Here is a 56,643-nt window from a genome sequence, read left to right as displayed (position 1 = left end):
GTCGACTACTCGGCGTACGAGGGCAAACGGCTCACCGGTCGGGTCGAAACGGTGCTCTCCCGAGGCTAACTCGCCGTCGACCGGCGGAAGTTCACCGGGCGCGCGGGACACGGTCAGCACATCCCGCGCGACACCTGCCAGTACCTCGTCCAAGGACCTCTGCCCCGTACCACTGTGAAGGAGCCGTCGTGGACTTCGGACTTGTTCTTCAGGCCGACCCGCCCGCTTCCGCCGTCGTGTCCCTGATGCGCCGCGCCGAACGGAACGGCTTCCGCTACGGCTGGACCTTCGACTCCGTCGTCCTGTGGCAGGAGCCGTTCGTCATCTACAGCCGCGTCCTGGAACACACCGACCGCCTGATCGTCGGCCCGATGGTCACCAACCCCTCCACCCGCACCCCCGAGGTCACCGCCTCCACCTTCGCCACCCTCAACGAGATGTACGGCAACCGCACCGTCTGCGGCATCGGCCGCGGCGACTCCGCGATGCGGGTGGCCGGGCGGCCGCCCAACACCCTGGCCCGGCTCGGCGAGGCGATCGGCGCCATCCGCGACCTGGCCGAGGGCCGGGAGGCCGAGGTCGGCGGACACCGCATCCGGATCCCCTGGATCAAGAACGGCAGGCTGCCGGTGTGGATGGCCGCGTACGGCCCCAAGGCCCTCGCCATGGCAGGGCAGTTGGCCGACGGCTTCATCCTCCAGCTCGCCGATCCGTTCCTCACCGAATGGATGGTCAAGGCCGTACGGAAGGCCGCGGTGGACGCCGGACGGGACCCCGCCGCCGTCACGATCTGTGTGGCCGCCCCCGCCTACGTGGGCGACGACCTCGACCACGCCCGCCAGCAGTGCCGCTGGTTCGGCGGCATGGTCGGCAACCACGTCGCCGACCTGGTCGCCCGCTACGGCGAGCACTCCGGCATGGTCCCCGACGAACTGACCGACTACATCAAGGCCCGCACCGGGTACGACTACTCCCACCACGGCCGGGCGGACAACCCCGACACCACCTTCGTACCGGACGCCATCGTCGACCGCTTCTGCCTGCTCGGCCCGGTCGCCGCGCACATCGACAAGCTCCGGCGGCTCAAGGCGCTGGGCGTGGACCAGTTCGCGGTCTACGCCATGCACGACGCCAAGGAGTCCACCATCGACGCCTACGGAGCAGAGGTCATCCCCGCGTTCGCCGACTAGGGGATGCGCGTGGTCAGGGGATGCGCGCGGTCCACTCGTCGTTCTCGTACTTGGTCCGGACGAGGTCGCGGGCGCGCGCCAGCTCCTCGTCGGTGACCCGGCCACGGGTGAGGCCGTAGCGGGCGCGGAAGGAATCGATCATCTTGTCGATGACGGTTTCGCGGGGCAGGCCGGTCTGCCGGCGCAGCGGGTCGACGCGCTTCTTGGCGCTCCGGGTGCCCTTGTCGGAGAGCTTCTCCTTGCCGATGCGCAGCACGTCGACCATCTTGTCGGCGTCGATGTCGTAGGACATCGTCACGTGGTGCAGGACTCCGCCGGGCCCACCGTCCGGTCCCACCATGCGCTTCTGCGCGGCGCCCGCGACCTTCCCGACCTCGGTGGCGATGTCGTTGAGCGGCTGGTACCACGCCTTGATGCCCATGTCGCCGAGCGCGGTCAGCACCCATGCGTCGAGGTAGGCGTAGCTGTCGGCGAACGAGAGGCCGGACACCAGCGCCTCGGGTACGGCGAGGGAGTAGGTGATGGTGCTGTGCGGCTCGGCGAACATGGCGCCGCCACCGGAGATCCGCCGCACCACGGTCACGCCGTGGCGGGCGGTGGCGTCGAGGTCGACTTCGTTGCGCAGGGACTGGAAGCTGCCGATGATGACCGCGGGCGCGTCCCACTCCCAGACCCGGAGGGTGGGCGGGCGCCGGCCGGCGGCCACCTCGGCGGTGATGACCTCGTCGAGCGCCATGTGGAGGGCCGGCGACTGGGGCGGCTCGTGGATGAGCTCCCACGCGTAGTCGTGCCAGTCGGTCGCCCGGGCGAGGGCGCGGCGCACCGCGACGGCGACGCTTTCGGCGGTGAATCCGAACAGCACGGCCGACGGGGGCAGCGCGGCGTTGATGCGGGCGGTCAGGCCGGCGGTGTCGGTGTCGACGGGCGCGTTCTCCAGCGCGGCGTCGATCCGCAGGATGGCCTCGTCCGGTTCGAGGAAGAAGTCGCCCGCGACCCGTACGTTCGTCAGGCGCCCGGCCGTGACGTCGAGGTCGACGACCACGAGCTTGCCCCCGGGGACCTTGTACTCACCGTGCACTGCGCTACCTCCGGGCCCGGGCGGCGGTCGTCTCCACGACGGCTGCTCCCCTGTGCTGCGACTGCTGTTCCGCTCTCTCGGCTCTCTCGGCTCTCTCCGCTCTTCCCACGCTAACCCGGCGCGGCGACCCGCCGGCGTGTGGTGCGGCGACGGACGGCACACCACGGACGGCGCCGTCCGGCCTCAGCCGCCGCCCCGGGCCCGTCGGAAGCGGGCGAGACCGTCGGAGAGGTCGACGAGGGGGTCCGGGTAGTCGAACGCGGCGCGGGCGCGCGGGGCGAGCTTCCATGGCTCGTGGACGGCGCGGCCGGCCAGGCCGGCGAGCTCCGGCACCCAGCGGCGGACGTACTCCCCTTCCGGGTCGTACCGCTTGGCCTGTGTCACCGGATTGAGGACCCGGTTGGGGCGGGTGTCCGTGCCCGTCCCGGCCACCCACTGCCAGTTGAGCTGGTTGTTGACGATGTCGCCGTCCACCAGGAGCTGGAGGAAGTGATGGGCGCCGATCCGCCAGTCCACGTAGAGCGTCTTGGTCAGGAAGCTCGCGGCGAGCAGCCGTCCGCGGTTGTGCATCCAGCCCTCGGCCAGCAACTGGCGCATCGCGGCGTCGACGACCGGATAGCCGGTGCGGCCCTCCTTCCACGCCGCGATCTCGTCGGCCGCGGACTCCTCGGACCGCCACCGGTCGTGACGGGTGCGGTAGTCGGTGGTGGCGGTGTCCGGCCGGGCGGCGGCCACCTGGTGGTGGAAGTCCCGCCAGGCCAGTTGCCGGACGAACGCCTCGCTCCCCGGACCACCGGCCCGGCGCGCCCGGCCGACGACCTCGACCGGTGAGAGCGCGCCGAAGTGCAGATGCGCCGAGAGCCGGGAGGTGGCGTCGCCGGCCAGGTCGTCGTGCCGGTCCGGGTAGTCCGCGAGCCCGTCGCGCAGCCATGCGGCGAGCCGCCTGCGACCCTCCTCTTCGCCGCCGGTGGCCAGTCGGCGCGACACGCCCGAGACCGACCGCCGGCCGGGGACCGCCTCCGAGGCGACGCGCCGGGGCACCCGCACCACCCGTGGCGCGGCCAGCACGTCGCGCAGCCGCTCCTGCGTCCAGCGGCGGAAGTACGGCGTGAAGACGGCGTAGTGGTCCGAGGCCTGCGGGGTGACGGCGCCCGGCGCGACCGCGGTGATCACCGCGTCATGGACGTACAGGCGACACCCCCGCGACGCCAGCGCCCTCCGCAGCCGCTCCTCGCGCCGGTACGCGTACCGCGTGACGCCGGCCGCCATGTGCACCGCGTCCGCGTCCGCCTCGGCGACCACCGCACACACCTGCTCGACGACGTCACCGCGCCGGACGACCAGGCGCCCGCCGCGCCTGCGCAGACCCGCGTCCAGGTCCGTCAGGCAGTCCGCCAGGAACGCCTGCCGGTTGGGCACGACGAAGCCCGTGGCGTCGATGCCGGAGTCGCGTACGAACAGCGGCACCACCTCGTCGGAGGAGGTGAGCGCCGCGTGCAGCGGCGGGTGGTCGTGGAGCCGCAGGTCGGAGGTGAACAGGACGACCGAGACGGGCATGGCGTCACTCCTGGACCGGGTCGTGGGCGTCGGGTCGACGAGGGGGAGGGGCGTGGTGGTAACGCCCGCCGACCTCCGGGGGATGCGTGCGGCGGGGCATCAGCGCGGCGCCGCACGCTCTTCGCCGCCGGCCGGGGCGCCCTTGGCGGCGGCCCGGGCCACGTTGCGCGCCATCCCGCCGAACACCACGGCGTGGAACGGCGAAACGCCCCACCAGTAGGCGTGCCCCAGCAGGCCGCGCGGGTGGAACAGCGCCCGCTGCCGGTAGCGGCTGCCGCCGCGCTCGCCCGGCTCGGCGGACATCTCCAGCCAGGCCAGCCCCGGGAGCCGCATCTCGGCGCGCAACCGCAGCAGGCGGCCCGGCTCGATCTCCTCCACCCGCCAGAAGTCGAGCGAGTCGCCCACCCTGAGCCGCTCGGCGTCACGGCGACCGCGCCGCAGCCCGACCCCGCCCACCAGCCGGTCCAGCCAGCCGCGCACCGCCCAGGCGAGCGGGAAGGAGTACCACCCGTTCTCCCCGCCGATGCCCTCGATCACCCGCCACAGCGCCTCCGGGGAGGCGTCGACGGACAGGTCGCGACGGTCGGTGTAGAGGCTGCCGCCGGCCCAGTCCGGGTCGGTGGGCAGCGGGTCGCTGGGCGCACCGGGCACCGACGCCGAGGACCACCGGGTGGTGACCTGGGCGTCCCGCACCCGCTGCAACGCCAAGGAGACCGCCGTGTCGAAGTCCAGCGGAGCGCCCGGCGGGAAGGACACCCGGCGCATGATGTCGTCCTCGTGGCAGACCACTTCGTACCGCAGCGACTCCACCAGCGGGCGGGCGAGGGACCGCGGCACCGGGGTGACCAGACCCACCCAGTGGCTGGAGAGCCGGGGAGTCAGCACCGGCACCGGCACGATCAGCCGGGGCGGCAGCCCGGCGACCGCCGCGTACCGGCGCATCATCTCCCGGTAGGTGAGGACGTCCGGACCGCCGATGTCGAAGGCGCGGTTGACCTCCGGCGGCATGCCGGCGCTCCCGACGAGTGCCCGCAGCACGTCCCGAACGGCGATCGGCTGGATACGGGTGTGCACCCAGCGGGGGGTGACCATCACCGGAAGGCGCTCGGTCAGGTACCGCAGCATCTCGAACGAGGCCGACCCGGAACCGATGATGACCGCCGCCCGCAGCACCGTGGTGGGCACCCCCGAGGACAGCAGGATCCGGGCGACCTCGGCGCGCGACCGCAGGTGCGGTGACAGCTGCCCCTCGGGAACGCCCGCCGGAGTGAGCGCGCCCAGGAACACGATGCGCCGCACGCCCGCGGCCCGCGCCTGCTCGCCGAAGGTCCGCGCCGCCCGCCGGTCGGTCTCCTCGAAGCCGCGCCCGGTGCCCAGCGCGTGCACCAGGTAGTACGCGACGTCGACCCCGCGCAGCGCCGCGCGCACCGCGCCGGCGTCGGCGACGTCACCCTGGACGACCTCGGCGTCGCCGGCCCAGGGATGGTCGCGCAGCGCGGCTGGGGACCGGGCCAGACAGCGCACCCGGTGCCCTTCGGCCAGCAGCTCCGGGACCAGGCGCCCGCCGATGTAGCCGGTGGCGCCGGTCACCAGGCAGTGCAGACCCCGCGCGGCGTCGCCGCTCATGGCCGTCTCCCTCCGTCCTCGATCCGGTCCCCCGACAGGTGGTTCCGCTTCCGAGGATCCGACGGATGTGGCCGCGCGGCGCGGCGCACGCACGGGACGTCACCGAACGGGGCACCCGCTGCACCCCGCACGGGGGCACATACGGCCGGTCGGCGGTCCCGCCGCCCGTCATCCGTGCTGCGCCAGCCCCTCCAGCAACGCGGGCAGCGCGCTGCCGATCGGCTCCCGGATCACCTCCGCGGCGAGCCCGTCGTACGGCGTCGGCTCGGCATTGACGATGATCAGCCGCGCCCCGTGCTCGGCCGCCACCCCGGCGAGCGAGGCGGCCGGCTGCACCTGAAGCGTCGTCCCGACGGCCAGGAAGACGTCCGCGGCCTTCGCCACTTCCAGCGCCGTGCCCAGCACCTGCGGATCCAGCCGCTCGCCGAACATCACCGTCGCCGACTTCAGGATCCCCCCGCACTCCCGACACGCCGGGTCCGGCTCTCCCGCGGCCACCCGGGCGAGCGCCTCCTCCATCGAGGACCGCGCATGACAGCGGGTGCACGTCACCGCCCTTACCGTGCCGTGCAGTTCGAGCACCTTGCGCTCGGGCATCCCGGCCGCCTGGTGCAGTCCGTCGACGTTCTGCGTGATCACCCGCACCGGCGTCCCCGACCGCTCCAACCGGACCACCGCCTCGTGCGCCGCATTCGGCCGGGCCCGGAACGCCGGGCTCTCCTGCCGCATCCGCCACGACCGCCGCCGGATCTCCGGATCCCCCATGTACGCGTCGTACGTCACCAGCTTCTCGGCCTCCGGATCCCGCCGCCACAGCCCGTTCGGCCCGCGGTAGTCGGGAATCCCGGAGTCGGTGGAGATCCCCGCACCGCTGAGGATCGCCACGAGCGGGCGCCGTGGGCCCCGGTCCTGCAACGCGTCGACGCTGGTCATGGGGCGAGCGTACGCAGCGGCGCGGGGGGCGGCGAGGGAATTTGACGGGGCGCCCGGGGGCCGGAGCCCGGTCCGTCGCCGGTGGACGGCCATGGGCAGTGGGTACGGGGGTACGTATCCGTGTGATCGTCCGAGCCGGCCGGTGGTCCGGGTGCCCGGAGCGGTCGCGTCGGCCGGCCGCGGGGTGTGGCCGCGGTCCGACCGCGTGCCCTCCCCGACCGTCCGGATCCGCACCGTGCGCCAGATGAGGAGCCGCCCGTGTTCACCACTCGCCCGACCCTCCACGGCACGTTCGGGATGGTCTCCAGCACCCACTGGCTGGCGTCCCAGTCCGCCATGGCCGTGCTGGAGGACGGTGGCAACGCCCATGACGCGGCGGTGGCCGCCGGCTTCGTGCTGCATGTCGTCGAGCCGCACCTGAACGGGCCGGCGGGCGAGGTGCCGATCATCCTGGCGCCGGCGGACGGACCCGTGCGGGTGCTGTGCGGGCAGGGGCCGGCGCCGGCCGGTGCGAGCGTGGCGCACTACACCTCGCTCGGACTGGAGCTGGTGCCCGGCACCGGCCCGCTCGCCGCCGCGGTGCCCGGGGCCTTCGACGCCTGGATGCTGTTGCTGCGCGACCACGGCACCAAACGGCTCGCCGAGGTGCTGCGGTACGCCGTCGGATACGCCGAGCACGGGCACCCCGCCGTGGAGCGGATCGGCGAGACCGTCGAGACGGTGCGCGAGCTCTTCGAGACGGAGTGGACCTCGTCCGCGGAGATCTACCTGCCGGGCGGCCGGTCCGTCGCCCCGGGCGGGCGCCTGCGGAACCGGCCGCTGGCGGCCACCTGGCGCCGGCTGATCGCGGAGGCGGAGGCCGCGGCGCCCGGCCGCGAGGCGCAGATCGACGCGGCCCGGCGCATCTGGCGCGAGGGCTTCATCGGCGAGGCGCTGGCCGACTTCGCGGCCCGGCCGGCGATGGACACCTCCGGCGAACCCCACGCCGGCACCCTGACCGGCGACGATCTGGCCACCTTCGCCGCCACGTACGAAGCACCCGTCACCCACGACTGGAACGGCTGGACCGTCGCCAAGGCCGGCGGCTGGTCCCAAGGGCCCGTCTTCCTCCAGCAACTCGCCCTGCTGCCCGAGGAGTTGCCCCCGTACGGCAGCCCCGAGTACCTGCATCTGCTCATCGAGGGCGGCAAGTTGGCGATGGCGGACCGCGAGGCCTGGTACGGGGACGCCGCCGAGGTCCCCCTCGATGCGCTGCTCGGCGACGGGTACAACGCCGCGCGCCGGTCCCTCATCGGCGAGCGCGCCTCGTACGAGCTGCGGCCCGGCAGCCCGGGCGGGCGCCGCCCGCGGCTGAGCAAGCGGGCGCTGGCGGCCGCGACCGGCCGGGGCGGCTTCGACGCGCCGGGGATCTCCGGGCGCGGGGCGGGCGAGCCGACCGTCGCGGGCGGGGCGCCCCCGGCGGGCGTGCCCGAGGTCGACCGGCGTGGCGCGACCCGGGGCGACACCTGCCACCTCGACGTCGTCGACCGCTGGGGCAATCTGGTCTCCGCCACCCCCTCCGGCGGCTGGCTACAGTCCAACCCCGTCGTACCGGCGCTCGGCTTCCCGCTCGGCACCCGGCTCCAGATGGCCTGGCTGGAGGAGGGCCTGCCCAACTCCCTGACCCCGGGGCGCCGCCCCCGCACCACCCTCACCCCGTCCCTCGCGCTGCGCGGCGGCGTCCCGGTGATGGCCTTCGGCACGCCGGGCGGCGACCAGCAGGACCAGTGGCAGGTCCACTTCTTCCTGGCCGTGGCGCTGCGCGGGGCGGTCCGCGGCGGGCTCGACCTCCAGGGCGCCATCGACGCGCCGAACTGGCACCAGGACTCCTTCCCGTCGTCGTTCTACCCGCGCGCGATGCTGCCGGGGAGCGTGACGGTGGAGTCCCGGATCGGCGCCGGGGCGATCGACGAGCTGCGGCGGCGTGGGCACCGGGTGACGGTGGGTGACGCCTGGTCCGAGGGGCGGCTGTGCGCGGTGGCGCGGGACCCGGAGAGCGGTGTGCTGTCCGCCGCGGCGAATCCGCGGGGGATGCAGGGGTACGCGGTCGGGCGCTGAGGCGGCCCCGGCAGGGGGGCTGCGGGCCGTGTCCGGGAGGGGCCGGCGGCCGTGTCGCGGCCCGCTACGGCATGCCGGGGCGGAACGTGCGTGCCCGGCCGCGCGGGAATCACCGTGCGTGCCCGGCCGGGCGGCCACGGCTCCGCGCGGTGGCCTCCGCGGCATCCGGAGTTCACCCGGTGTCCAGCTGCCGTGTCAGTGGGTCGTGGTTCGATGGACGCATGATCGAGGCACTTAGTACCCATGATGCGGGAGATACCACGAATATCACCGAAGCCCCCGCGATGACCCTCTCGCCCGACCTCTCCGGGCTGGACCTGGCCGCCGTCGAGGCCGCCGTCCGCCAGGCCGCGGCCGACGAGATCATGCCGCGCTTCCGGCAGCTCGCCGCCGAGGACGTCATCGAGAAGAACGGTCCGCACGACCTCGTCACCACCGCCGACCGCCGCGCCGAGGAACACCTCACCGCCGCGCTCACGGCCCTGCTGCCCGGCTCCCGGGTGGTCGGCGAGGAAGCCGTGCACGCCGACCCGAGCGTGCTGGACGCGCTGCACGGCGACGCACCCGTCTGGATCGTCGACCCGGTCGACGGCACCCGCCAGTTCGTGCACGGCGACCCCGGCTTCGCCACGCTGGTCGCCCTCGCCCACCGCGGTGAGGTACTGGCCTCCTGGACGTACGCCCCCGCGCTCGGCCTGATGGCGGTCGCCCGCCGCGGAGCCGGCGCCCACCTCAACGGCGAACCACTGCGGGCCGGCAGCCCGTCGCCCGACGCGGTCCTCGACGTCGCCACGTCCCACTACGACTTCACCGACGACGACCAGAAGCGGGTGCTGGCCGCCCTGGACACCGGCGGCATCGCCCCGCGCCCGTGCGGCTCGGCGGGCCTGGAGTACCTGCACATAGCCTGCGGCGACCTGGACGCCACGGCCTTCAGCTGGGAGAACGCCTGGGACCACGCCGCCGGGCTGCTGCTGGTCCACGAGGCCGGCGGCGCGAGCGGCACGGTGTCGGGGGAGCCGTTCCGCATCGAGGGCGGCAATGCGCTGCCCTTCACCGCGGCGCGTGACGCCGAAACTGCACGGCGTATCCTCGGACTGCTGGCAGCCGCCAACTGATCCTCACCGACGAGGGTCGGACACGAGGGGAGTGGCGCAGGTGCCGAGGATGCTCGATGCCGTGGTGATCGGGGCCGGGCCCAACGGTCTGACGGCGGCGGTCGAACTGGCCCGCCGCGGGATGGCCGTGGAGATCTTCGAGGCCCGCGACACCATCGGAGGCGGCGCCCGCACCGAGGAGTTGACGCTCCCCGGCTTCCGCCACGACCCCTGCTCGGCGGTGCACCCGACGGGCGCGGGGTCACCGGCCTTCAGCAGGATGCCGCTGGAGCGGTACGGCCTGAAGTGGCTGCACCCGGACCTGCCCATGGCGCACCCCTTCCCGGACGGTACGGCCGCCGTGCTCGCCCACTCCGTCGGCGAGACCGCGATGTCCTTCGGGCCGCGCGACGCCGGCACGTACCGCCGGCTCGTCGCGCCGTTCATCGGCAGGTGGGAGTCGATGGCCCACGACTTCCTGCGGACGCAGTGGCTCGGAATGCCCTCCGATCCGCTGACCTACGCCCGCTTCGGCCTGGTCGCCGCCCAACCGATCACCCTGCTGGGCCGCCGCTTCCAGGACGAGAAGGCCCGCGCCCTGTTGGCCGGACTCGCCGCGCACACCATCGCCCCGCTCGGCGGCTTCGGCACCAGCGGCATCGCCCTGATGTTCGCGCTCGCCGCACACGCCCACGGCTGGCCGGTGGCGCGCGGCGGCTCCCAGGCGATCTCCGACGCGCTCGCCGGACTGCTGCGCGCCCACGGCGGGGCGGTGCACACCGACTTCGAGGTCAAACGCCTCGACGACCTGCCACCGGCCCGCGCCTACGTCTTCGACACCTCCCCGACCGCGCTGGCCCGGATCGCCGGCCTGGGCAACGCCTACCGCGACGTCCGGTACGGCCCCGGAGTCTTCAAGATCGACTACGCGCTGTCCGGCCCGGTGCCCTGGACGGCCGAGGCGGCCCGGCGCGCCGGCACCGTCCACATCGGCCCCACCAGCAACGAGATCGGCGCCGCACTGAACGCCGCCGCGCGCGGCCAGGATCCGTCCGTCCCATTCCTGATCACCGCTCAGCCCAGCCTGATCGACCCCACCCGGGCGCCCGAGGGCCGGCACACCTTCTGGGCGTACGGCCATGTCCCCAACGGCTGGCAGGGCGACGCCACCGAGGTCATCGAGCGGCAGATCGAGCGCTTCGCCCCCGGCTTCCGGGACCTCGTCCTGGCGCGAGCCGTCGCCGGACCTCCCCAACTCGCCGCCCGTAACGCCAATTACGTCGGCGGCGACACCGCCACCGGCTCCGCGGCCGGCCTGCGCCTGCTCATCCGTCCCAAGCTCACCCGCGTCCCCTACGAAACCGCCCACCCCGCCGTGTTCCTGTGCTCCCAGGCCACCCCACCCGGCCCCGGCGTCCACGGCATGTCCGGCCATTACGCCGCCAAGGCGGTGTGGCGCCGGTTGCGTGCGGGCGGTCGTTGAGGTGCGGGTGCGCGTCGGGCGCCGGCTCCGGGCGACCCGCCGTCGACCAACTGGCCGCGGCGTACGGCCGTGTCCACGCTCGGATCTCTACGCTCGGACACCATGAGCACCGAGTACACCGCCCTCACCCTCGTCCAGGGCGACATCACCGAACAGACCGTGGACGCCGTCGTCAACGCCGCCAACTCCTCGCTCCTCGGCGGCGGGGGAGTGGACGGCGCGATCCACCGCAGAGGCGGACCGGAGATCCTGGCCGAGTGCCGCTCGCTGCGCGCCTCGCAGTACGGCCGCGGCCTGCCCACCGGCCAGGCCGTCGCCACCACCGCGGGACGGCTGCCCGCCCGCTGGGTGATCCACACCGTCGGCCCGGTGCACTCCGACAGCGAGGACCGTACCGCCCTGCTCGTCTCCTGCTACGAACGGTCCCTCCAGGTGGCCGCCGAGCTGGGCGCCCGCACCGTCGCGTTCCCCGCCATCTCCACCGGGGTCTACCGCTGGCCGATCGCCGACGGCGCCCGGACCGCCGTCGCCACCGTACGCGCCGCGATCGCCGCCGCCCCCGACGCCTTCGACGAGATCCGCTTCGTGGTCTTCGACGCCGGCGCCCGCGAGGCGTACGAGGCGGCCCTGGCCGAGGACGACGGCGGCCGCTGAGGCGATGGGCGCCGCCCCGGCTGCTGCGCCGCGCTGTCCCGGCCGTTAGCTGGGCGCTGCCCCGGCCGCTAGCTGTGTGCGGCGCTGCCCCGGCCGCTGGTACTCCGACCTCGATGTCGGATTCTCGCCAGCCGAAGCCCGCCGGCTGAGCAATGCTGAGGGCATGCACACCGACACCGAGCGCTGTCTGCGCGCCGTGCAGTCCAAGGACGCCCGCTTCGACGGCTGGTTCTACACGGCCGTTCTCACCACCCGCATCTACTGCCGCCCCAGCTGCCCCGTCGTGCCGCCCAAGCCCGAGAACATGCGCTTCTACCCGAGCGCGGCGGCGGCCCAGCAGGCCGGATTCCGGGCCTGCAAGCGGTGCCGACCGGACGCCAGCCCGGGGTCCCCGCAGTGGGACGAGCGGGCCGATCTGGTCGCGCGGGCCATGCGGCTGATCGCCGACGGCATCGTGGACCGCGAGGGCGTCCCGGGCCTGGCGGCCCGGCTCGGCTACAGCACCCGGCAGATCGAGCGCCAGCTGCTGGCCGAGCTGGGTGCCGGCCCGCTCGCCCTGGCCCGGGCCCAGCGTGCGCAGACCGCCCGGCTGCTGGTGGAGACCACGGAGCTGCCGATGGCCGAGGTCGCCTTCGCCGCCGGATTCGCCAGCATCCGCACCTTCAACGAGACGGTCCGGGAGGTCTTCGCGCTCTCCCCGACCGAGCTACGACAGCGCGCCACGCCCGGCCCCCGGGCGGCGGTGCCCGGGACGCTCGCGCTGCGGCTGCCGTTCCGTCAGCCGCTCAACCCGGACAACCTCTTCGGGCACCTCGCCGCGACCGCCGTCCCCGGCGTCGAGGAGTGGCGGGACGGCGCCTGCCGCCGCACCCTCAACCTCCCCTACGGGCACGGCATCGTCACCCTCGCGCCCCGCCCCGACCACATCGACTGCCGGCTCGCGCTCACCGATCTGCGCGATCTGGCCGGCGCCATCGCCCGCTGCCGCCGGATGCTCGACCTCGACGCCGACCCGGAGGCCGTCGACGGGCAGTTGCGGGAGGATCCGGTGCTGGCGCCGCTCGTCGACAAGGCGCCCGGCCGCCGGGTTCCGCGCACCGTCGACGCCGACGAGTTCGCGGTCCGCGCCGTCCTCGGCCAGCAGGTCTCCACCGCGGCGGCCCGCACCCACGCCGGCCGTCTGGTCCGCGCGCACGGCGAGCGGGTCGACGACCCCGGCGGCGGCCTGAGCCACCTCTTCCCGTCCGCCGCCGCGCTCTGCGAACTCGACCCCGAGTCGCTGGCGATGCCCCGGACCCGGCGGGCCACGCTCACCGGCGTCATCGCCGCCCTGGGCTCCGGTGCACTGCAACTCGGCGTCGGCAGCGACCGCGACGAGGCCCGTGCGCAACTCGCGGCGCTGCCCGGCATCGGTCCCTGGACCGTCGAGTGCATCGCCATGCGGGGCCTCGGCGACCCGGACGCCTTCACCCCCACCGACCTCGGACTGCGCCGCGCGGCCGCCGGGCTCGGGCTGCCGCACACCCCGGCCGCCCTGGTCCGGCACTCCGCGGCCTGGCGTCCCTGGCGCGCCTACGCCGTCCAGTACCTCTGGGCGACCGACGACCACCCCATCAACCACCTCCCGACGAACTGATCAACCCCTCCCCACGAACTGATCAACCGCCTTCCAACGAACTGAGCGTGCAGCCATGACCGTTCACCTGCCCGACCCCTCCGAAGCCGCCGCCCCGATCACCCACACCGTCCTCGCGGACACCCCGGTGGGCCCGCTCACCCTCGTCGCCTGCGGCGACGCCCTGACGGGCCTCTACATGACCGACCAGCGCCACCGGCCGCCCCAGGAGGCCTTCGGCACCCCCGCGGACCCCGATGAGCCGCCGTTCGCTGCCACCATCGCCCAGCTCCGGGCCTACTTCCGCGGCGAGTTGACCACCTTCGACCTGCCGCTCGCACTCCGCGGTACGCCCTTCCAGCGCCGCGTCTGGGCGGCACTGTGCCGGATTCCGTACGGCGAGACCCGTTCCTACGGGCAGCTCGCCGAGGAGCTGGGCGCCCCGTCGGCGGCCCGTGCGGTCGGCCTGGCCAACGGGCGCAACCCGGTCGGCATCATCGTCCCCTGCCACCGCGTCGTCGGTGCCGACGGCAGCCTGACCGGCTACGGCGGCGGCCTGGACCGCAAGCGTCGACTGCTGGCCTTCGAACGTACTGAGGACGCGCTGTTCCCTGCGGGGGCGTGCGGCTGACGGTGCCCTACTGATCGTTTCAGAATGAGTTGAGCTGCGGGTCTTGTGCTTGACGATCTTGGTGAACAGGCTGTCCCGGGTGCGTTCTGATCTTGTTCCTGACGGCCTGTGGGAGCGGGTAGCTCCGCTGCTGCCGCTGACTCCCACGGGACCCCGCTCGCCGTCACGCTCACCGGCGGCAACCGACACGACGTCACCCAACTCCTGCCCTTGCTGGACGCGGTCCCGCCGATCCGGGGCCTACGGGGCCGGCCCCGCCGCAGACTCGGCGGCTGTATGCCGACCGGGGGTATGACTGCATGACTTCGACAAGTACCGCACTCTCCCGCAGTAGCCATTCCCTGACCGAAGAAGCACGGTCGAGCAGCTGGCTGACCCGGTCTGTTCTTCCGAAGTGCCGCGAAGGGCAAGCAGCTCAGCGTGTCGTCAGGGCCTTCGGTTCTGTGCGGGATCCGGGTACTTCGCCGCCGGTGAGGGCGGCGAAGTCGGCGTGGGCCTGCCGACCGCCAGAGGGCGGCGTTCCTTGTGCTGGTCGGCCAGGTGGCTTCGGGCCGCGTTTTCGTGCGGGTGCCGTGGCTCTGGCGTCGGGGTTCGGGTTGGTTTGTCAGCGTTCGAGAAGGGCGATGCGGATGGCTCGTTCGACGTGGGCGGCGGTGTTGGCGTGTCCTGCGGCGTTGGGGTGGACCAGGGTGGCGCGCTTGCCGACGATCGCGCAGTTCAGCAGCGTGCCGGGGACCATGGCGGGCCAGTAGTCCGCAGCGTCGCCGCAGATGCCCTCGACCCACTTGGTGCCCGCGGGCTGGCAGGCGTCGTGGCCCACGCTGGAGGAGTAGACGTCGACGTAGCGGTCGCCGAAGAAGTCCGTGACCCGCTTGATCGTGCTGTTCAGCGGCTTGAGGACGTCGTCACGGAGCCAGTCGACGTCGGCGTGGGTGATCGAGCCGAGCTCGGTGAGGGACGCGCGGTTGCAGTCACTGCCCTTGTTCGGCAGGACGGCCGGGTAGCCGACCGTGATCACCTTGGCGTTGGGTGCGGCCTGGTGCACATGCGCCAGCATCTCGATGTACTCGTCCTGGACCCGGGCGAGCTTGTCCTGGATGCTTTCCTCCCCCTCGGGGGGATCGGTGTAGTAGTCGCGGCAGGACTTGCCGCTCGTGCCCTGTTCGAGGCACTTGAGGAGCATGCCGCCGAAGGGCAGGCTGTTGCCGCCGACGCCGATGGTGACGATGTCGGTCTGGTCGTTGAGGCCGGCCCGCTTGATCTGCGGGTCCACTGCGGGCCAGCCGTCGGCGGGGGGCTGGACCGGGCTGATCGGCGTCTGCTTGTCCTTGGCGATGTTGGCGATGGTGGCGTTGCCGCAGCTGACGTTGGTCAGGTGGACGTGCTTGCCCGGCGGGAACTCGTCGAGCTCCCGCTCGACAACGCCGGGGTAGGCGTCGGTGGTGCGGTCGCAGCCGTCTCGCGAGGGGTCACCGAGCGCGGGTTGCGGGTCGCCGACGAAGCCGCCAGCGGTGTACGAGTCGCCCAGCGCGGCCCACTCGTAGTGATCAGCCGCACCAGCAGAGCCCGAGGGCACAAGCGCGGACGCCGCCAGCGCGAGCCCCACGGCCAGTGCTCGCGCTCGCAGGCGGGAGACGGGGTGTCGCACGGATCTTCCAGGACGGGCCAGCAGGGCCGTCGAGGCGAGGGCTGCCAGTCGGCCCATGGGCGTCGGACGCATCCGCAATCTCCATTCACTCATCGTAGTCAAATGGCTACGCATTGAAGGTAGTTGGGGGCATGCGACCGACCGAGGGGTGCGCCGGGTAAACCACCCGGGCGTATTGCGCTGAGGCTCCGACCACGGCGAGTGCGCCGGGTGGCCAACCCCCGACAGCGGGGAGAGGCGCCACAGATGGCTGACGGCGTCGGGCCGCACCAGAGGGGACCTGGGGGTGCCGGGAGGGGGCAGTCTGACCTTCTTCCGCATGCCGGTGCGTCACGCCCGCCGCCACGGACGCACCGCTGCGGCGCTGGCGAACCCTGAATGCCACGGGCACACCACCCGCCCATCAGGCATGGCCTACGCGACCTACCCCACCTACGTGGCTTACCCGACCTGCGCGGGCTACGTGACCTACACGGCCCCCGACGGCCGGAGGCCGTCGAGCAGGGCGCGTACGGTCTCCGTCGCGAACTCCTCCTCGCTCTCCGGGCGCAGCGCACCGGGCGGTGCCTCGGAGTCGAAGAAGAGGTCGAGGAAGGCGCGGTGGAAGCAGGCCCCGATGAGCAGGGTGGCGGCCGCGTGCGGGTCGATGCCGGCCGCGATCCGGCCCCGTGCCTGTTCGGCCGCCAGATACGCGGCCAGGTGCTGGCTGGCGTTCTGCGGCCCCGCGGTGCCGAGTTCGTGCAGCTTGCGGCGGTGGGTCTCCAACAGCTCGGGGCTGGCGAAGAGCGACGCGGCCATCGGGAAGGCCCGGCGGTAGAAGCGGACGGCGGCCAGCGCCACGTCCTGGAGGTGCTCGGCCGGTCCCCGCTCGTCGCCCGCACGGTGCGGCAGCTGCTCCAGTGCTTCCGAGAACTGCGGCGCCCGCTCGTGCAGCACCCGGACGAAGATCTCTTCCTTGTTCCGGAAGTGCTTGTAGAGCGCCGCCTCCGAGCAGCCGGCCTCCCGGGCGATCTGTTTCGTCGTCGTACGGGTCAGGCCCACGGTCGTCATCAGCGCGGCGGCGGCGTCGAGGATGCGGGAGCGCGTCAGGGCGCCTCCGGCCAGCGGAGCGGCGGCGTCTCGGGTCATGCGACGAGTCTACATTGACAGGTGAGTGAGCACTCACCCACACTGGTGGGTAAGTGCTCACTCACCTCTCTGTCATCCCCTTGGGAGCGATCATGAAACTCACCGTCCTCGGTGCGTCCGGCGGTGTCGGTCGGCAGCTCGTCACCCACGCCCTGGCCGACGGGCATGAGGTGACCGCCGCACTCCGCAGCCCCGAGAAGCTGGCCGAACGGCATGAGCGCCTGACGGTCGTCCGGGCCGACGCGCTCGATGTGGCCTCCGTCCGGAAGGTGGTCGACGGCGCCGACGCGGTGCTCTCCGGCATCGGTCAGGCAGGTCGCCACGACCCGCTGCGACCCGCGTCCACCTCCGCCCGCGCCGTCGTCGACGCGATGGCCGCGACCGGTGTCCGGCGGCTCCTCGTCGTCAGCGCGGGCCCCCTCAACCGCGCCGGCGCCGGCCAGCCCGTCCTCACCCGCAAGGTCTTCGGTCCGCTCCTCTGGGTGGTTCTCAGGGAGGTCTACGCCGACCTGGAGCGGATGGAGGCCGTGCTGCGCGGCAGCGGCCTCGACTGGACCTCGGTCCGGCCGCCCCGTCTGCTCGACAAGCCGGGCCGGGGCCGCTACCGGCGCGCCGTCGAAGCCGGTCCCGCCGGTGCCACCATCGCCCGCGCCGATGTCGCCCGCGCCATGCTCGACTTCGTCGCCGACCCGCAGACCTACGGGCGCGCGGTCGGCATCAGCAACTGAATTGGCGTCAAATACCCCAATATCGCCACCATTGCCGCTACTATGCGAATGCTTTATCCGTGCTTTGCCTTTGCTTGGCCTGTGCGTATCATCGGGATCCCATTAAGGGATCCGGCCCGGCCGCCGGATCCGTGAGGTGAATCCAGGTGCAGGGGGACCGGAATGTCCGATGAGTTGCCGGAAAGGGTGGACGAGTCGGAGTTCCTCGACATGTCCGGGGATCCGGCACAAGCCCGGCTGCTGCGGAAGTCGTTGGAGCAGATCGCTCGCGGCGGGGCCGGGGAGGCATTGACGGAGATGGCTCGTGACGTCCTCTCCGGGCGCATCGGACTGCGTGCGGCGATGGATGTCTCCGCCTATTCCGAACCGGCGATCGAGCAGGCCCAGGCCTTTAAGGCAGAGCAATGGGACGCGCTGTCGCAGCGCGAACGGGACGACCTCGTCACCGAAGGCGAGAAGCTCGTCGAAGAGCAGCGGCGTGAACTCGCCGAGGAGCGCCGGCAGGCGCAGCAACAGAAGGCGACGGCGAGCCCGGGCGCTCGCCACCAGGGCGGCAACTGGTCACTCTACTGAGCGTGTTGCTGCCTGGTGCCGGACGCTCCCGGGCAGCCACGCATTCTGTCGTGGACGCATTCCGTCGTGCACGCATCCGATCGTGCGAACGAGAACAGTGGGGGAACGGGCGTGAATTTCCGTGTGGAGGCCGCCGACGTGGAGGGCTTCGCCAAGCTCGTCGGACGGGCCGGCAACGATGCGGGGCAGGCCGTCTCGTACACCAAGAACGCCACGATCACGAAAATGGCCGGCGGGAAACTCTGGGACCTGGTGGCCGGTCAGCACGACGACCATGTGCACGACGCCCGGCGGACCATGGAGAAACTCCAGGACGTCCTGCGGGCGTCGGACGCAGAATTGGTCAAGTCGGCCCACTACTACCAGCGGACCGACCACGAGCAGGCGGCCAGGCTGGACGCCACCTATCCGGGATCGAAGAAAGGCGCGCGGGAGCACTCCGGCGGCGACGCGGGAGACTTCTCCGACCGGGCCGACGCCGCGGCCGTCCTGAAAGCGCCGGGTGGCGGGGACGGCTACCTCGCGGGCCACGCCGAAGAGTTCGCGATGAACCCGGTCTCGAAGACGCTCGGCACGGTGCTCGACCTCGGCAGCCCGTCCGCCATGATGATCGAGGGTTCCAAGCTCATCTTCGGCTTCGATCCCTACGACGAGTTGAACGGCATGATCTTCGGCGAGTGGGGCGGCTACAACGACTGCGCCGAGGTGTGGAGCAACCTCGGCGCGTGCTGCTCCGCGCTGTCGGACAACATCAGGCAGGGCAACGACACCCTGAGCCGGACCTGGGCCGGTAACTCCGCCGATGCGGCCTGGGTCTACTTCGACGAACTCGCTGAGAAGCTGCGCGAAGTCAAGGGAACCTTCGGCTCGCTGAGCGAGAACTACCACGAGGCCGCCCGGCTGGTCTTCGAGCTCGGTGAGACCCTGAAATCCGGGCTGTCGATCCTCGCCGACCTCGTGGTCTGCTGGCTCATCAATGTGATCGCGTCGCGCGCCGCCGCCTTCCTCGGCCCCGGCGGGATGGTCGCCTCGGCAGCCATGATGGCGCTGGCCGCGGCGCAGCTCGCCGCCATCATGGCGAAATGGTCGGAACTGGTGGTGGCCGTCGATACGGCAGCCACCGCCGTGGGCGCGGTCGCCGCGGTGATCGCGACCGCGGTGGCCGGCTTCTCGTCCGTCCGGGAATTCCCGGTCATCGGATCCGGGTACGACAACACAGCGGTGTGACGTGGCCCGCATCGCCGGCAGCGGTGCGGGAGGCGGCAGCGCGGGAGGGGTGCAGAGCAGTCATGGGGTTCCTCTATGACACGGACGTGGCCACGATGGAGCGGGTCTTCAACCGCGTCCTGTATCTGACGCTCGGCGTCCTGCTGCTGCCACCGCTTCTGATCGCCCTGGCGATCGTCCACCGGCAGTGGCACCCCGCGCTGGTCGCCCCGATCGTGCTGCCCTTTCCTGCGGCCTACCTCGCCCTGCGCGCCAAGCGTGCGATGAGCATGGGCATGTGCCTCGGTGCCTGCGCCCTCCTGGTGGTGGGCACACCCGCCCTCGCGGGACTGCTGGCCCTGGCCGCCTGAGCCAGCTCCCGGACTCGTCCGGACCCCGGCCCCTCGGCCCCATCCGGCCGGACGGTCGCTACGCCCCGCTCTCCGTGGCGACCACCGCACGCACCTCGGCCACCAGCGCCTCGGCATCCGTCAGCGACCGCCCCAACTCCCCTTCCGTGCGGCCGAGTCGGGCGAGCAGCGCGGTGGCGCGGTCGGCGAACCCGGAGAGGGAACGGGACATGGCCCCGGCCGCCGCCAGCGCACCCTTCTCGTTGAGGCACCAGACGCCGTGGTGCGCATGCAGCGCCTGGACGAGGTAGCCGACCGCCCGGGACAGGCACAGAGCCGCGTGCAGCACGTCCCGTGCCGTGTACGACTTGCCGGCCAGGGCCACCGAGAACCCCGCGTCCCACACCGCGGCACCGGTCAGCGCCGTGCGCAGCGCTTCCGGATAGTCCCGGGCCGCCTCCTGGAGACCGGCCAGCTCGCCGTCGACATCGGCGAGCACACGGCCCAGCGCCACCTCGCCCGGGTAGGCGGGCGACCAGAAGCCGAGCGGATGACCGGCCTGCACGCCGATCTCGAAACGCCCCGCACAGCACTCCTGCCACACCCGCCGCACCCGGTCGACGTCCCGCAGGATCCAGTCCACATGACGGCCGTCGGGCAGCACGAGCCAGGCCCCGCCGTTCACCCACGGGCCCCAGGCGCCCGGTCCGTACACCTCGACGGGCTCGCCGACCACCTCCGCGGCCAGCGCCGCCAGCGCGGCCACCGCCGGCTCGCCCCGGTAGTAGATCCCCAGGTCCCAGTCGGAGTCCGCCCGGTGCGTCCCGCGCGCCCGGCTCCCCCCGAGCATCACCCCGACGACCCCCGGCACCTGCGCGATCCCGGCGGCGATGCCCTCCACGGGCTCCCACGACACGTCATCCATGGAGGGCACCCTAAGCACGCAGGTGACGGACTCTCACCTCATTTTGCCGAGGCCGCGGCCCCCGCCGGCGGCACCCCGTCCTCCAGCTCCGCCGGGCCGCGGCCCGCCGCGAGGGCCTTCAGGGCGGCACCGATCCGCAGCGCCATCTCTCGGTTCACCAGGGTCTGCGCCTCGTCCCAGTGGACCATGCGCCAGGACAGCAGCTCGGCCTCCTGGAGCCGGATCGCGGCGAGCTGTGCCGCGTCCAGCACCCCGCCGTCGAAGAGGTACGACACCAGCGGGGGCCGCCCCTCCCCGCGGACCCAGTCGATGGCGAGCAGCGTGCCCGGCTCGATGTCGAGGCCGATCTCCTCGGCGGTCTCGCGGCGGGCCGCCTGGCGGGGCGACTCGCCGGCGTCCGACTCGACGGTCCCGCCGGGCAGGATCCAGGTGTCGCGGTAGTTCGGCTCCACGAGCAGGATGCGGCCGTCGGCGTCGCGGAAGATGGCGCCCGCACCCGCGATCACACGGGGCAGACCGGCGATGTAAGTGGCGTAGTCCATGGTCGTCACGGGCGCGAGCCTAGACGAGCGGACCCCGGATCAGGCCGCTCCGGTGGATCTTCGAGGCGCACCCCCGGGGCGCTCGGAAGCGCTGGGGCGTGTTCGTGGGGATCGTCCGGGTGAGCGGACGGACAGCGCAGGTGGGGACGGTGTGCCCTGTTCGCCGGGCCGTCGGCCGGATAAGGTCGCAGCGGCGCGACTGCCAGTTCGAAAGCAAGGGGAAACACGGTGGCGGACGCAGCAAGGACACACACCGCACAGGTGCTGATCGCCGCGGACAAATTCAAGGGCTCGCTCACGGCCGTCGAGGTCGCCGAGCACGTCACCGCCGGACTGCGGCGCGTGGTCCCCGGGCTGGACGTGACGGCCGTCCCGGTCGCGGACGGCGGGGACGGCACCGTGGCGGCGGCCCTCGCGGCCGGCTTCACCCGCCACGAGGCGCGGGTCACCGGGCCCACCGGCGAGCCGGTGACGGCCACCTTCGCGCTGCGCGCGGGGGCACCCTCGGCGGTAGCCGGGGGAGGCACGGCGGTGGTGGAGATGGCGGAGGCCTCCGGCCTCCAGCACCTCCCGGGGGGCGTCTTCGCGCCCCTGACGGCCACCACGTACGGCACCGGCGAGCTGCTGCTCGCGGCCCTGGACGCGGGCGCGACCTCGATCGTCTTCGGCGTCGGCGGCAGCGCCACCACCGACGGCGGCGCGGGCATGCTCGCGGCGCTGGGGGCGCGCTTCCTGGACGCGGACGGCGAGCCGATCGCCCCCGGCGGCGGGCCGCTGCGCGAGCTGGCCACGGTCGACCTGTCGCGGCTGGACCCCCGGCTGGCGAAGACCGAGATCGTGCTCGCCAGCGACGTGGACAACCCGCTCACCGGGCCCAAGGGCGCCCCGGCGGTCTACGGGCCGCAGAAGGGCGCCGGTCCGGACGACGTGGCCGCACTGGACGCCGCGCTGGCGCACTACGCCGAGGTGCTGGCACGTGCGGTCGGCCCCAAGGCCGCGGAGCACGCCCTGGCGCCCGGCGCGGGTGCGGCGGGCGGTATCGGCTACGGCGCGCTGGTGGGCCTGGACGCGACGTTCCGGCCGGGCATCGAGGTGATGCTCGACGTGCTGGGCTTCGCGCCGGCGCTGGCGAAGGCCACGTTCGTGATCACGGGTGAGGGCTCGTTGGACGAGCAGACCCTGCATGGGAAGGCGCCGGCCGGCGTCGCCGCCGCGGCCCGGGCGGCCGGCCTGGACGTGGTCGCGGTCTGCGGCCGGCTCCAGCTGCCCCAGGAGGCCCTGGTCCGGGCCGGGATCCAGCGGGCGTACGCGCTGACGGACCTGGAGTCCGACCCGGCCCGCTGCATGGCCGAGGCGGGCCCGTTGCTGGAGCGGGCGGCGGAGAACCTGGCGCGCGACTTCCTGGTCTGAGCCCGGCGGCCGACGCCGCAACGCCGAGAGCCCCGGGCGAATCGTTCGCCCGGGGCTCTCGGCGTTGCGCGAGGTGTCTGTCGCTGCTAGGGGAGCTGCGCGGCGCGCTGCTCGGCGCGGGACTCGCGGCGGTTGTCACGGAAGGTGTTCACCCTCCGGGCCGTGGCGAAGAGCGGGATCATCGCGCCCAGGACCACCTGTAGGGAGCAACCGGTCTGCAACAGCAGCTGGCCGCCGGGGGCGTCCAGTGCCCAGGCCGCCAGCATGCCCATGCTGAGCACGATCCAGCTGAGCATCGCCACCGCGAGCCGGCCGCGCGGCTTGGGGTACTCGACCCGGCTCACCATCAGCCAGGCCACCCCGATGATCGCCAGCAGCGTCGGCAGGAACGGCAGCTCCAGCAGCACGATGGCGACGACGGTCAGGGCGCCGAAGGGACTCGGCATGCCCTGGAAGATCCCGTCGCGCAGGGTGACGCAGGAGAACCGGGCCAGCCGCAGCACCACCGCCAGCAGCACCACCACCGCCGCGACCACCGACACCCGCTGGTGCGCGTCCTGGGCGACCATGCCCCAGGTGACGACGAAATACGCCGGCGCCAGCCCGAAGCTGATCAGGTCGGAGAGGTTGTCGAGCTCGGCCCCCATCGCCGAGGCCCGGAGCTTGCGCGCCACCAGTCCGTCGAAGAGGTCGAAGACCGACGCGAACAGCATCAGGATCACGGCCATGGCCGCGCTGTGCCGGGCCATTCCGCCGTCCTCGGTCCCCGTGAGGTGCGGAATGAGGACCCCGGTGGTCGTGAAGTACACGGCCATGAAGCCGCAGATGGCGTTGCCGAGGGTGAGGGTGTCCGCTATTGACAGCCGCGTGGACAGCGGCATGTCGTCCTCGTCCGCGTCGGTCTCGGGCGCCCAGCCCGCCTGAGTCTCAGGATCAATCACGGTCAAGACGTGTCACCCCCGCGGTGGTGGCCTGGCCGACCTCGACCGCCACCTCGACGCCCTCCGGGAGGTAGACGTCGACGCGGGAGCCGAAACGGATCAGACCGATCCGCTCGCCCTGCTCCACCTTCGTGCCCTCGGGCACGTAGGGGACGATGCGGCGGGCCACCGCGCCGGCGATCTGCACCATCTCGATGTCGCCGAGCTCGGTGTCGAAGTGCCAGACGACCCGCTCGTTGTTCTCGCTCTCCTTGTTGAAGGCCGGAACGAATCCGCCGGGGATGTGCTCCACGGACGTCACCGTGCCGGCCAGCGGCGCGCGGTTGACGTGGACGTTCAGCGGGCTCATGAAGATCGCGACGCGGGTGCGACCGTCCTTCCACGGCATGATGCTCTGCACCACGCCGTCGGCCGGAGAGATGACGCGACCCTGGGCGATCTCCCGCTCCGGGTCGCGGAAGAACCACAGCATGCCCGCCGCCAGGGCGGTGGTGGGCACGGCAACGGCGGCCCAGCGACCGGACCGGCGGGACCGGGCGAGGCTGACCGCTGCCGTGGCAACGGTCGGCAGGAGCCACGGCGACGCTCCGCGCGCGAGGCGGACGCGACCGCGTTGTGCAGAGGATTGGCTGTGGGGCATGGATGACCTTCGTAGCGGAGGATGCCGCGTATGGATACGGGGGACGGCGGCTTTCCGGGGATGCTATCGGTTGCGGGCGGCAACTGGCCAAGAGCCAGAGCCAATCCGTGGCCGAAGTACGATGACGGGGTGTGATCTTCGTCTAGGCCAAAGGTGGCCAAACCGGGCGTTCACGCCTGGATTCGGTACTCCTCCAGTAGCCGGCGACCAATGATCATTTTCTGGATCTCGGCGGTGCCTTCACCGATCAGGAGCATCGGGGCCTCGCGGTAGAGGCGCTCGATCTCGTACTCCTTCGAGAAGCCGTAGCCACCGTGGATGCGGAATGCGTCTTCCACTACCTCCTTGCAGTACTCGGAGGCCAGGTACTTCGCCATGCCCGCCTCAAGGTCGTTTCGCTGGCCGGAGTCCTTTTTGCGGGCGGCATTAACCATCATCGCATGGGCCGCTTCGACCTTTGTTGCCATTTCTGCCAATTTGAACTGGATGGCCTGGTGCTGCGCGATCGGCTTGCCGAAGGTGTGCCGCTGCTGCGCGTACGAAACGCCCAGCTCGAAGGCGCGCTGGGCGACACCGCAGCCGCGCGCGGCCACGTTCACCCGGCCGACCTCGACGCCGTCCATCATGTGATAGAAGCCACGTCCGCTCTCGCCGCCGAGCACCCGATCGGCCGGGATGCGCAGCCCGTCCATGATCAGCTCGGTGGTGTCGACGCCCTTGTAGCCCATCTTCTCGATCTTGCCCGGGATGGTCAGACCGGGCCGCACCTCGCCGAAACCGGCCTCCTTCTCCACGAGGAAGGTGGTCATCGACTTGTGCGGAGCGGTGCCCTCCGGGTGGCCCTCGTCGGTGCGACACAGCACCGCGACGAGGGTGGACGAACCGCCGTTGGTGAGCCACATCTTCTGGCCGGTCAGGACGTAATCGTCGCCGTCCCGCACACCCTTGGAGGAAATGGCCGAAACATCCGAGCCGAGCGCCGGCTCCGACATCGAGAAGGCGCCCCGGATTTCACCGGCCGCCATCTTCGGCAGGAAATAGTCCTTCTGCTCCTGCGTGCCGTGCTGCTTGAGCATGTAGGCCACGATGAAGTGGGTGTTGATGATGCCCGAGACGCTCATCCAGCCGCGGGCGATCTCCTCCACGGTCAGCGCGTACGTCAGCAGGGACTCGCCCAGCCCGCCGTACTCCTCGGGAATCATCAGGCCGAACACGCCGAGTTCCTTCAGGCCCTCGACGATCTGCGTCGGGTATTCGTCGCGGTGTTCCAGTTCCGTGGCGACCGGCAGGATCTCCTTGTCCACGAAGTCGCGGACGGTGGAGAGAATTTCCCGCTGGATGTCGGTGAGGCCCTCGGTCTGCGCAAGACGGGTCATGGCGGTCAGTTCTCCTTCTTCGCGGCAGGGGCCTTGAGCTCCGGGCGGCCGGGCTGCTCGCCGCCGCGCTCCTTGATGTATGTGGCCGTGGGGACCATGACCTTGCGGCGGAAGACGCAGACCAGGGTGCCGTCCTGCTTGTAGCCCTTGGTCTCGACGTACACGATGCCGCGGTCCGACTTGGACTTCGACGGCGTCTTGTCGAGCACCGTCGTCTCACCGTAGATCGTGTCGCCGTGGAACGTCGGCGCCACGTGCTTCAGCGACTCGATCTCCAGATTGGCGATCGCCTTTCCGGAGACGTCCGGCACCGACATACCCAGCAGCAGCGAGTAGATGTAGTTGCCGACGACGACGTTCTTCCCGAAGTCGGTGGTCCGCTCCGCGTAGTTGCTGTCCATGTGCAGCGGGTGATGGTTCATCGTGAGCAGGCAGAAGAGGTGGTCGTCGTATTCGGTGACGGTCTTCCCCGGCCAGTGCTTGTACACGTCGCCGACGGTGAACTCTTCATAGGTACGGCCGAACTGCATCGCGCTTATGCCTCCGGGGCCTCGAACGTGGATGTACGGATCATGCCTGCGGCCCGGCCCTTGCCGGCGACGACGAGAGCCATTTTCCGACTCGCCTCGTCGATCATCTCGTCGCCGAGCATCGCCGACCCCTTCTTGCCGCCCGCCTCCGAGGTGTGCCACTCGTAGGCGTCCAGGATCAGCTCGGCGTGGTCGTAGTCCTCCTGAGAGGGCGAGAACACCTCGTTGGCGGCCTCGACCTGACCGGGGTGCAGCACCCACTTTCCGTCGAAGCCGAGCGCGGCGGCACGGCCGGCCACCTCGCGATAGCCATCAAGATTCTTAATCTGAAGGTAAGGGCCGTCGATTGCCTGGAGATCGTAGGTTCGAGCCGCCATCAGGATGCGCATCAGAATGTAGTGATAGGCGTCCGCGCCATATCCCGGTGGCTGCTCACCGACCACCAGGGACTTCATGTTGATGGACGCCATGAAGTCGGCCGGACCGAAGATGATGGTCTCCAGTCGGGGCGAGGCGCCGGCGATCTCGTCGACGTTCACCAGGCCCTTGGCGTTCTCGATCTGCGCCTCGATGCCGATCCGGCCGACCTCGAAGCCCATGGTCTTCTCGATCTGCGTCAGCAGCAGGTCCAGCGCCACGATCTGCTGGGCGTCCTGGACCTTGGGCAGCATGATGCAGTCGAGGTTCGGCCCGGCGCCCTCGACGACCGTGATGACGTCCCGGTACGTCCAGTGCGTCGTCCAGTCGTTGACCCGCACGACCCGCGTCTTGCCGGACCAGTCGCCGTTGTTCAGGGCGTCGACGATGGAGTGCCGGGCGCCCTCCTTGGCGAGCGGAGCGCAGGCGTCCTCCAGGTCCAGGAACACCTGGTCCGCGGGGAGCCCCTGGGCCTTCTCCAGGAAGCGCGGATTGCTGCCGGGGACCGCGAGGCAGGAACGCCGCGGGCGGGGGCTGCGCGGGCCGCCCCGTTGGGGAGTCGTCCCGGGGCGGTTCACGGGGGTCATGCGGGGACCTCCAGGGGGTCGAGCTGGTTCGCCTTACGGATCTCGTCGACGATACGGCCGATGATCTCCGTGATACCGAAGTCCTTGGGGGTGAACACGGCCGCCACTCCGGCTTCCCGTAGCGCGGTCGCATCGGCGGCGGGGATGATGCCGCCGACGATGACGGGGAGGTCGTCCACACCCGTACGGCGCAGTCGGGCCAGTACGTCCGGCACCAGCTCCGCGTGCGAGCCGGACAGGATCGACAGGCCGACGCAGTGCACGTCCTCGGCGACCGCCGCCGAGACGATCTGCTCCGGGGTGAGCCGGATGCCCTGGTAGATGACCTCGAAGCCGGCGTCCCGGGCCCGTACGGCGATCTGCTCGGCGCCGTTGCTGTGCCCGTCCAGGCCGGGCTTGCCGACCAGCAGCCGCAGCTTGCCGCTGCCGAGTTCGGCGGCGGTCCTGGCGACCTTCTCGCGGACCGTCGCCAGCGGGCTGCCCTCCTCGGCGGCGACCGCCAGCGGAGCGCTGGAGACGCCCGTGGGGGCCCGGAACTCGCCGAAGACGTCCCGCAGCGCCCAGGCCCACTCGCCGGTCGTCACACCGGCACGGGCGCACTCCAGGGTGGCCGCGAAGAGGTTGGCGTCGCCCGCCGCGGTCTTCTTCAGCGTCGACAGCGCCTCCTGGGCGCGCGCCTCGTCGCGGTTGTCCCGCCACTCGTGCAGCGCCCGCACCACGCGTGCCTCGTTGGCCGGGTCGACCGTCATGATGGCGGTGTCGAGGTCCGCGGTGAGCGGGTTGGGCTCGGTGCCCTCGAAGCAGTTGACGCCGACGATCTTCTCCTCGCCGGCCTCGATCCGGGCCCGCCGCTCGGCGTGCGCGGAGACCAGCTGCGACTTGAGGTAGCCGGACTCCACCGCGGCCATCGCGCCGCCCATCTCCTGGATCCGGTCGATCTCCGCCAGGCAGTCCGCGACCAGGGCGTCCACCTTGGCCTCGATGACATGCGAGCCGGCGAAGATGTCCTCGTATTCGAGGAGGTCGCTCTCGTGCGCGAGGACCTGCTGGATGCGCAGCGACCACTGCTGGTCCCAGGGCCGGGGCAGCCCCAACGCCTCGTTCCAGGCGGGGAGTTGGACGGCCCGGGCGCGGGCGTCCTTGGAGAGCGTGACGGCCAGCATCTCCAGCACGATCCGCTGGACGTTGTTCTCCGGCTGCGCCTCGGTCAGGCCCAGCGAGTTGACCTGGACGCCGTAGCGGAAGCGGCGCTGCTTGGGGTCCTCGATGCCGTAGCGCTCGCGGGTGATCCGGTCCCAGATGCGGCCGAAGGCGCGCATCTTGCACATCTCCTCGATGAACCGCACGCCCGCGTTCACGAAGAACGAGATGCGGGCCACGACGTCGCCGAACTTCTCCGGCGGCACCTGTCCGGAGTCGCGCACCGCGTCCAGCACCGCGATGGCGGTGGACATGGCGTAGGCGATCTCCTGCACCGGCGTGGCCCCGGCCTCCTGGAGGTGGTAGCTACAGATGTTGATCGGGTTCCACTTGGGGATGTGGGCCACCGTGTACGTGATCATGTCGGTGGTCAGTCGCAGCGAGGGACCCGGCGGGAAGACGTGCGTCCCGCGCGAGAGGTACTCCTTCACGATGTCGTTCTGGGTGGTGCCGGACAGCTTGGTGATGTCGGCGCCCTGCTCCTCGGCGACCACCTGGTACAGCGCCAGCAGCCACATGGCCGTCGCGTTGATGGTCATCGAGGTGTTCATCTGGTCCAGTGGGATGTCCTGGAACAGCCGCCGCATGTCGCCGAGGTGGGACACCGGGACCCCGACCCGGCCCACCTCGCCGCGGGCGAGGACGTGGTCGGGGTCGTATCCGGTCTGCGTCGGGAGGTCGAACGCGACCGACAGGCCGGTCTGGCCCTTGGCGAGGTTCCGCCGGTACAGCTCATTGGACGCCTCGGCGGTGGAGTGCCCGGCGTACGTCCGCATCAGCCACGGACGATCCTTCTGACGCTCAGTCATATCAGGCCCGTATCTTCGTGGTTCCGCTCGTCCGAGACGTCTCAGACGTTCCGGAACCGGTTGATCGCGTCGAGGTGCTTGGCACGCATCTCCTCGTCGCGGACTCCCATACCCTCTTCGGGCGCCAGCGCCAGCACGCCGACCTTGCCCTGGTGCAGGTTGCGGTGCACGTCGTACGCCGCCTGCCCGGTCTCCTCCAGGGTGTACGTCTTCGACAGGGTCGGGTGGATCTTGCCCTTGGCGATCAGGCGGTTGGCCTCCCACGCCTCGCGGTAGTTGGCGAAGTGCGAGCCGATGATCCGCTTCAGCGACATCCACAGGTAGCGGTTGTCGTACTCGTGCATGTAGCCCGAGGTCGAGGCACAGGTGGTGATGGTGCCGCCCTTGCGGGTGACGTAGACGGACGCGCCGAAGGTCTCGCGGCCGGGGTGTTCGAAGACGATGTCGATGTCCTCGCCGCCGGTGAACTCGCGGATGCGCTTGCCGAAGCGCTTCCACTCCTTGGGGTCCTGGGTCCGCTCGTCCTTCCAGAACTTGTAGCCCTCGGCGTTGCGGTCGATGATCGCCTCGGCGCCCATCTTCCGGCAGATCTCCGCCTTCTGGTCGGAGGAGACCACACAGATCGGGTTGGCGCCGCCGGCCAGCGCGAACTGGGTGGCGTACGAGCCGAGCCCGCCGCTCGCGCCCCAGATCAGGACGTTGTCGCCCTGCTTCATGCCGGCGCCGTTGCGGGACACCAGCTGGCGGTACGCGGTCGAGTTGACCAGGCCCGGCGCCGCCGCCTCCTCCCAGCTCAGGTGCTTGGGCTTGGGCATCAGCTGGTTGGACTTGACCAGGGCGATCTCGGCCAGGCCACCGAAGTTGGTCTCGAAGCCCCAGATGCGCTGCTCGGGGTCGAGCATGGTGTCGTTGTGGCCGTCGGAGGACTCCAGCTCGACGGAGAGGCAGTGCGCCACGACCTCGTCACCGGGGGTCCAGGCGTTGACGCCGGGCCCGGTGCGCAGGACGACGCCGGCCAGGTCGGAGCCGATGACGTGGTACGGCAGGTCGTGGCGCTTGGTGAGCTCGCTGAGCTTGCCGTAGCGCTCCAGGAAGCCGAACGTCGAGAGCGGCTCGAAGATCGAGGTCCACACGGAGTTGTAGTTGACCGAGGAGGCCATCACGGCCACCAGGGCCTCGCCCGGGCCGAGCTCGGGCACCGGCACGTCGTCGATGTGCAACGACTTGCGGGGGTCCTTCTCCCTGCTGGGCAGGCCGGCGAACATGTCGGCCTCGTCCTTGTGCACGGTCACCGCGCGGTAGGACTCGGGGATGGTCAGCGCGGCGAAGTCGGCGCTGGTGGTGTCAGGCGCGAGGATTGCGTCCAGGATTTCGTTCACGGGTGCCTCCGGCGAAGCTCGTCTTGGGGAACGGCTTGAGGGAACGTCGGGGGTGGTACGGAGGGTGGTGCCGTCGGTTCGGCCGGGGTGGCGCCGTTTCCTTCGTCTCTGCTGTTGTCGCAGAGCCGCCGGTCGCGGTGCCTGGCAGCGCTGGCTTCGCTCCGCTCCGCCCTTGCTTGTGACAAGGGCCTTGGGAGCAAAGCGTGCGCGAAGCCCAGCGGGTGCTGGGGGGTGCCTGTGACGCAGGCGTCCGGGCGGACAGCCGCCTAGGGCTGGTGGGACAGCCGGCGTGCGTTGGTTCTCTGCACGCCGGCCGCCCGGACACCTTCAACGTATGACACCGCGTGCCAGTCGACAAGACACTGAGTGCCAAGAATTTCTCTCAGATGTCATTCGGGCGGCACGCATGAGCAACAGAGGCCCCGATCGGAGGCGTGATCGTCACAGAGAGGAATCTCGCCGGTACACACCGTATGCGCCGGCGGGGTTAGGCCATTCGGGTCGCGGCCCGGTCAGCTCCTGGGCGTCAGTCGCGCACGGGCCACCGGCCACAGCTGCGCCCCGGTGTGCAGTACGAGCAGCGCCGTCGCCACCGTGCTGGCGCGCAGCGCCCCCGCCCAGGCGCCGGCGGCGAGCAGACCGGCGGCGGGCACCGCGTGGAAGTGGTGGAGGACCACCGCCGTCAGGTCCCCGAGCCGGCTGCCCCCGCTCCGTTGCCACACCCGCCGGGCCGCCCACGCCGTGGCGCCCGCCAGCGCCAGGTGCGCGGGCCACAGCGCGACCGACCCGCCGCGCACCAGCGCATCGGCCAGGCAGCCCAGCGCCCAGAGCGCACCGCAGACGGGCAGGAACAGCAGCCGCAGCAGTACGGGCCGTACGTGCCGCCGGGCAGGTCCCACCGGCGGGGCAGGCACCTCGGAGGGCGACACCTCCGCGTCGCGGTCCTCCGGTGCCGGGGACGGCTCCTGGAGGAGGTGGTCCGCCGACAGCTTCAACCACGGCGGCTTGATCGTCAGCAGCCGGTTCCGCAACAGCGGCAGGTGGTGCGCGTCGGCCTCGCTCAGGGCCTCCCGCAGCAGCTGCTCGGCCGCGCCCGGACGGTTCGCCTCGATCTCCGCCTGGGACAGCAGGGCCAGCGCCTCGATCGTCGCCCGTACGTCCTGGGACCTGCGGGCCGCTGTCAGCCCGCGGCGCAGCAGCTGATGGACGTGCCCGCGTTCGTGCTGGTGGGCGGCGCAGCCGGCGAGCTTCAGCCAGGCGTACGCGGCGACGGTGAAATCGTCGCCTTTGTCCGTCGCGGCGACCGCCATCCGGTACGACAGCGCCGCCTCCGGCGCGCGCCCCAGCTGCTCCTCGGCGTCGCCCCGGGTGAGCAGCGAGGCCGCCAGGCGCCGCCGGTCACCGCGCAGCGCCCAGCCGCGCACGGCCCGCCCGTAATGGTGCGCCGCGGCTCGATGGTCGCCGCGTTCCGCCGCCTGTTCGCCCAGGTCGTCGTCGAGCTCCGGCGAGCGCACCCCGGCCCTGATCCGGGCCAGATGGCCCGCTTCGGCGCACGACCGGGCCTCCTGCCAGCGCTCCAGCGCGCGGTACTGGGACCGCATCGTGCGCAGCAACTCCGCCTCGCGAAGGTGGTCACCACGGTGCTGCGCCGCGACCACCCCGTACCGCAGCGCGATCAGTGCGTCCACGGTGCGGTTGCGCCGCAGGAGGTACCCGACCAGGGGATCGACGACCGGCGCGACCCGTTCGTACCGGCCCTGGTCCACCGCCGCGGCCAGCGCCGCCGCCAGCGCGTTCCGCTCCCGGTCGAACCACGGGTCGCCGGCGGTGCCGGCCCGCCGGCCGTAGTGGGCCATCAGGCGGTCCAGCGCCGCGTGGCGCGCGGGCTCCGGCTCCTGGCACGCCAGCTCGTTCACGTACAGCCGCAGCAGGTCGTGGAAGCGGACCCGGCGCCCGGAGCCGGTGCGGCGCAGCAGCTGCGCCCGCGTCAGTCGGCGCAGCGTCCGGTCGGCCTCCGCTGCCGAGACGCCGGCCAGCGCGGCGGCGGACTCGGTATCGATCTCGGTGCCGGGATGCAGCCCCAGACGCCGCAGCATGCGCGCGTCGGCCTGCTCCAGCGTCTGGTGGGACGCTTCGAACGCCTGCCGTACCGGGTCGAGTTCGGCGAGGCGCTCGCCAGGCGGACGTAACGCCGCCAGGACGCGCTCGGCGCTGTCGTCACCGTCCCGCAGCCGGCCCGCCACGACGTCCAGCGCCAGCGGCAGGTGGCCGCAGAGCCTTGCGATCTCGTCCAGGTGCCGCTGCGGGACCGGCTCGGCGGCCGCGGCCGCCAGCAGCGCGACGGAGTCCTCCGGGCGGAGCGCGTCCAGCCGCTGCACGGCGACCCGCGCGTCATCGGGAGTCCTGCGGACCGTCACCAGCAGCCGGTGCCGGCTGTCGGGGGGTAACAGCGGGACGATGTGCTCGTCGGGCGAGGCGTCGTCGAGCAGGATGAGCAGCGCCCCGTCCGCTTCGCACAGTTGACTGCGGAACTGGCCGAGCAGACCCGCCCGGTGGGGCTGGATCTGGTCGTCCGGGATGCCGAAGGAGCGCAGCCAGCTGCACAACAGCTCCTCGACGCTCATCTGCTCCCCGCCGCTGTGCGCCCGCGCGTCCCCGTACAGCACACCGCCGGGAAACCACGGGTGGGCCTCATGGGCGGCCTCCGCGAGCAGCGCCGACTTGCCGACGCCGCCTTCGCCGGTGACTGCTATCGCCGTGGGCGCGCCGGCACCGAGACCGGGTGCCAGCAGGGCGAGGAGTTCGGTGAGCGCGGCCGACCGGCCGACCAGGGTGGCCGGCCGGGGCGGCAGCGCGCGGAGCGAGCGGACCGGCGACGGCGCGGGGTAGATCTGTACGACGCCGCCCTGGATGACGCTCCCGGCCTGCCCGCCGCTGATGCTGTTGTGGGTGGCCGGAACCGGCCCCGCCCCGTTCGCGTCCGCCACGCCACGTGAATAGCACGGACGCGGCAGGCCCGTCAGGCGGTTACCGGATCACTTGTGCTCCTTGATCGCCTTGCGGATCGTGCGCATGACCTCGTCCAGCGGGGCATCCGTGCGGGCCACCGCGACCAGCACCTCGCCCTCGCGCGAGACGGCCGCCGGGGGTTGCTCGCCCGTGGAGGCGCGGCCCGCGCCGATGCCGGCGCCGAAGGTCTCGCGGACGATCTCGAAGGCGTGGTCGAGCTGGGCCTCCACATCGCCCTCCGCGCCCGCTCGCAGCCAGCGGCGCAGGACGTGGTTGTGCGCGGTGACCACGGCGGACGCGGCGACCTCGGCGAGCAGCGGGTCGTCGTCGCCCTCGCGGTGCGCGCCCTCGTCGAAGTGGCCCAGCAGATAGCGGGTGAACAGCCGCTCGTAGCGGGCCACCGAGGCGATCTCGGCCTCGCGGAGGGTGGGCACCTCGCGGGTCAGGCGGTAGCGCGCCACCGACACGGCCGGGGACGCCGCGTACATCCGCATGACCTCCTTGATGCCGCGGCAGACCGTGTCGAGCGGGTTCTCGTGCGGCGGGGCGGCGTCCAGGACCGCCTCGGCGCGGACGAGGGTGTCGTCGTGGTCGGGGAAGATCGCCTCTTCCTTGGAGCGGAAGTGGCGGAAGAAGGTGCGCCGGGCGACGCCCGCGGCCGCCGCGATCTCATCGACCGTCGTCGCCTCGTAGCCCTTGGTCGCGAACAGTTCCATGGCCGCCGCCGACAATTCGCGGCGCATCTTCAGCCGTTGCGCGGCCGCCCGGCGGGTGCCGGGAGTGCTGGTGTCGGGGGCGTCGGAGGGCTGCGTGCGAGCGGGCTGGGACATGTGGGGACGGTACTGCATATTTACCCGGCCTGCGGCATGAGGTGCCGCCTCCGCCCTCGTGGGCGGGGGTGGACCGCCGTCCGGTTCCAGCAGTCCACCCCAGCCTCCCCCGGTCGGGCGGGGGCGCCACCACGCGTCAGCGCCGGGCGTACTCACGGAAGCCGCGGCCGGTCTTGCGGCCGAGGCAGCCCGCCGCGACGAGGTGCTCCAGCAGCGGAGACGGGGCCAGCCCCGGGTCGCGGAACTCGGCGTGCAGCACCTTCTCGATGGCCAGCGACACGTCCAGGCCGACCACGTCGAGGAGCTCGAACGGGCCCATCGGGTAGCCGCCGCCGAGCTTCATCGCGGCGTCGATGTCGTCCGGGGACGCATAGTGTTGCTCGACCATCTTGATCGCGTTGTTCAGGTACGGGAACAGCAGCGCGTTCACGATGAAGCCGGCGCGGTCACCGCAGTCCACCGGGTGCTTGCGGACCTTGGTGCAGACCGCCCGCACCGTGGCGTGCACCTCGTCGTCCGTCAGGACCGTACGGACGATCTCCACCAGCTTCATGGCGGGGGCCGGGTTGAAGAAGTGCATGCCGATGACGTCCTGCGGGCGCGAGGTGGCGCGCGCGCACGCGACGACGGGCAGCGACGAGGTCGTGGTCGCCAGGACCGCGCCCGGCTTGCAGACCTTGTCCAGGGTCCGGAACAGCTCCTGCTTGACGGCCAGGTCCTCGGCCACCGCCTCGACGGCCAGGTCCACGTCGGCGAACGCGTCCAGCGAGCCGGCCGGCGTGATCGCCGCCAGCGCGGTGTCCCGGGCCTCGGCGGTCAGCCGGCCCTTGTCCACCGAGCGCGCCAGCGACTTGGCGATCCGGGCCTTGGCCTTCTCGGCCTTCTCCAGGCCGCGCGCGGCCAGCACGACCGCGTAGCCGGCCTTGGCGAAGACCTCGGCGATCCCACTCGCCATCGTCCCGGAGCCGGCGACGCCGACGGTGGTGACCGCACGGCCGGCGCCGAGCTCGTCGGCGGCCGCCGGGGTCTCCGCATCCGGGACCACGGTGTTGCTGCCCGGGGCCTCGTAGGTGTAGAAGCCACGGCCCGCCTTGCGGCCGGTCAGCCCGGCCTCGGCCAGCTGGCCCAGGATCGGCGCGGGGGCGTGCAGCCGGTCGTGGGACGCGGCGTACATCGCCTCCAGGACCGTGCGGGCGGTGTCCACGCCGATCAGGTCGAGCAGCGCCAACGGGCCCATCGGCAGGCCGCAGCCGAGCCGCATGGCCGCGTCGATGTCCTCACGCGTCGCGTACTTGGACTCGTACATGGCGGCGGCCTGGTTCAGGTAGCCGAACAGCAGGCCGTCGGCGACGAAGCCGGGCCGGTCGCCGAGCGCGATCGGGTCCTTGCCGAGGTCGCGGGCGAGCTCGGTGACGGCGGCGACCACGGCCGGTGCGGTGAGCACCGAGGAGACCACCTCGACCAGTTTCATGGCCGGCGCCGGGTTGAAGAAGTGCAGACCCAGCACCCGCTCGGGGCGCTGCGAATCGGCCGCGAGGCGGGTCACGGACAGGGCGTTGGTGCCGGTGGCCAGGACGGCGTCCGGGCGCACCACCGTGTCCAGTTCGGTGAGGACCTGCCGCTTGAGCTCGTACTCCTCCGGCACCACCTCGATCACCAGGTCGGCGTCCGCGGCGGCCTGGAGATCGGTGAAGGTGCGGAAGCGTGCCAGGGCGTCCTGGCGCTCGCGCTCGGTGATCCGCTCGCGCCGCACCGCGCGGGCGGTGGCGGCTTCGAGGGTGGCGACGGACTGCCGGGCCGCGGCTTCGTCGGTGTCGATGCCGATGACCTCGCGGCCGGCCCGGACCAGCACCTCGGCAATGCCGGTGCCCATGGTGCCGAGACCGACGATCGCCACGGTGGAAAGGGACAGGGGGGAGGCTTCAGTTGAGAGATCAGGGGTGGACTGAGGGCCCATCGCGAGACTCCTGGGAGAGTTCCCCTGAGGGCAGGGGAGAAGTGACGACTGAGGGGTTTCCGCGGGCGCGGGGCGTGGCAAAGGCGCAGCGGCTGGGATACGGCGGTGGACCGTGCGGAGCCGCAGCGCTGCTGGCAGCGCCGGCGGTGCGGGAGCCGCGGCCAGCCCTGTCCCGGGGCCGAGCCGTTTCTCCGTACTGTTGTCGTGCTGTGCGGTGCCGAACCGACTTCACTCTGTGGCGGCTGCGTCACCAGGCCGCCCGAGCAGGGGTGCTGCTCGTTCCAGCAGGTTAACCGGTGGGTAACCGAAGCACCAGGGGTAGTCCGGGTCATTAGGCTGTGGTGCATGCCACGTCGCAGGGAACCGGGGCGTCCCGGCGGGAGGGAAGCGGCAAATGGAAGAGGAATTCCACGAGTTGACGGACCGGGTGCGGGCCGAACTCCGCTCTCCACAGGACCTGGTCGCCTATGAACGGCTGCTGGGGCTGGCCCGTAAGAACACCCCCGCAGGGCGGGAGGAACTGGCCCAGATGCTGGTCGCCGTCGAGCGTCCCCTGTGGGCCCGGGAGATCGCCGCGTTCATCCTCGGCTGCGCCGGCGACAAGCGCGCCTTCGAGACGCTCGTACTGCTGCTGAACTACCGCGACCCGGTGCGCTGCGCCACCGCGGCACGCGCCCTAAGTCGCCTCGGCGACCCGCGCACCGCCCGCGCCGCGGCCGCGCTCGCCACCAACCCGCTGCGCACCGCCTACGCCCTGCACCCCGTGCGGTTACTGGCCGAGCTCCGCGCCCCGCAGTCCGTACCGGCGCTGATCGCCACCCTGGACCGGCTGCTGACCCCGCACAACCCCTACTGGCGGGTGGCGCTCGCCTGCGTAGAGGGCCTGGGCGCGCTGGGCGACCGGCGGGCCGTCCCGACGCTCACCGCCGCCGTCGCGCACCCCCGGCTGGCGGCCGCCGCGGCGGCCTCGCTGGCGCGACTGGGGGTCCATGAGGTGCCCGGGCAGGGCGGGCCCGGGGCGCAGGGGGGCGGTGGCCGGGCCGGGGCCGAGGACGCTCAGCGCGGGCCCGGTCCGAGCGGGCGCCAGTAGCGCACCTCGGGGACGCTGCTGCCACCCACCTCGTACGCCTCCTCCGCCCCGTCCGGCACGAAGCCGGCCCGCTCGTAGAACCGCCGGCCGCGGGCGTTGCCGCGCAGTACCCACAAGTACAGCGCGCGGAATCCGCTCGCCCCTGCGCGCGCCGTCCCGGCGGCCAGCAGGGACCGTCCGACGCCGGTGCCGATCACGCCCGGAGCCAGGTACAGGGCGTACACCTCGCCCGCCAGCCGATCGGCGGTGGGCGGGGCGGTCGGTCCCGGGGCGAGATCGCGGTCCCGGGCCGGCCCCACGCTGATCCACCCGATGATCCCGCCGTCGCGCTCGGCCACCAGGTCGCTCACCTCCGGCGGCCGGCGGCCGAACCGCGAACGCTGCCGCTCGGCGTCCTCGGCCACGCTCATCGCATCCAGGTAGGCCTGGGGCATCAGCCCCCGGTACGCCGCCTGCCAACCGTGGACCCGGACCGCCGCCACCGCGTCGATGTCGGCCCCGGTCATCTCCCGTATCGGTGGCCGGTGCGGTGTCCGCCCCGGTGTCTGCCCCGGTGTTCGCGTCTGTCCCGGTGTCCGCGCATGAGATGTCGCCACGATCCCCTCCAAGGACGACTCCATGACGGACAGGCTAGGCCGCGGGGCAAGGGGTTTTCGGTCCGGTCCGGTCCTGGCCGGTCCGGGCCCGGACCGCTCTGGTGCCGGCTGGTCCGGTCCGGAGCCCGGTCGGTGGGCGGCCCGTCGGGGGAGCTGCTTGACCTTGCCCCAGGCGTCAAGGTTCGACACTCCTGCCATGGAACGCACCATGCAGACCGGGCCGGACGCGCCCGGAACCGACGACAGGGTCGTGATCGTCACCGGGGCCGGTACGGGGATCGGGCGCGCCACCGCCCGTGCCTTCGCGGCCGAGGGGGCACGCGTACTGGCGGTGGGCCGCCGGGCCGAGCCGCTGGCCGAGACGGCGCACGGGGTCGGCCCCGGCGGCGGTGAGATCGTCCCGTGCGTCGCCGACATCACCGCGGACGGGGCGCCCGAGGCCCTCGTGCGCCGCGCCGTCGAGACGTACGGCCGGCTGGACGTGCTGGTCAACAACGCCGCGGTGGTGGGGAGCGGGGCGCTCGGCGGCTACACCAAGGAGGGCATGGCCCCGCTGCTGGCCACGAACCTGGTCGCGCCCGTACTGCTGACCCAGGAGGCGGTGCCCCACCTGGAGCGGACCGGCGGGGTGGTGGTCAACATCAGCACCTCGGTCGGTCAGCGGGGCTGGCCGGGCAACTCGGTCTACGCGGCGACCAAGACCGGGCTGGAACTCCTCACCCGCAGCTGGGCGGTGGAGCTCGCCCCGCGCGGCGTACGGGTCGTGGCGGTCGCCCCCGGTGCGATCGACACTCCGATCGCACTGCACCAGGGCTGGTCCCCGGAGCAGCGGTCGGCGGTACGGAAGTGGCAGATCGAGCACACGCCGCTGGGGCGGGTCGGCCGCCCGGAGGAGGTGGCCTGGGCCGTCACCGGGCTCGCGGCGCCGTCGGCGTCGTTCGTGACGGGGGTGGTCCTGCCGGTCGACGGGGGAGCGGTGGTGGGCTGAGCCGTCGCACCGGCGGGCGCGGCGACACCGCCGCTCCCGACCTGCGGCTCCCGACCTGCGGCTCCTGCCCTGCGTCCGTTGAGCCTCCGCTCCTGACCCGCCCACCCCCCGAAGGGGGGTGGGCGGAGGGGAAAATACAGGTGCGGTGCGAAAGCGGTGCGGTGCGAAAGCGGTGCGGCACGGGAGGCCGCCGGGAAGGAACCCCATGCGGATCGGTGAACTGGCGGACATCACAGGTGCATCGCCGCGCGCCCTGCGGAACTACGAGCGGGAGGGGCTGATCGCCTCGGAGCGGGCGGCGAACGGCTATCGCGTCTACGAGGCGCGCACGGCGGTGCGGGTGCGCAACATCCGCCATCTGCTGGCGGCGGGGCTCACCCTCGCCGACGTCCAGTGCTTCACGCCCTGCCTGGACGGCGATATGACCACCACCCTGCCGTCCCCCGAGGGTCTGCGCATCGCCCGTGAGCGGCTCGCCGTCATCGACGAGCGGATCGCCGCCCAGCTGGAGGCGCGCAACCGCCTGGCGCGGGCCCTGGACGCGGTTTCGGCCCTCTCGTCCTAGACGGCGGTCGACGGGCCGGCCGCAGGGCGGCGGTCGGCTCGGCTCAGCTCGGCTCAGAGCAGGGTCAACTGGGTCGGTTCGGGCGGCGCGTCGGTCGTCCGGGGGCGTACGTCCGGCGGCGGGATCCGGCGGGCCTCGCCGGAGCTGGGCACTCCGCTACAGCCGTCGCCAAGATGCTCAACGATGACGGCTGTTGGATGCCATCCCCCCCCGCACCCGAGGACTGCGAGGCAGGCCACGGCACCGGCCGCGGTGGCTGTTCGCCGATCGCGGCTACGCCTTCGACACGTACAGGCGCCTGATCCGCAAGCGGGGCACCACACCGAAGATCGCCCGCCGCGGCACTCCGCACGGCTCCGGCCTGGGCAAGACCCGCTGGGTGGTAGAGCGCACTTTCGCCTGGCTTCACCCATTCAAACGCCAGCGGATCCGCTACGAGATACGAGCCAACCTGCACCAAGGACTCCTCGAACTCGCCCGCAGCATCATCTTTTGAGGCGACTTCGCACCGCATTCCGAAACGATCAGTTGGGCCGTGTCCGGTAGAACGAAGCGATCCACCGGACAGGCCGTAGGCCGCTTGCATCACTCGGGTGTGCAGACGCTCAGAACCCTGGGCTCACCCAGTGGGCCATGATTCCGGTGCGTCCGTCGTCACCGCTGGAGATGGCAGCGGTGGCGGTGGCCCCGTTGCGGTACGCGTAGAGCATCACTGTGTCCGGGGCGGCGAAGGTGTACAGGAACGTCTGCCCGGCGGTGGCCTGGAAGCCGAAACCCGCGGCCGTTTGAATGCCGGTCACTGCTTCACTGCCGGGCATGATCCCGGCGTTGTTGTACAACGCCGTGTGGATCAACAGTAACCCCCCGCTCGCGGTGATAGCGAAGTTTGTGTGGGCGTTGTAGGCGATCTCCCACACTCCGGCATAGGGGATGGTGAGTGCCGGGACCTCGGAGATCTTCTCGTAGACGCTGTCGGCGGTGAGGATGTGGTTGAAGGTGAGTGGGCCGGTCTGAGTCCAGGAGCCTCCCCGTGAGGGGGCCGGACTGGTTGGAGTTGTCATGCCTGTCACGGTATGCGTGACAGTGGCAACTGGTAGGGCACTCATAACAGTTCGTCGGTAATTGTCACGTCGTTGGCTGGAAGATCTCAGAGAAACGTTCCGGCCAGTAACGGGAGTTCTGTAACGAGCCCCACGACCCCGTCAGGGCATGACGACCTCCCGACCGGATACGGGTTTTGCCGTTGTTCGGATCCATATGCGCTGCGTCGACCTATCAGACAGGTCCTCAAGCGGCCTTGCGTAAGTCGGATGCTGCTGAGCGTAGAAGGGCGTCCCGCCGTGCGAGGGCCTGTTCGACGGTGGCCCGCAGTTCTTCGGTCCATGGATAGGCCCGGATGGGAATGTCCTCGTACTTCACCGACCGCCAGACCCTCTCGATCTTGTTGAGCTCGGGGCTGTAGGGCGGCAGGTGGAAGAGGGTGATCCCGAGGTGTTCGAGCAGGGGGCGCGCATCCTTCATCCGCCGGCTGCCCCAAAGATCTCCGACTCGAGACACTAGGAATCCCTATAGGGACTCTTATGAGGACACCTAGAAATGCATCCTTTCCGTCACTTCGTCACCACCAGGAGATCCGACCGACAGTCGGCCGGCCGGGGGTGCCCCGTGGCGTCAACCGCGGTAGGGGTTGACGGTCCATTCGAACGGCATCCGGGACGCGCCCGGGACGCGGTTCACGATCGACCGGGCCCGCACTTCGTGGAAGGTGATCCCGCGGAATTCCGGGGTGTCGATCGTCCAGCTGACGACGTCCGCGCCGAACAAGGCGGAGGGGCTTTCGCTCAGATTGTCCCAGCGCATCGGGCCTCCTTCTGGATTCCGGCGAGCCCCCGTTCGTCATAATGGAACATGCGTTCGCTTCTCGGTCGTCACCCCGGATTTTGGGCGCGCCCCCGAGTGGTGGTTGGCTTGGCGGCGCACCGCAGGACCGGCAGCCGACTACTGGAGGAAGACACACATGGGTCAGGTCGAGGCCACCACGCAGCGCGAGATCGCGGCGGACCCGGAGGACGTGTTCGACGCGCTCGCCGACTACTCCGGCACGCGCCACAAGCTGCTGCCCGATCACTTCAGCGAGTACGAGGTCCGCGAGGGCGGCGACGGCAAGGGCACCCTCGTCCACTGGAAGTTGCAGGCCACGAGCAAGCGGGTGCGCGACTGTCTGCTGGAGGTCGACGAGCCGACCGACGGTCAGCTGGTGGAGAAGGACCGCAACTCCTCCATGGTCACCACCTGGGTCGTCACCCCGGCCGGTGAGGGGCGCGCCAAGGTGGTCGTCACGACCACCTGGAACGGTGCGGGCGGCATCGGCGGCTTCTTCGAGCGGACCTTCGCACCCAAGGGGCTCGCCCGGATCTACGACGCCATCCTCGCCAACCTCGCCAAGGAGACCGAGAAGTAGGCGGCCGTCGCACCCGTCACCCTGAGCGTGTGCCGTCACGCTCACCGGTTCGGGTGGTTTCCGGCGGGTCGAAGTGTCCGGCCCGCCGGATCGGTTCCGTGCGGAAAGCCCTGATGGGAGCCCAATGGGCGCCCGGGGCAACGTAGTTGACGTCCGTTCCGGCCGTGGACATCCCCATTCGTCGCGCTTGATCGCCGTTGTCGCCCGATGCGAGAAATTTGGGCGGCAGCAGGCGTGACGAGGGGAGCAGCACGTGGGCGGGACCACCCTGGGCGAGCGGGTCGAGCGGACCGGTCGGCCCGCGCCCGACGCGAGACCGGCTCCGGCCGACGGCGACCCGAGCGGCGCAGACGCCGCGGCCCACGCCCCGGAGCCGGGTGACGCCGCCCTGGTGCCCCTCGGCCCCCGCCGCGTCCGCACGGTCCGCCTCGGCCTGATGGTGACGCTGCTGCTCGCGGCCCTCGGCCAGACCGTCGTCGCCACCGCCCTCCCCACGATCGGCGCGGAGCTGCACGGGCCGGGCTCGACGTCCTGGACGGTGACGTCCTACCTCCTCGCCGCGAGCATCGGTCTGCCCCTCTGCGGCAGGCTCGGCGACCACGTCGGCCGCAAGCCGGCCTTCCTCCTCGCGCTCCTCGTCTTCACCGTCGGCTCGGCGCTGGCCGGCTGGTCGCGCACCATGGACGAACTCATCGCCTTCCGGGCCGTCCAGGGCGTCGGTGCCGGTGGACTCCTGATCGGCGTCCGGGCGATCAGCGCCGAGCTCGTACCGCCCCGGGCCCGCGCCCGTTCCATGGGCGGGATCGTCGCCGCCTTCGGGCTCGGCTCCGTGGCCGGGCCGCTGATCGGCGGGCTCTGCACCGACCACGCCTCCTGGCGCTGGTGCTTCTACCTCAACGTCCCCTGCGGCGTCCTGGCGCTCCTGCTCGTCGGCGTCGCCCTGAAGCTGCCCCGGTCCACCGGCCGACCCGCGCCGGACGTCGCCGGGGCGTTGCTGCTCGCCGCGTTCGCCACCTGCCTGGTGCTGCTGACGCGTTGGGGCGGAACCGAGTACGCCTGGAACTCCCGGGTCGTCCTCGGTCTCGGCGCCGGCGCGCTCGGCACCGCCCTGCTGTTCCTCGCCGTCGAGTACTTCGCCGCCGAACCGCTCGTCCCGCCACGGCTGTTCCGCGATGTGCTCGGCTCCCTCACCGGCCTGATCGGAGCGGTCGTCGGCGTCGCCCTCTTCGGTGCCGCCGGCCACCTGCCGACCGTCCTCCGGATCGCCGGTGGTGCCTCGGCCACCGAGTCCGGGCTGCTGATGCTGCCCATGACGGGCGGTGTCCTCCTCGCGTCCGTCGTCTCAGGCCACTTCATCCTCCGCACCGGGCACCACCGGGCCTTCCCGATCCTCGGCTGCGCGGTCGCCGCGACGGGCATGTGGCTGCTGTCGGAGGGACAACAGGACACCGCACCCGAGGCCTACGGCCTCCGGACGGGCATCCTCGGCCTCGGCATCGGCCTCGTCCTGCCGGTACTGGTGCTCGCCGTGCAGCGCTCCGCACGCCGCCGCGGCCTCGGCACCGCGACCGGCGCCACCACCTCCTTGCGGCGGATCGGCGGCAGCATCGGCGCGGCCATGTTCGGCGCCGTCCTCGCCGACCGGCTGGCCCGCCAACTCGCCGACCGGCTACCGCAGTCGACCCCACCGGCCGCCCCGGAGTCGATCAGCCGGCAGCTGCTGGGTGCGCTCACCGCCCCGCTGCGCGACAGCCACCTCACCGTCGCCGCACAGGCCCTGCCGGGGATCTACTGCTACCTCGTGCCGGTGCTCGTCCTGGGCCTCGTGCTCGCCCTCTTCCTGAAAGGGAAACCCCTGGTGTCCCACGCCTCGCCCGCTCCGCAGGCCTCACCGACCCCGCACGCCTCCCACGGAGGGGGTCCGGCCGACCCCGCCGCCGTGCCTCCGGCCCGCACCGCCGCCGACCCGTACGTCCCCAACTCGCGTTCCAATAGCGCCGGTTGTGCCCATACGGGTGGCGAGAGTGTCGCCGGCCACTCGGGCGTTCCGGTATGCGGTGCCGTCCGGCACCACGACGGGTCCGTCGTGCCGCATGCCGCCCTCACCCTCATCGACGTCGCCGGTCGCCAGATCGGCCGCGGCGCTACCGGCGAGGACGGGCGGTACGCGCTGAGCACACCGGGCACCGGCGCGTATGTGCTGATCGCGGCCGCCGGCGGACACCAGCCGCAGGCCGTCGGCGTCACCGTCGGCGAACGGCCGGTCGAGCTCGACGTGGTGCTCGGCGGCGCGGGGCACCTCGCCGGTACGGTCACCACCGCCGACGGCACACCCGTGCGGGACGCCACCGTCACCCTCACCGACGTCCGCGGCGGCGTCGTCGCGACCGCCCGGAGCGGACGCGAAGGCGGTTACGCCATCGGGGAGTTGGTGGCCGGCGAGTACACCCTCGCCGCCAGCGCCCCGGCGTTCCGACCCGCCGCGCTCCCGGTCACCGTCCAGGCGTCCCGCGAGACCCGGCAGGACATCGAACTGGCCGGTGGCGCACTGCTCCGCGGCACCGTACGCGCCGGTGGCGGGCGCCCCGTCGAGGACGCCCGGGTCACCCTGCTGGACGCCGCCGGCAATGTCGTCGACACCGCCACCACCGGAGTCGACGGCCTGTTCCGCTTCGTCGATCTGGCGGCCGGTCAGTACACCGTGATCGCCGCCGGATACCCACCGGTGGCGACCGTCCTGCACGTGGCGGGCGGCGGCCGCACCGAACGCGACCTCCACCTGGGGCACGAGGGCTGATCGCGCGCCCCGGGCGCGGTGGCGACCGCGCCCGACGCGCGGGCGCACCACCCATTCGACCCATTCGGGAAATGCCGCCCACCGCACCGCTGCACGGCCGTACCGTGGAAGCGGTGGTGCAAGATCGGTGTACGAAGGAGCAACCGCCCATGGAGCGTGACCCGTCCCATGGCACCGGCGGGTCCGACGCAGCGCCGCCGGCGCTCTCGCCGCGGGACGCGGTCCCCGGACGGTTTCCGCTCGCGGTCGTGGTGGTCGATGCGGACGGCCGGATCTCCCACTGGAGCAGCGGCGCACGCAGACTCTTCGGCCGCACCCGCGAAGCGGCGATCGGCACCGCCGTCGTGGACCTGATGCCGGTCACCGGCGCGCTCGGCGACACGGTGTGGCGCGAACCCGCGGACGACCCCACGGGAGACCCCATGGGAGACCCCATGGGCGGCGCGGTCGGCGCGGTCGACTCGGGGAGGACACCGGCCCTGACGAGGACGACGGGCCCGGACTGACGGCCTCCTTGGGCGGCCGGAGCCGCTGTCCGACGGCCGGCAGGGCCCGGATGACCATCGGTGGGGCGGGCCCGCCGGAGGTGGTGTGGTGGGCGTACCCCCTGGTCGGCCCCGGCGCCGGAAGGAACCTCGTACTCGCCGCGGACGTCGGGCGGTTGGACGGCGAGCGGAGTGCGGAGCGGGGCGGGCGCGAGCGGTGTGTGCCCGCCTTCGCTCCGCACACCGACTTCCCCAGCGCCGAGGAGCTCGCCCGCCGGTTGCCGGAGATCCTGACGAGCATGAGCCCCCAGGCGAGCGCCCGGATCGTCTCCCAAGTACTGGAACTGGGCTACCCGGTGTTGGCGATCAGCCGGCAGGAGCGCTTCCCGGTGACTCCCATGACCGCTGCGAGTCACTCTCGGCAGGCATGGGAAGCCTTCTGGTCTCATCGGGGCAACTCCCGCTAGCCGCCGGCGAGTTCGACGCCCATGGCGCGGCACCCGGATCGAGCTGCCGGCGGACGGGCTGCCGGCCGGCCCGGTCGCATGAGGTGCGGAGCAAGTGTGGATGCGGAGCAAGTGTGGGTGCGGTGCACCTCCAAGGGGGCTTTGAGAAACCAAGTAAGTACTTGGAAAATCCAATCACCATCGCTACGCTGCCTCAGCATGATCACAAGCAGGGAAGACGGTTACGAGCTCTCCACGGACCCGGAACGTCTCGACATCGGTCTGGTACACCGCTGGCTCTCCACCGAGGCGTACTGGGCGCTGGGTCGCAGTCGGGAAACCGTCGAGCAGTCGGTACGGAGTTCGCTCAACTTCGCCGTCCATGACGCCGCCGGTTCTCAGGTCGCCTATGCGCGTGTCGTCACCGACTGGGCAACCTTCGCCTGGCTGTGCGACGTCTACGTCACCCCTGTACACCGTGGCATGGGCCTCGGCACCTGGATGGTCGGCGCCGTCCGCGACCACCTTGCTCCCTACCGGCTCAGGCGCGTCCTGCTCGCCACGCTCGACGCCCATGACGTGTACGCGAAGGTCGGCTTCGTCCCCTTCCCGGACCCCGAGAACCTGATGATGTTGAGCCCGGCGTCATGAGGCGGCCGCGCCCCAGGGCCAACTGATCGATGCGTAACGCGGTCGAGCCGGCCGGATGTGGCTGAGCTGGCCGGCCGACTCTCGTGCAGGTGTGAGACGGACCGGAGAAAGGTGACGGAACCCCGGTATGCGTGTGGTGATCTTGTGCGGTGGAGAGAGCCCGGAGCGAGACGTCTCCCGGGCCTCGGGCTGGTCGGTGGCCCGAGCCCTGCTTGAGCGCGGGCACGAGGTGGTGCTGGTCGACCCGGCCGCTGCGGTGCCGGTGCTGGCCGGGCCGCTGACACCCGGTGATGCAGTCGACGGCTCCGCGGTGGGGAAGGAGCCGCCGTCCCTCTCGAACCGGCGTCAGTTGCGAGAACGCATGCACACCGCCCTGACCGGCGGTCCCGTCCTCGACCTGCTTCACGACGCCGAGATGGTGTTCCTGGCGCTGCACGGCGGCTGGGGCGAGGACGGGCATGTGCAGGCGCTACTGGAGATGGCCGGCGTGCGGTTCACCGGTGCGGGCAGCGCGGCGTGTTCGGCGGCCTGGCACAAGGGGCGGGCTCAGGCCGTGCTGGGTGCGGCAGGTTTGCCCGTACCCGAGCGGGTGCTGTGGCGGCCCGGGACGTACGAGGCGCCGCAGGACGCGCAGCGGTTGGTGGCGGCTGGGCCGGTGGTGGCCAAGCCGGTTGCGGATGGTTCGAGTGTGTCGGTCCACCGGGTCGACTCGCTCTCCCAGCTCGCACGGGTCGCGGCCGAGGTGCACTCGGGTGAGGGCGAGCTGCTGGTGGAGCCGTTCCTTCCGGGGCGGGAGTTCACCGTGGCCGTGGTCGGCGACCAGGCCCTTCCCGTGGTGGAGATCGAGCTGACGACGCCGGTGTTCGACTACACGGCCAAGTACCAGCCGGGCGCGGTCAGCGAAGTGTGTCCGGCGCGCATCCCCGATGACCTCACGTCCCGGCTCCAGGAGTTGGCCCTGCGCGCGCACCGCGCTCTCGGCTTCGGCGGTGATGCGTACTCGCGCACCGACTTCCGCTGTGACACCGGTGGCGAGCCGATGTGCCTCGAAGTCAACGCGCTCCCGGGCATGACGGCGACGAGCCTGCTGCCACGCGCAGCGATCGGCGCCGGCTGGACCTACCCCGACCTGGTCCAGCGCATCATCGACCTCGCCATGCGGTGAACTCGGCGCCTCGAAGAGCGGCAGGGGCTGGGCCGGGCTGTTTGACGATCCGCTCAGCCGAGACCTGCCTCACTTGTCCACAACCTCCCCCGACAGAACACCTAGGCCCGTCGGGGCCCGGGGACCCGGCCGAAGCGCAGGTGGGTGATGAGCGGGCGGTCGTTGCGGACCAGGGGCAGGGAGGCGGCGCGCGGGGCGAGGTAGCCCAGGAGGCCGCGGCCGGCGGGGAGCGGGACGTCGGAGATGTCGGTGATGGCCGGGTGGGCGGTGCGCAGCCGGTCCCGGTCGGCGGCGTCCATGCCCCAGGGCATCAGGGGCAGGGGCTGGCCGCCCGGGCCCTTGCCGTGGGTGCGGGTGCGGGTGCTGATCCGCTGGGACACGGTGTCGAAGACCATCGCGCCGCCAGGGAAGGCCTCGGCGCAGGCAGCGATCAACTGGGTCACCTGGGTGGGCTGGAGGTACATCAGCAACCCCTGGGCGGTGACCAGGACCCCGCGCGAGGCGTCGACGTCCGTCATCCACCGGGGGTCGCGGGCGTCGCAGGCGATCAGCCGCTGCCGGTCGCCGTGCGGCAGTACCCGGCGGCGCAGGGCCAGCGGATCGGCGAGGTCGACGGTCACCCACCGCACGAGGCCGTTGTCCACCCGCCAGAACTGGGTCTCCAGGCCCTCGCCCAGCGCGACGACGGTGCCGTCCGGGTGGGCGGTGAGGAAGGCGCGCACCACGTCGTCGAAGCACCGGGCGCGCAGCGCGATCGACTGTGCCATCCAGGGGCGGGCGGCGCCCAGCCGCTCCTCGAAGGGGAAGTCCACCTCTGCCACCAGCCGGACGGCCCGCGGATCCGGCAGCACCGTGTCGCGCCGGGCGGCCTCGGCGGCCCTGAGGTGCAGCGTCCACAACGTCGTTGCGGGGACTCCCTGGAGGTCTGCCTTGATCATGGGGTGTTGATACCGCCGGTTCCGCCGTCGGCGGGGGCGATTGGGACGCCGGTCACTCGGGGGAGTGCTTAGTCGTACCGGGGGCGGCGTGAGGTGGGACGGGGAGCCGCGAGGCGGGACGAGGGCAGTGGGGCGGGACGGAGGCGGTGAGCGCGAGGCCTGTGCGGACGTCGCATTGACCGACTCCCGGGGGAGGAGTTGGGGGGCAACTCCTCGTGTGCGGGCGCGAGTTGGGTGTCAGCGGTGCAGGTCCCGGTGGATGACCCGGGCGGCGCTCTCCACGGTGGCCACGCCGTAGTCCATGGTGCGGTTCCCGGTGGAGAGGACGGCCATGCCGTAGTCGTTGCCGTGGTCGGTGAAGGTGCCGACGCTGTTCACCCGCCAGCCGCCGGTCTGCCGCGGCAGCCAGCCGTTCTTGACGTGGACGCGTGCGGTGGCGGGGGCGCCGGCGGGCACGCCCCAGCGCTGTTCGGGGGTGACCCGGTGCATCAGGTCCAGGGCGTAGCCGCGGGAGGTCCGGGCGAGCACCGCGTTGTCCTTGGTGAGCAGCTGCATCAGCTTGAGCTGATCGTCGGCGGTGATCTGGGTGAGGCCCCAGGCCACGCCCGGGCCCGGGACGGTGTTCCGCATCTCGGCCAGGGCGAGGAAGCGCTTGACGCCGGCCGGACCGACCTGGCGCCACAGCGCATTGGTCGAGGTGTTGTCCGACTTGGTGATCATGGCCGTGGTCAGCTTGACCTCGTGCGGTGTCAGCTTGCGGTGTGCCTCCTCGGCCTGCCGCAGCAGGGCCCCGAGCACGGTGACCTTCACCACGCTCGCCGAGTCGAAGTGCGTCCCGGACTGGAAGGCGCAGTGGGTCCCGGTGGGCCGGTCGTAGAAGGCCAGGGCCGAGGCGCCCTGACGGCCGTCGAGGGCGACGGCGATGTCGTGGGACAGGGCGGGCGCCAGGCCCGGCTTCTTCGACGTGCACACGACCTTGGAGCCGCCCGCGGGGGCGCTGGCGGTGTCGGCCGAGGCCGAGGTCGCCGTGGTGATCACCGTGAGCAGCGAGCCGGCAGCCGCGACCGCGGCCAGTCCGCGGTGCGACCAGGTCGATATGCGTGTTCCGTGCATGGAGCTGGACGATACGGCGCGGCTGTCCGAGCACCCCGGGCGATTGAGATGGATTGTCCGTATTTGGGAGTCGTCGAAGGGTGTGACATTCGCCAAATTCGGACGGGTCGGAGCGCGCGGTGAGCCGTTGTGTGCGGCTGTGGGCCGCCCCGGAGCGCTACTGCTGCGGCAGCGGACGGCGGGGCCGGGCGGGGACGCGGGTGCGACGGGCCACGGCCGCGCGGCGGCGGTGGGCGCCGGCCATCAGCCGGCGGCTGCGAAGTGCCATCTCGATCTCGAAGCGGGTCCGCGGGTCACGGAGCCGGGGGCCGAAGAGCTTCTCCAGCTGCCGCATCCGGTAGCGCACGGTCTGCGGATGGATGCTGAGCGCCTTGGCCACCTCCGGGGCGCCCATCCCGCCCAGCCAGGCCAGCAGGGTGGCCTCCAGGCGCTCGCACCGCTCCGGTGTGAGGCCCGCCAGCGGGCGGAGGCGGCGGGCGATGAGGGTGCGCGCCAGCGACTCGTCCTGGAGGAGAAGGAGTGCGGAGAGGTGGTCGTCGACGAAGGCGACTCCGACGTCGGGGCCGTCGTGCGGTGCCGCCAGGTCCAGCAGCCGGGACGCGGCGCGTATCGAGGCGGCCGCCTCGTGCGCCGGCACCGCATGCCCGACCGCGGCGGCGCGGTGGTGCAGTACGCCCTTCAGCCGGGCCCGGCCGTCCGGGCCCTCGGCGAGCGAGCCCGGGATCAGCAGTCCGGGTGCTTCGCCGGCGGCGCTGACGAGGCAGTCGCCGAGCGCGGACGCGACGAGGTGGATGTCGGTGTCGGTCCGCAGCATGACCGCGCGCACCGTCTCGGGCAGCGGGCGGGCGGTGCGCAGCGCCTCCTCGATCAGTCGGAGGACCTGCGGACGGGCGCCGTGCTGGAGGAAATCCCGGAAGCGCGGATTGCGGTCGCAAAGCGACTGTGTGACCAGTTCGGTGAGGGCCGTCAGGGGGTCCTCGGGGGTGTCGGCCCGCATGTCGCCGGGTTGCGGTAACCAGACGCCGTTGAGTGCTTCGCTCATCGTTCTGCCTCTGTCTCATCATGTGGGAGGCCGGTCCGGGCTGTTGTACCTCACCCGGCAAGTGCCGTCGGCAGCTGACAGATGTCCGTCGGAACTCCGTCGGAATTCTGGCGCAAGAGCTTCCGCTTTGCGACAGAAACTGTATGGGACGCGGCGCCACACGAGCATTCGCGGGGGTTCGCGGCCGGCCGCGCGGCGGTGTTGCGGTCAACGCGACGGTCCTGGAGGGTGCTGGACGGGGCGTCACACCGAAGGCCCTGCCCGGAGTGGGGAATCCGTTCGGCGCCTCGAAAATGTTGTGAACGAGTGATGTCGGGAACCGTGCGTACCGCCTGCGCGCTGCGATAGGACTGGTGACTGTGAAGATCCTCATCTCCGCTGACATGGAGGGTGCGACCGGTGTGACGTGGCCCGCCGACGTGCTGCCCGGCACTCCTCAGTGGGAGCGGTGCCGCCACATGTTCACGTCCGACGTGAACGCGGCGATCGCCGGATTCTTCGTCGGCGGGGCCGACGAGGTGCTGGTCAACGAGGCGCACTGGTCGATGCGCAACCTGCTGCTGGAGCAGCTGGACGAGCGGGCGCAGATGCTCACCGGCAGACACAAGTCACTGAGCATGGTCGAGGGCGTCCAGCACGGCGACGTCGACGGCATCGCCTTCGTCGGCTACCACACGGGCGCCGGCACCGAAGGCGTCCTCGCGCACACCTACCTCGCCAACACCCTCACCGGCGTCTGGGTCGACGGCACCCGCGCGAGCGAGGGCTACCTGAACTCCCTCGTGGTCGCCGAGTACGGCGTCCCGGTCGTGCTGGTCACCGGCGACGACCGCACCTGTCAGGACGCACAGGGGTACGCGCCGCAGGCGCCCGCCGTGGCGGTCAAGGACTATGTGTCGCGCTATGCGGCGGTGTGCCGGCCGCCGGCCCGTACGGCGGCCGACATCCAGGCCGCGGCCCGCAAGGGGACGGCGCTCGCGGTGCGTCACGAACCGGTCCGGTGCGGCCCGGTCCGCTTCGAGTTGGAGTTCGACGCGGCGCATCTGGTGGGCGCCGCGACGTGCGTGCCCGGCGTGGAACACAGCGGGGAACGCCGCGTCGCGTATACCAGTCAGAACATGTACGAAGCCATCAGGTGCTTCAAGACGGTCACCACCGTCGTGTCATCGGCCGTGGAGGAAGAATATGGCTGAGGTCGACAGGGCCGCGCACTCCGGCACCGCCCGCCGTCCCGAGGTGGACCGGCAGGCGCTGGACGAGGTGGTGCGGTTCACCTCCGAACTGATCCAGATCGACACCAGCAACGCCGGCGACGGCACCTGCCGGGAGCGACCGGCCGCCGAGTACGTCGCCGAGCAGCTCGCCGACGCCGGCATCGAGCCCACGCTGCTGGAGCGCACCAAGGGCCGGACGAACGTGGTCGCCCGCATCGAGGGCACCGACCCCGCGGCCGACGCCCTCCTGGTGCACGGCCACCTCGACGTGGTGCCCGCCGAGCCCGCCGACTGGAGCGTGGACCCGTTCTCCGGGGAGGTCCGCGACGGCGTGGTCTGGGGCCGCGGCGCGATCGACATGAAGAACATGGACGCCATGGTGCTCGCCGTGGCCCGGCAGTGGTCGCGCGCCGGTGTGCGGCCGCGGCGGGACGTCGTGCTGGCTTTCACCGCCGACGAGGAGGCCAGCGCCGAGGACGGCTCGGGCTTCCTGGCCGACCGGCACCCCGGCCTCTTCGAGGGCTGCACCGAAGGCATCAGCGAGTCCGGGGCGTTCACCTTCCACGCCGGCGGCGGGCTGCCGCTCTACCCCGTCGCGGCCGGCGAGCGCGGCACCGCCTGGCTGAAGCTGACCGCCACCGGCCGCGCGGGCCACGGCTCGAAGGTCAACCACGACAACGCGGTCAGCCGGATCGCCGCCGCGGTCGCCCGGATCGGCGAGCACGAGTGGCCGGTCCGGCTCACCCCGACGGTCCGGTCCGCGCTCCGCGAACTCGCGGCACTGCACGCCATCGATGTGCACGTCGACGCGCCCGACTTCGACGTCGACGCGCTGCTGAGCAAGCTCGGCCCGTCCGCCAAGCTGGTCGAGCCGACCGTCCGCAACAGCGCCAACCCGACCATGCTGATGGCCGGTTACAAGGTCAACGTGATCCCCGGGTCCGCCGTCGCCTACGTGGACGGCAGGGTCGTCCCCGGCGGCGAGGCGGAGTTCCAGGCCACCATGGACGAGCTCACCGGGCCCGAGGTGAGCTGGGACTACCACCACCGCGAGGTCGCGCTAGAGGCCTCGGTCGACTCGCCGACCTTCGCCGCGATGCGGGCCGCGATCGAGCGCTTCGACCCGGACGGCCACGTCGTCCCGTACTGCATGTCCGGCGGGACCGACGCCAAGCAGTTCTCCCGGCTCGGCATCACCGGCTACGGCTTCTCACCGCTGAAGCTCCCCGAGGGCTTCGACTACCAGGCGCTCTTCCACGGCGTGGACGAGCGGGTGCCGGTCGAGGGGCTGCACTTCGGCGTCCGGGTGCTCGACCACTTCCTGCGCGCGGCCTGACCGGCGGACAGCTCCTTGGGCCCGCGGCCCGCTACCGGACCCGTGCGAGAGGCGACTGCCACCCGACGGGGACGGCGTCCTGCTCCCGAAACCGTTACCCCGAAAAGGCAGCTGTGAGCCGGAACACGGTTGAGGTTGACCTTGGGGCAGGGTGGAAGCTCGTCGCAGCGGCACGACGCCGACCCGGGCACAACGGATGTGAGGGAGCAGCATGTCCGTCACCCTCTCCGACCAGGGGCAGGATCGCCACGGCCCGAGCACAAGGCAGGCTGAGCGGATGAAGAACGGAGTCACCATCGGGCAGGCGGCGGCATTCGTCGGCGTCACGGTGAAGACGGTGCGGCACTACCACCAGCACGGACTGGTCGACGAACCACAACGCGACAGCTCCGGCTACCGACGCTACGGATCGGACGAGCTGCTGCGGCTGGTGCAGGTCCGGACGCTGGCCGCGGCCGGGGTGCCGCTGGCCGAGATCGGGCCCCTGCTCGACGCCGACGCCGAGCAGTTCACCGCCGCCCTCGCCGACGTCGAGCGGCGGCTGACCGAGCGGATCGCAGACCTGATCGCGCGCCGCGACACGCTGCACCGGCTCGCCGAAGGCGACCGGGCCCTGCTGCCCGACCGCGCCTGCGCGATCCTGGACCGGATGCCGGGCCTCGGCTTCGGCCCCGACTACGTGGCCGCGCAACGCGAGGCCCTGGTGCTGGCCCGGGCGCTGGTGCCGGAGGGCTTCGACGGCTTCCTGACCCAGCTCGAACACCGGCTGGCGGACCCCGAGTACATCGACCTGGCCAAGCGCGGCTGGGAGGCCGAGACCTGGGAACCGGACGACCCGAGGATCGAAGAACTCGCGACCGCGATGGCCGACCGCTACCTCGCCAACCCCACACTGCTGGGGAATTCCACCAGCCTGCGGGCCTGGACCAACGCGTCCACCCAGTACCGGCTGATCAACAACCACCGAGGGGACCAGGCACCGATCTCAGCCCGGCTGACCGCGCTCACCGAGACCAAACTCCGCGCCGCGGGCGTACCCATCCCACACCAATGACGTGTGGTGGACGTCCAGGACTGAGAGCGGGGGCACCGGCGTCCACCCCCACGGTCTTCTTCCACCCACTCACGGGAGGGGACGGGCCCAACAACGCCACGCCCGCCGCAGGCGCCACGGCGAGAAACCACCACGGCGGGAAAGCCAACAACGGGGGGGAGCGCCGGCCGCCAGGCCACGGCGGGAAAGCCGACAACGTGGGGGAGCGCCGGCCGCCAGGCCACGGCGCCGCAGACAAAAACGTGGGAAGCCAAGCCAAGCGCAGCGAATCCGTGGGAACGGACGTCCTATCGCCAACGCGCGTCACGACCGTTGACACCCCCGTTTCGCCTGTCACAACATGAGCGCGCGCTCTACCGGCTGGCTGGTACGACGTGTCCTTGTGGAGGTCCTGGTGCCGAGCGAGTCCCGTGCCGCGTTCCGTCGGGTACTGCGCAACTCCCTTGCTCTGCTGGCCGGTACGGCCCTTGCCGCACCCCCGGTCCTGACCGGCCCCGCGGCTGCGGCCGTTGAGCCGTACACCGTCAGCCCGCTGAAGGTCACCGTCCGCGCAGGCGGGCGCACCTGTACCCTGGACGCCGACGTCTACCGGCCGACCGGCACCGACGCCGCGCACCCGGCGCCGGCGGTGCTGACCACCAACGGCTTCGGGGGCAGCAAGGCGGACGGTGCGACCGACGCCATCGCCAGGGCCTTCGCCTCCCGAGGCTATGTGGCGTTGGCCTACTCCGGGCTCGGCTTCGGCCGGACCGGCTGCCCGATCTCCCTCGACGACCCCAGGGTCGACGGTGTGGCCGCGAGTCAGCTGATCGACCTGCTGGCCGGCTCCCGTACGGCCGACGACGGGGCGCGGATCGACTACGTCACCAAGGACGGCGACGACGACCCCGTGGTGGGCATGATCGGCGGCTCCTACGGCGGGGCGATCCAACTGGCCACCGCCTCCGTCGACCACCGCGTCGACGCCCTGGTCCCGCTCATCACCTGGAACGACCTGTCGTACTCGCTCGACCCCAACAACGCGGGCCGTACACACGGTGTCAGCGGGCCGCTGGTCGGTGCGTACAAGTGGCAGTGGACCAACGGGTTCTTCCTGCTCGGCGAGGCGCAGGGGCTGGTGAACCCGTCCCTGGACCCGTCACGGACCGGTGGGGCGGGTTGTCTGCACTTCGTCGCGCGGGCCTGTGACACCAAGCGGCTGTTGGACTCCGGGCGGTACCCGCCGGACCTGACCCGGGCCATGCTCTCCTACGCGCGCAGCGTCTCGCCGGTCACCTACCTCCGGACGGTCAGGGCGCCGACGCTGCTCGTCCAGGGCCAGGCCGACACCCTCTTCAACCTCAACGAGGCGACCGCCACCTACCGGAGCCTGACCGCACAGGGCACCCCGGCCAAGATGATCTGGCAGGCCTGGGGCCACAGCGGCGGCATGCAGAACCCGGCCAGGGGCGAACTCGACCTGGCCGAGGGCAACCTGGAGACCAGCTACGTCGGGCGCCGGATCCTGGCCTGGTTCGACCGGTACCTGCACCACCGGGCGGCGACCCCCACCGGTCCGGCCCTCGCGTACTACCGGGACTGGGTGACCGAGGGGCCCACCTACGGTGCCGCGCGGGCCGTTCCGGAGGCCGATCGGCGGCTGTACCTCTCCGGCGACGGCACGCTCGTAGCCAAGCGCAGTGAGGTGGTGCGCGGCAGTCGTGCGTACCGCAACCTGCGGATCGCCACCAGCCATTCGGAGAGCTCGCTGGCCAGCATGATCGGTCTGCCGGACCCTGAGCCGTACGACACTCCGGGCACCGCGCTGGCCTGGACGTCGGCGCCGGTGGCGGGCGGCCCGGTGGATGTGGTGGGTGCGCCCAGGGTGACGCTCAAGGTGGTCTCACCGCGGGCCGAGGAGGCGCAGAGCTCCCCGGACGCGGCCGAGAAGCTGGTGCTCTTCGCCAAGCTCTACGACGTCGCGCCGGACGGCGGCGCGACGCTGGTGCACCGGTTGGTGGCCCCGGCCCGGGTGCCCGATGCGACCCGCGGGTTCACCGTGGAACTGCCGGGCATCGTGCACCGTTACGAGCCGGGGCACCGACTGCGCTTCGTCATCGCCGCGAGTGACGACGCCTATGCGGGCAATCGCGGCGTGAAGCCGGTGACGGTCACCAGTGCGCCCGAGGACACCGGGGTCCTCGAACTTCCCGTCACCCAAGGGGTGTTGCGGTAGCGGATGAGGTGGATGCCGTAGGGGCAATGTCAGGGCCGGTACGGGTCGGGTGCGCCGCGGGCGGCGAAGGTCAGCCGGGGGCCGCGCGCATCAGCCGGAACCGTCCGCGAGGAGGGTGGCTCATTCCTCCGTGACCGTGATGGCCTGCACGGGGCAGGCGCGGGCGGCCTCGCGCGTCAGCGGGTCGCCCGCGCCGTCCTCGCGGCCGGGCAGTACGGCGCCGAAGCCGTCGTCGTCCTGGGTGAACACACCCGGTGCGGTCAGGGCGCACTGACCGGCGCCGATACAGACATTGCTGTCGATGGTGATCCGCATCCCGGACCCCTTTCGCTCGTCTGCCG

Annotated in this window: 48 protein-coding genes and 5 pseudogenes (1 of these 53 cut by a window edge); 27 read left to right on the top strand and 26 right to left on the bottom strand. The window is 71.9% G+C overall.

Features of this window, described 5'->3' with window-relative positions; translation table 11 throughout:
• Nucleotides 1-147 (top strand): annotated as a pseudogene (locus AB0C96_RS20930) (dihydropyrimidinase) (its annotated part extends 135 nt beyond the left edge of the window); the annotation flags it as partial.
• 41 nt (nucleotides 148-188) lie between these two features.
• Nucleotides 189-1,190 carry a TIGR03842 family LLM class F420-dependent oxidoreductase gene (locus tag AB0C96_RS20925; RefSeq protein WP_362919163.1) on the top strand — a complete coding sequence of 334 codons (1,002 nt, stop codon included), beginning with the start codon at nucleotides 189-191 and terminating at the stop codon, nucleotides 1,188-1,190.
• A 13-nt stretch (nucleotides 1,191-1,203) separates the two neighbouring features.
• On the opposite strand, the gene AB0C96_RS20920 is transcribed toward AB0C96_RS20925, so the two are convergent.
• The 4 genes from AB0C96_RS20920 to AB0C96_RS20905 form a co-directional block, all read right to left on the bottom strand.
• Nucleotides 1,204-2,268 carry a biotin/lipoate A/B protein ligase family protein gene (locus AB0C96_RS20920; RefSeq protein WP_362919162.1) on the bottom strand — a complete coding sequence of 355 codons (1,065 nt, stop codon included), beginning with the start codon at nucleotides 2,266-2,268 and terminating at the stop codon, nucleotides 1,204-1,206.
• A gap of 183 nt (nucleotides 2,269-2,451) precedes the next feature.
• Nucleotides 2,452-3,825 carry a deoxyribodipyrimidine photo-lyase gene (locus AB0C96_RS20915; protein ID WP_362919161.1) on the bottom strand — a complete coding sequence of 458 codons (1,374 nt, stop codon included), beginning with the start codon at nucleotides 3,823-3,825 and terminating at the stop codon, nucleotides 2,452-2,454.
• Between the two features lie 99 nt (nucleotides 3,826-3,924).
• Entirely contained in the window at nucleotides 3,925-5,451 is a 1,527-nt protein-coding gene (locus AB0C96_RS20910; protein WP_362919160.1) for an SDR family oxidoreductase, read from the bottom strand.
• A gap of 168 nt (nucleotides 5,452-5,619) precedes the next feature.
• Nucleotides 5,620-6,384: a Sir2 family NAD-dependent protein deacetylase gene (locus tag AB0C96_RS20905; protein ID WP_362919159.1), complete on the bottom strand. Its 765-nt coding sequence runs from the start codon at nucleotides 6,382-6,384 to the stop codon at nucleotides 5,620-5,622.
• 258 nt (nucleotides 6,385-6,642) lie between these two features.
• Here AB0C96_RS20905 and AB0C96_RS20900 point away from each other — a divergent pair, with 258 nt between their 5' ends.
• The 7 genes and pseudogenes from AB0C96_RS20900 to AB0C96_RS20870 all read left to right on the top strand — a co-directional run.
• Complete coding sequence (locus AB0C96_RS20900; protein WP_362919158.1) at nucleotides 6,643-8,481, top strand: gamma-glutamyltransferase; 1,839 nt, start codon at nucleotides 6,643-6,645, stop codon at nucleotides 8,479-8,481.
• A gap of 284 nt (nucleotides 8,482-8,765) precedes the next feature.
• The gene (locus tag AB0C96_RS20895) at nucleotides 8,766-9,599 is read left to right on the top strand and encodes an inositol monophosphatase family protein (RefSeq protein WP_362919157.1); all 834 of its coding nucleotides are present in this window, start codon (nucleotides 8,766-8,768) and stop codon (nucleotides 9,597-9,599) included.
• 49 nt (nucleotides 9,600-9,648) lie between these two features.
• Nucleotides 9,649-11,061: an NAD(P)/FAD-dependent oxidoreductase gene (locus AB0C96_RS20890; RefSeq protein ID WP_362919156.1), complete on the top strand. Its 1,413-nt coding sequence runs from the start codon at nucleotides 9,649-9,651 to the stop codon at nucleotides 11,059-11,061.
• Between the two features lie 102 nt (nucleotides 11,062-11,163).
• On the top strand, nucleotides 11,164-11,715 hold the full coding sequence (locus AB0C96_RS20885) for an O-acetyl-ADP-ribose deacetylase (protein WP_362919155.1): 552 nt from the start codon (nucleotides 11,164-11,166) through the stop codon (nucleotides 11,713-11,715).
• A 163-nt stretch (nucleotides 11,716-11,878) separates the two neighbouring features.
• A complete protein-coding gene (locus tag AB0C96_RS20880; protein WP_362919154.1) occupies nucleotides 11,879-13,351 on the top strand; it encodes an AlkA N-terminal domain-containing protein in 1,473 nt (490 codons plus the stop codon).
• 55 nt (nucleotides 13,352-13,406) lie between these two features.
• Nucleotides 13,407-13,961, top strand: a complete 555-nt coding sequence (locus AB0C96_RS20875; RefSeq protein WP_362919153.1) for a methylated-DNA--[protein]-cysteine S-methyltransferase — start codon at nucleotides 13,407-13,409, stop codon at nucleotides 13,959-13,961.
• 138 nt (nucleotides 13,962-14,099) lie between these two features.
• A pseudogene (locus AB0C96_RS20870) lies at nucleotides 14,100-14,257 on the top strand (transposase); the annotation flags it as partial.
• Nucleotides 14,258-14,565: 308 nt separating this feature from the next.
• Here AB0C96_RS20870 and AB0C96_RS20865 read toward each other — a convergent pair.
• Both AB0C96_RS20865 and AB0C96_RS20860 read right to left on the bottom strand, forming a co-directional pair.
• On the bottom strand, nucleotides 14,566-15,681 hold the full coding sequence (locus AB0C96_RS20865; RefSeq protein WP_362919152.1) for an SGNH/GDSL hydrolase family protein: 1,116 nt from the start codon (nucleotides 15,679-15,681) through the stop codon (nucleotides 14,566-14,568).
• 396 nt (nucleotides 15,682-16,077) lie between these two features.
• Nucleotides 16,078-16,737, bottom strand: a complete 660-nt coding sequence (locus tag AB0C96_RS20860) for a TetR/AcrR family transcriptional regulator (RefSeq protein WP_362919151.1) — start codon at nucleotides 16,735-16,737, stop codon at nucleotides 16,078-16,080.
• 92 nt (nucleotides 16,738-16,829) lie between these two features.
• On the opposite strand from AB0C96_RS20860, the gene AB0C96_RS20855 reads away from it, so the two are divergent.
• From AB0C96_RS20855 to AB0C96_RS20840, 4 genes are all read left to right on the top strand, one after another.
• Entirely contained in the window at nucleotides 16,830-17,465 is a 636-nt protein-coding gene (locus AB0C96_RS20855; protein ID WP_362919150.1) for an SDR family oxidoreductase, read from the top strand.
• 162 nt (nucleotides 17,466-17,627) lie between these two features.
• On the top strand, nucleotides 17,628-18,038 hold the full coding sequence (locus tag AB0C96_RS20850; RefSeq protein WP_362919149.1) for a hypothetical protein: 411 nt from the start codon (nucleotides 17,628-17,630) through the stop codon (nucleotides 18,036-18,038).
• Between the two features lie 111 nt (nucleotides 18,039-18,149).
• Nucleotides 18,150-19,265: a hypothetical protein gene (locus tag AB0C96_RS20845; protein WP_362919148.1), complete on the top strand. Its 1,116-nt coding sequence runs from the start codon at nucleotides 18,150-18,152 to the stop codon at nucleotides 19,263-19,265.
• Nucleotides 19,266-19,327: 62 nt separating this feature from the next.
• Entirely contained in the window at nucleotides 19,328-19,615 is a 288-nt protein-coding gene (locus AB0C96_RS20840; protein ID WP_362919147.1) for a hypothetical protein, read from the top strand.
• A 58-nt stretch (nucleotides 19,616-19,673) separates the two neighbouring features.
• On the opposite strand, the gene AB0C96_RS20835 is transcribed toward AB0C96_RS20840, so the two are convergent.
• Both AB0C96_RS20835 and AB0C96_RS20830 read right to left on the bottom strand, forming a co-directional pair.
• Nucleotides 19,674-20,519, bottom strand: coding sequence for a nucleotidyltransferase domain-containing protein (locus AB0C96_RS20835; protein WP_362919146.1), 846 nt, complete (start codon nucleotides 20,517-20,519; stop codon nucleotides 19,674-19,676).
• Nucleotides 20,520-20,557: 38 nt separating this feature from the next.
• Nucleotides 20,558-21,061, bottom strand: coding sequence for an NUDIX hydrolase (locus tag AB0C96_RS20830; protein WP_362919185.1), 504 nt, complete (start codon nucleotides 21,059-21,061; stop codon nucleotides 20,558-20,560).
• 261 nt (nucleotides 21,062-21,322) lie between these two features.
• Here AB0C96_RS20830 and AB0C96_RS20825 point away from each other — a divergent pair, with 261 nt between their 5' ends.
• Nucleotides 21,323-22,471, top strand: a complete 1,149-nt coding sequence (locus AB0C96_RS20825) for a glycerate kinase (protein WP_362919184.1) — start codon at nucleotides 21,323-21,325, stop codon at nucleotides 22,469-22,471.
• A gap of 86 nt (nucleotides 22,472-22,557) precedes the next feature.
• Here AB0C96_RS20825 and pssA read toward each other — a convergent pair whose 3' ends face one another.
• From pssA to AB0C96_RS20775, 10 genes are all read right to left on the bottom strand, one after another.
• Nucleotides 22,558-23,418 (bottom strand): CDP-diacylglycerol--serine O-phosphatidyltransferase, encoded by an 861-nt coding sequence (gene pssA / locus AB0C96_RS20820; protein ID WP_362919145.1) that lies wholly within the window; start codon nucleotides 23,416-23,418, stop codon nucleotides 22,558-22,560.
• Nucleotides 23,405-24,052 carry a phosphatidylserine decarboxylase gene (locus AB0C96_RS20815; protein ID WP_030079423.1) on the bottom strand — a complete coding sequence of 216 codons (648 nt, stop codon included), beginning with the start codon at nucleotides 24,050-24,052 and terminating at the stop codon, nucleotides 23,405-23,407. Before AB0C96_RS20815 ends, pssA begins: the two co-directional genes overlap by 14 nt.
• A 170-nt stretch (nucleotides 24,053-24,222) precedes the next feature.
• Nucleotides 24,223-25,428: an acyl-CoA dehydrogenase family protein gene (locus tag AB0C96_RS20810; protein ID WP_362919144.1), complete on the bottom strand. Its 1,206-nt coding sequence runs from the start codon at nucleotides 25,426-25,428 to the stop codon at nucleotides 24,223-24,225.
• A 5-nt stretch (nucleotides 25,429-25,433) separates the two neighbouring features.
• Entirely contained in the window at nucleotides 25,434-25,958 is a 525-nt protein-coding gene (locus AB0C96_RS20805) for a MaoC family dehydratase (protein ID WP_362919143.1), read from the bottom strand.
• A gap of 5 nt (nucleotides 25,959-25,963) precedes the next feature.
• Nucleotides 25,964-26,962, bottom strand: coding sequence for a CoA ester lyase (locus AB0C96_RS20800; RefSeq protein WP_362919142.1), 999 nt, complete (start codon nucleotides 26,960-26,962; stop codon nucleotides 25,964-25,966).
• Entirely contained in the window at nucleotides 26,959-28,971 is a 2,013-nt protein-coding gene (locus AB0C96_RS20795) for a protein meaA (protein ID WP_362919141.1), read from the bottom strand. The genes AB0C96_RS20800 and AB0C96_RS20795 overlap by 4 nt, the downstream gene beginning before the upstream one ends.
• Nucleotides 28,972-29,012: 41 nt before the next feature.
• Nucleotides 29,013-30,350, bottom strand: coding sequence for a crotonyl-CoA carboxylase/reductase (ccrA, locus tag AB0C96_RS20790; RefSeq protein WP_362919140.1), 1,338 nt, complete (start codon nucleotides 30,348-30,350; stop codon nucleotides 29,013-29,015).
• A gap of 512 nt (nucleotides 30,351-30,862) precedes the next feature.
• Nucleotides 30,863-33,337, bottom strand: coding sequence for an AAA family ATPase (locus AB0C96_RS20785; RefSeq protein ID WP_362919139.1), 2,475 nt, complete (start codon nucleotides 33,335-33,337; stop codon nucleotides 30,863-30,865).
• 48 nt (nucleotides 33,338-33,385) lie between these two features.
• Nucleotides 33,386-34,189: a TetR family transcriptional regulator gene (locus tag AB0C96_RS20780; RefSeq protein WP_362919138.1), complete on the bottom strand. Its 804-nt coding sequence runs from the start codon at nucleotides 34,187-34,189 to the stop codon at nucleotides 33,386-33,388.
• Nucleotides 34,190-34,325: 136 nt separating this feature from the next.
• A complete protein-coding gene (locus AB0C96_RS20775; RefSeq protein WP_362919137.1) occupies nucleotides 34,326-36,146 on the bottom strand; it encodes a 3-hydroxybutyryl-CoA dehydrogenase in 1,821 nt (606 codons plus the stop codon).
• A 394-nt stretch (nucleotides 36,147-36,540) separates the two neighbouring features.
• Between AB0C96_RS20775 and AB0C96_RS20770 the strand changes: the two genes are divergently transcribed.
• Nucleotides 36,541-37,236 (top strand): HEAT repeat domain-containing protein, encoded by a 696-nt coding sequence (locus AB0C96_RS20770; RefSeq protein WP_362919136.1) that lies wholly within the window; start codon nucleotides 36,541-36,543, stop codon nucleotides 37,234-37,236.
• On the opposite strand, the gene AB0C96_RS20765 is transcribed toward AB0C96_RS20770, so the two are convergent.
• Entirely contained in the window at nucleotides 37,203-37,742 is a 540-nt protein-coding gene (locus AB0C96_RS20765; protein ID WP_362919135.1) for a GNAT family N-acetyltransferase, read from the bottom strand. The two genes, AB0C96_RS20770 and AB0C96_RS20765, sit on opposite strands and share 34 nt — an antisense overlap.
• Before the next feature lie 286 nt (nucleotides 37,743-38,028).
• On the opposite strand from AB0C96_RS20765, the gene AB0C96_RS20760 reads away from it, so the two are divergent.
• The 3 genes and pseudogenes from AB0C96_RS20760 to AB0C96_RS20750 form a co-directional block, all read left to right on the top strand.
• Nucleotides 38,029-38,820, top strand: a complete 792-nt coding sequence (locus tag AB0C96_RS20760; protein ID WP_362919134.1) for an SDR family oxidoreductase — start codon at nucleotides 38,029-38,031, stop codon at nucleotides 38,818-38,820.
• 205 nt (nucleotides 38,821-39,025) lie between these two features.
• A complete protein-coding gene (locus AB0C96_RS20755; RefSeq protein ID WP_362919133.1) occupies nucleotides 39,026-39,385 on the top strand; it encodes a MerR family transcriptional regulator in 360 nt (119 codons plus the stop codon).
• A gap of 190 nt (nucleotides 39,386-39,575) precedes the next feature.
• Nucleotides 39,576-39,931, top strand: a pseudogene (locus tag AB0C96_RS20750) (transposase); the annotation flags it as partial.
• Between the two features lie 59 nt (nucleotides 39,932-39,990).
• Here the strand turns inward: AB0C96_RS20750 and AB0C96_RS20745 are convergent.
• The 3 genes and pseudogenes from AB0C96_RS20745 to AB0C96_RS20735 form a co-directional block, all read right to left on the bottom strand.
• Complete coding sequence (locus AB0C96_RS20745) at nucleotides 39,991-40,446, bottom strand: hypothetical protein (RefSeq protein WP_362919132.1); 456 nt, start codon at nucleotides 40,444-40,446, stop codon at nucleotides 39,991-39,993.
• Between the two features lie 226 nt (nucleotides 40,447-40,672).
• Nucleotides 40,673-40,942 (bottom strand): transposase, encoded by a 270-nt coding sequence (locus tag AB0C96_RS20740; protein WP_362919131.1) that lies wholly within the window; start codon nucleotides 40,940-40,942, stop codon nucleotides 40,673-40,675.
• Between the two features lie 117 nt (nucleotides 40,943-41,059).
• Nucleotides 41,060-41,245, bottom strand: a pseudogene (locus AB0C96_RS20735) (radical SAM protein); the annotation flags it as partial.
• A 157-nt stretch (nucleotides 41,246-41,402) separates the two neighbouring features.
• Between AB0C96_RS20735 and AB0C96_RS20730 the strand changes: the two are divergent.
• The 5 genes and pseudogenes from AB0C96_RS20730 (at nucleotide 41,403) to AB0C96_RS20710 (ending at nucleotide 47,390) form a co-directional block, all read left to right on the top strand.
• Entirely contained in the window at nucleotides 41,403-41,846 is a 444-nt protein-coding gene (locus tag AB0C96_RS20730) for an SRPBCC family protein (RefSeq protein WP_362919130.1), read from the top strand.
• A gap of 436 nt (nucleotides 41,847-42,282) precedes the next feature.
• Complete coding sequence (locus AB0C96_RS20725; RefSeq protein WP_362919183.1) at nucleotides 42,283-44,643, top strand: MFS transporter; 2,361 nt, start codon at nucleotides 42,283-42,285, stop codon at nucleotides 44,641-44,643.
• A gap of 149 nt (nucleotides 44,644-44,792) precedes the next feature.
• Nucleotides 44,793-45,526 (top strand): annotated as a pseudogene (locus AB0C96_RS20720) (PAS domain-containing protein); the annotation flags it as partial.
• Nucleotides 45,527-45,793: 267 nt separating this feature from the next.
• Complete coding sequence (locus AB0C96_RS20715) at nucleotides 45,794-46,225, top strand: GNAT family N-acetyltransferase (protein ID WP_362919129.1); 432 nt, start codon at nucleotides 45,794-45,796, stop codon at nucleotides 46,223-46,225.
• A 127-nt stretch (nucleotides 46,226-46,352) separates the two neighbouring features.
• Entirely contained in the window at nucleotides 46,353-47,390 is a 1,038-nt protein-coding gene (locus tag AB0C96_RS20710) for a D-alanine--D-alanine ligase (RefSeq protein ID WP_362919128.1), read from the top strand.
• 101 nt (nucleotides 47,391-47,491) lie between these two features.
• On the opposite strand, the gene AB0C96_RS20705 is transcribed toward AB0C96_RS20710, so the two are convergent.
• The 3 genes from AB0C96_RS20705 to AB0C96_RS20695 form a co-directional block, all read right to left on the bottom strand.
• Nucleotides 47,492-48,328: a class I SAM-dependent methyltransferase gene (locus AB0C96_RS20705; protein WP_362919127.1), complete on the bottom strand. Its 837-nt coding sequence runs from the start codon at nucleotides 48,326-48,328 to the stop codon at nucleotides 47,492-47,494.
• Between the two features lie 237 nt (nucleotides 48,329-48,565).
• Nucleotides 48,566-49,441, bottom strand: coding sequence for a serine hydrolase (locus tag AB0C96_RS20700; RefSeq protein WP_362919126.1), 876 nt, complete (start codon nucleotides 49,439-49,441; stop codon nucleotides 48,566-48,568).
• Between the two features lie 157 nt (nucleotides 49,442-49,598).
• Entirely contained in the window at nucleotides 49,599-50,483 is an 885-nt protein-coding gene (locus AB0C96_RS20695; protein WP_362919125.1) for a helix-turn-helix domain-containing protein, read from the bottom strand.
• 359 nt (nucleotides 50,484-50,842) lie between these two features.
• Between AB0C96_RS20695 and AB0C96_RS20690 the strand changes: the two genes are divergently transcribed.
• From AB0C96_RS20690 to AB0C96_RS20675, 4 genes are all read left to right on the top strand, one after another.
• Complete coding sequence (locus AB0C96_RS20690) at nucleotides 50,843-51,676, top strand: M55 family metallopeptidase (protein WP_362919182.1); 834 nt, start codon at nucleotides 50,843-50,845, stop codon at nucleotides 51,674-51,676.
• The gene (locus tag AB0C96_RS20685; protein WP_362919124.1) at nucleotides 51,669-53,033 is read left to right on the top strand and encodes a M20/M25/M40 family metallo-hydrolase; all 1,365 of its coding nucleotides are present in this window, start codon (nucleotides 51,669-51,671) and stop codon (nucleotides 53,031-53,033) included. Before AB0C96_RS20690 ends, AB0C96_RS20685 begins: the two co-directional genes overlap by 8 nt.
• Nucleotides 53,034-53,310: 277 nt before the next feature.
• On the top strand, nucleotides 53,311-54,087 hold the full coding sequence (locus tag AB0C96_RS20680; protein WP_362919123.1) for a MerR family transcriptional regulator: 777 nt from the start codon (nucleotides 53,311-53,313) through the stop codon (nucleotides 54,085-54,087).
• Nucleotides 54,088-54,427: 340 nt separating this feature from the next.
• Nucleotides 54,428-56,302 carry a CocE/NonD family hydrolase gene (locus AB0C96_RS20675; RefSeq protein WP_362919122.1) on the top strand — a complete coding sequence of 625 codons (1,875 nt, stop codon included), beginning with the start codon at nucleotides 54,428-54,430 and terminating at the stop codon, nucleotides 56,300-56,302.
• Between the two features lie 120 nt (nucleotides 56,303-56,422).
• Here the strand turns inward: AB0C96_RS20675 and AB0C96_RS20670 are convergent, their stop codons facing one another.
• A complete protein-coding gene (locus tag AB0C96_RS20670; RefSeq protein WP_362919121.1) occupies nucleotides 56,423-56,617 on the bottom strand; it encodes a ferredoxin in 195 nt (64 codons plus the stop codon).
• Between the last annotated feature and the right edge of the window lie 26 nt (nucleotides 56,618-56,643).

Origin of the sequence: Streptomyces sp. NPDC048506, assembly GCF_040651315.1 — a bacterium.
In the GTDB taxonomy this organism is placed as follows: domain Bacteria; phylum Actinomycetota; class Actinomycetes; order Streptomycetales; family Streptomycetaceae; genus Streptomyces.
This window is presented reverse-complemented; position numbering and strand designations above follow the sequence as displayed.

Coding starts and splice junctions, on each gene's coding strand:
- AB0C96_RS20915 (WP_362919161.1), bottom strand. CDS start 3,825: ATGCCCGTCTCGGTCGTCCTGTTCACCTCCGACCTGCGGCTCCACGAC.
- AB0C96_RS20910 (WP_362919160.1), bottom strand. CDS start 5,451: ATGAGCGGCGACGCCGCGCGGGGTCTGCACTGCCTGGTGACCGGCGCC.
- AB0C96_RS20905 (WP_362919159.1), bottom strand. CDS start 6,384: ATGACCAGCGTCGACGCGTTGCAGGACCGGGGCCCACGGCGCCCGCTC.
- AB0C96_RS20895 (WP_362919157.1), top strand. CDS start 8,766: ATGACCCTCTCGCCCGACCTCTCCGGGCTGGACCTGGCCGCCGTCGAG.
- AB0C96_RS20890 (WP_362919156.1), top strand. CDS start 9,649: ATGCTCGATGCCGTGGTGATCGGGGCCGGGCCCAACGGTCTGACGGCG.
- AB0C96_RS20885 (WP_362919155.1), top strand. CDS start 11,164: ATGAGCACCGAGTACACCGCCCTCACCCTCGTCCAGGGCGACATCACC.
- AB0C96_RS20880 (WP_362919154.1), top strand. CDS start 11,879: ATGCACACCGACACCGAGCGCTGTCTGCGCGCCGTGCAGTCCAAGGAC.
- AB0C96_RS20875 (WP_362919153.1), top strand. CDS start 13,407: ATGACCGTTCACCTGCCCGACCCCTCCGAAGCCGCCGCCCCGATCACC.
- AB0C96_RS20865 (WP_362919152.1), bottom strand. CDS start 15,681: ATGCGTCCGACGCCCATGGGCCGACTGGCAGCCCTCGCCTCGACGGCC.
- AB0C96_RS20860 (WP_362919151.1), bottom strand. CDS start 16,737: ATGACCCGAGACGCCGCCGCTCCGCTGGCCGGAGGCGCCCTGACGCGC.
- AB0C96_RS20855 (WP_362919150.1), top strand. CDS start 16,830: ATGAAACTCACCGTCCTCGGTGCGTCCGGCGGTGTCGGTCGGCAGCTC.
- AB0C96_RS20850 (WP_362919149.1), top strand. CDS start 17,628: ATGTCCGATGAGTTGCCGGAAAGGGTGGACGAGTCGGAGTTCCTCGAC.
- AB0C96_RS20840 (WP_362919147.1), top strand. CDS start 19,328: ATGGGGTTCCTCTATGACACGGACGTGGCCACGATGGAGCGGGTCTTC.
- AB0C96_RS20835 (WP_362919146.1), bottom strand. CDS start 20,519: ATGGATGACGTGTCGTGGGAGCCCGTGGAGGGCATCGCCGCCGGGATC.
- AB0C96_RS20830 (WP_362919185.1), bottom strand. CDS start 21,061: ATGGACTACGCCACTTACATCGCCGGTCTGCCCCGTGTGATCGCGGGT.
- AB0C96_RS20815 (WP_030079423.1), bottom strand. CDS start 24,052: ATGCCCCACAGCCAATCCTCTGCACAACGCGGTCGCGTCCGCCTCGCG.
- AB0C96_RS20810 (WP_362919144.1), bottom strand. CDS start 25,428: ATGACCCGTCTTGCGCAGACCGAGGGCCTCACCGACATCCAGCGGGAA.
- AB0C96_RS20805 (WP_362919143.1), bottom strand. CDS start 25,958: ATGCAGTTCGGCCGTACCTATGAAGAGTTCACCGTCGGCGACGTGTAC.
- AB0C96_RS20800 (WP_362919142.1), bottom strand. CDS start 26,962: ATGACCCCCGTGAACCGCCCCGGGACGACTCCCCAACGGGGCGGCCCG.
- AB0C96_RS20795 (WP_362919141.1), bottom strand. CDS start 28,971: ATGACTGAGCGTCAGAAGGATCGTCCGTGGCTGATGCGGACGTACGCC.
- AB0C96_RS20780 (WP_362919138.1), bottom strand. CDS start 34,189: ATGTCCCAGCCCGCTCGCACGCAGCCCTCCGACGCCCCCGACACCAGC.
- AB0C96_RS20775 (WP_362919137.1), bottom strand. CDS start 36,146: ATGGGCCCTCAGTCCACCCCTGATCTCTCAACTGAAGCCTCCCCCCTG.
- AB0C96_RS20770 (WP_362919136.1), top strand. CDS start 36,541: ATGGAAGAGGAATTCCACGAGTTGACGGACCGGGTGCGGGCCGAACTC.
- AB0C96_RS20765 (WP_362919135.1), bottom strand. CDS start 37,742: ATGACCGGGGCCGACATCGACGCGGTGGCGGCGGTCCGGGTCCACGGT.
- AB0C96_RS20760 (WP_362919134.1), top strand. CDS start 38,029: ATGGAACGCACCATGCAGACCGGGCCGGACGCGCCCGGAACCGACGAC.
- AB0C96_RS20755 (WP_362919133.1), top strand. CDS start 39,026: ATGCGGATCGGTGAACTGGCGGACATCACAGGTGCATCGCCGCGCGCC.
- AB0C96_RS20745 (WP_362919132.1), bottom strand. CDS start 40,446: ATGACAACTCCAACCAGTCCGGCCCCCTCACGGGGAGGCTCCTGGACT.
- AB0C96_RS20730 (WP_362919130.1), top strand. CDS start 41,403: ATGGGTCAGGTCGAGGCCACCACGCAGCGCGAGATCGCGGCGGACCCG.
- AB0C96_RS20725 (WP_362919183.1), top strand. CDS start 42,283: ATGGTGACGCTGCTGCTCGCGGCCCTCGGCCAGACCGTCGTCGCCACC.
- AB0C96_RS20715 (WP_362919129.1), top strand. CDS start 45,794: ATGATCACAAGCAGGGAAGACGGTTACGAGCTCTCCACGGACCCGGAA.
- AB0C96_RS20710 (WP_362919128.1), top strand. CDS start 46,353: ATGCGTGTGGTGATCTTGTGCGGTGGAGAGAGCCCGGAGCGAGACGTC.
- AB0C96_RS20705 (WP_362919127.1), bottom strand. CDS start 48,328: ATGATCAAGGCAGACCTCCAGGGAGTCCCCGCAACGACGTTGTGGACG.
- AB0C96_RS20700 (WP_362919126.1), bottom strand. CDS start 49,441: ATGCACGGAACACGCATATCGACCTGGTCGCACCGCGGACTGGCCGCG.
- AB0C96_RS20695 (WP_362919125.1), bottom strand. CDS start 50,483: ATGAGCGAAGCACTCAACGGCGTCTGGTTACCGCAACCCGGCGACATG.
- AB0C96_RS20685 (WP_362919124.1), top strand. CDS start 51,669: ATGGCTGAGGTCGACAGGGCCGCGCACTCCGGCACCGCCCGCCGTCCC.
- AB0C96_RS20680 (WP_362919123.1), top strand. CDS start 53,311: ATGAAGAACGGAGTCACCATCGGGCAGGCGGCGGCATTCGTCGGCGTC.
- AB0C96_RS20675 (WP_362919122.1), top strand. CDS start 54,428: ATGAGCGCGCGCTCTACCGGCTGGCTGGTACGACGTGTCCTTGTGGAG.
- AB0C96_RS20670 (WP_362919121.1), bottom strand. CDS start 56,617: ATGCGGATCACCATCGACAGCAATGTCTGTATCGGCGCCGGTCAGTGC.